This is a genomic window from Streptomyces marokkonensis, assembly GCF_039539045.1.
In the GTDB taxonomy this organism is placed as follows: Bacteria; Actinomycetota; Actinomycetes; order Streptomycetales; family Streptomycetaceae; genus Streptomyces; species Streptomyces marokkonensis.
The window spans coordinates 1-56109 of sequence record NZ_BAABCQ010000021.1 but is presented as its reverse complement, the minus strand read 5'-3'; the positions used below and the strand labels follow the sequence as shown (position 1 = coordinate 56109).

Here is a 56109-nt window from a genome sequence, read left to right as displayed (position 1 = left end):
CGCTCGCCGAGGAGAACGCGCGGTTGCGGGCCCGGCTCGACGTCCTGGAGGCAGCCGGTGAGGAGACGACGGGAGCCGCCCGGTGAGCGCGCCGACGGCCGGGGCGGCGGACCCCGGCATCGTCTGCGCGTTCGCCGTCACCCGCAACCCGCCGGACATCGCCACGCTGGCCGCGGTGACCGGTCACGAGGAGGGGGGTCCGCTGCGCGTGCTGCGGGCGGGCGACCTGTGTCTGGTGGTCCAGGACGTCCCCGCGGCGTTGTTCGGCGAGGAGGCGCTTACGGAGCGGCTCAACCGGCCCGACGACCTGGAGCGCTGCGCCCGCGCCCATCACCGGGGCGTGCAGGCCGCGGCCGGGCAGGGGTCCGTCGTGCCGCTGCCGATGGCGACGCTGTACCACGGCGACCGGAGCGCGGAGCAGGCCGTGCTCTCCCGGGAGGCGGTGCTGGACGCGCTGCTCGACCGTCTGCGGGGCCGTACGGAATGGGCGGTGAAGGTGCACGCCACCGAGCGCGCGAAGGACGCCACCGTCGTTGCCGGCGCATCCGCCGGTGCCGGTGCATCCGCCGGTGCCGGTGCATCCGCCGGTGCCGGTGCCGGTTCCGCCGCCGGACGCGCCTACCTCAGCCGGGCCAGCGCGCGGCGGCGTGACCGGCAGGACGCGAACGCCAAGGCGGCGGCCGAGGCCGACGCCGTCGACGCGGAGTTGCGGCGGTACGCCATCGCCGCGACGCGGCACCGCCCGCAGAGCGAACGGCTGACGGGCCGGCGCGCCCCCCAACTGCTCAATGCCGCCTACCTGGTGGAGGACGCCGAGTGCGCCGCCTTCACCGGCGCCCTGGCCCGGCTCGCCGCCGCCGGCCGCCATCCGGCCGTGGAGGTCAACGCCTCCGGCCCGTGGATCCCGTACTCCTTCGCCCGCTGGGACGAGGAACCGGACGCCACTGAACCGGGCCGCTCAGAGCCGGGCCACCAGACACCGGACCACACGGAAACCGGCCGCTCGACACCGGACCACGGGGAACCCGGCCGCTCGGAACAGGCCCTCACGAAGCAGGAGGTCCGCGCATGACCGTCCCGGACACCCGTACGCCGGGCCCAGCGCCCGTGCCCTGGGGCGGTCCGGAGCCGTACGCACCGGTCGGGGTGCCCCTGGTCGACCTGCTGGACCGGGTGCTGGCGACCGGTGTGGTCGTCAGCGGAGACCTGGTCCTGGCCATCGCCGACGTGCCGCTGGTGCGGATCTCCCTGCACGCCCTGCTGTCCTCGGTGAACGAGCGGGTGCCCGCCCCATGGCCGGACAGCGGGCCGCTGTGACCGCGCCCCGGGCCCACGCCCTCGATCTGGACCCCGAGCGGGTCACGAACGACCTGGCCGCCCTGGTCCTCACCGTCGTGGAGCTGCTGCGCCAGCTCATGGAACGTCAGGCCGTGCGCCGCTTCGACGAGGGCACGCTGAGTACGGAGCAGGAGGACCGGCTCGGCACGGCGCTGATGCTGCTCGACGAGCGCATGGACGACCTGTGCGCACAGCACGGCCTGAGCCGCGCCGACCTGAACCTCGACCTGGGCCCGCTGGGCCCGCTCCTCGCCGACCCGGAGCCGTAGGAGCCGCGCGCCGGGCCGGAAGGCGGTCAACACCCGGGACGAGTGATCGCTATGATGGCGGCGAATCGCTCAAACGAACATTCTCGGGTGGGGAGACCTGATGCGGGAGCCGGTCGATCTCAGGCGCCAGCGGATTCTGGCGGCGGTCCAGGCACGCGGTACCGCGCGCGTGCGCGATCTCGCCGACGAGTTGCAGGTCTCCGTGGTGACGGTGCGCCGGGACGTGGAGGAGCTGACACGCGAGGGCCGGCTGCGGCGCGGCCACGGCGTCGTACGGTCCACCCTGCCCGCCGAGGAGGCGCCCGCCAGGGACGCGCCCGCCGACGCGGCGGCCGGGGACCGGGTGGCCGTGGTGGTCCCCGTGCGGCACTCGTACCTCACCGAGGCCCTGCACGGCGCCCGCACGGTCCTGGAGGAGGCCGGAGTCCGCATGGCCCTGCATCTCGCGCCGCAGGCCCCCGGTACCGAGCGCCCACTGGTGGAGCGGGCCCTGGCCGACGGGGCGCACGGGTTGCTCATCGCCCCCCGCTGGCGCGGCCGGGCCGAGGAGGAGGCCGACCACGAGTGGCTCGCCGCGCTCGGGGTGCCGACGGTGCTGATGGAGCGCCGCCCGTGGCGCGGCAGCGCGCTGCACGCCCTGGACTCGGTGTGTTCGGACCACTGGTACGGCGCGCATCTGGCCGTGGAGCACCTGGTCGGGCTCGGTCACCGGCGCGTCGTGTTCGCGACGCGTCACGACAGCCCCACCGCGCGCTCGCTGCGGGCCGCCTTCGCCGAGATCGCCGAGGCGCATCCGCTGGTGGAACGGTGGGCGTGGACGCTCGTCGCGCCGGAGGCCGGAGGCGACGGGCCCTACTCGGCGGACGAGACGGCCGAGTTGCCGGCGCTGATGCGCAAGGTGGGTGCGACGGCCATGGTGCTGCACGGCGACGTGGACGCGCTGATGATCGTCCAGCGGCTGGCCCAGGACGCGGTACGCGTGCCGGAGGACTGCTCGGTCGTGGCGTACGACGATGTCGTGGCGGGGCTCGGCTCGCCGCCGCTGACGGCCGTCTCGCCACCGAAGACGGAGGTCGGCCGCATGGCCGCGGAGCTGCTGCTCCAACGGCTGTCCGAGACGCCCGGAAGCCGGCCGGGGCGGCGCGTGGAGCTGCTGCCCCGTCTGATGGTGCGGGGATCGACGGACCGCGTGGACGACGACGGATGACCTGCCGACAGTTTTGATCGTTTGAGCGTTTCATTTTCTTCTGATCGATCTCTTGACCGTTTGATTCAGGGCGATCAGGATTCCCGTGTCCCGAACAGTCGGGTCCGCACCACGCGGACCCGCAGGAGCCGCGGGAGGCGCCATGCCCGGACGACCCAATCGTCGGTCCGTGCTCGCCGCGATGGCCGCCGTACCCCTGACAGGAGCCGTGAGCGCCTGCAGCGGGGGGAACGGCGCATCGTCGGCCCGCACGGGCAGCACCACGCACATCACCTTCTGGTCCGCCCTGCGCGGCAGCCAGGAGGTGGTCGACGCGTTCAACCGCACGCACCGCACCGTCCAGGTGGAGTTCCAGCAGATCCCCTCCGGCGGACAGGGCGGCTACGCCAAGCTCAGCAACGCCGCGCGGGCGGGCAACGCGCCCGACGTCGCCACCATCGAGTATCCGCAGGTACCCGGGTACGCCATCGACGGCGTCGCCCGCGACATCACCGACCTCGTCAGCGACGGCCTGCGCCGCAAGCTGCTGCCGCAGGCACTCGGCCTGACCACCTTCGAACGCCGGGTGTTCGCCGTCCCGCTGGACGTGGAGCCCATGGTGATGCACTACCGCGCCGATCTGTTCGACCACTACGACCTCGAACCCGCGCGCACCTGGGACGAGTTCGCCGAACAGGCCGCGACCGTGCACCGCGAGGCACCCGACCGGCGGCTGGTGCTGTTCCCCAGCGACGGGATGACGCAGTTCGCCGCATACGCCTGGCAGGCGGGCGCCCGGTGGTTCGACACCTCGCGCGGCGCCTGGAACGTCTCCCTCGCAGACGCGCCCTCCCGGCGGGTCGCGGACTACTGGCAGGGACTCATCGACCGGGACGACGTCTTCATGAACGCCGTCGAGAGCAGGCAGTCCGACGCGCAGATCGGCAACGGCCAGGTTCTCACCCGGCTCAGCGGCGCCTGGGACGCCGGGGCGCAGATGAACGCGCGGCCCGGGCAGAAGGGCCAGTGGCGGATCGCGCCGCTGCCGCAGTGGGACACCGGCAACCCGTCCGCCGGCACACACGGCGGCTCCACGTTCGCCGTCACCGAGGACAGCCGTCATCCCGAGGCCGCGATGGAGTTCATCGAGTGGCAGGTCTCCCACCCCGACGCCCTGCGCGCCCGTCTCTCCAGCGGCACCAGCAGCCAGTACCCGGCCGTCCCCGGCCTGGTCTCCGTGGGCCGCGACGCCTTCGACCGGTCGTACTACGGCGGACAGGACATCTACACCCTGTTCGAGCAGGAGGCCGAGCGGATCGGCGAACAGTGGCTGTGGGGGCCGCGGATGAGCGCCACCCAGAAGGTCATGCAGGACTCCTTCGCCCGGGTCGGTGCCGGCCAGGGCTCGCTCGTCGAGTCACTGCGCACCGCACAGGAGGGCACCATGCCCGACCTCAAGGCCCTCGGCCTGTCCACCACTCAGCACAGCACCTGAGCCGACGAAAGGCAGGTGACACCCCCATGACCACGACCACCCAGCCACGGGTGCCGGCCGGCGCCTCGCGCACCACCACCCCGGCGCCCTCCGCGTCCGGGCTGCGCGCCCGCAGAGCCGCCAAGCGCCGGCAACTGACCGCCGCCGGCGTCCTGATGACCCCGTTCTTCGCCCTGCTGGTCACCGTCTTCCTGATCCCCGTCGGCACCGCCGTCCACCTCAGCTTCTTCAGCGACGACCAGCCCGGCCTCGGCTTCGGCCCCGAACGCACGATCTTCGTCGGGCTCCGCTCCTACACGGCCGTGCTCACCGACCCGACCTTCCTCGGCGGGCTCGGCACGGTCGCGCTGTACTGCCTTATCTACATCCCCCTGATGGTCGTCGGCGCACTCGCCCTCGCCCTGCTGCTGGACTCCGGTGTGGTCCGGCTGCGCGCCTTCGCCCAGCTCGCGCTGTTCCTGCCGCACGCGGTGCCGGGCATCATCGCGGCACTGATCTGGCTGTATCTGTACACGCCCGGCATCAGCCCGGTCATCGAGCTCTTCGCGCAGGGCGACATCACGATCGACTTCCTGGGCGTGCACACGGTCGTCCCGTCCATCGTGAACATCGCCGTGTGGAGCAACCTCGGCTACAACATGGTGGTCTTCTACGCCGCCCTGCAGGCCGTGCCCCGCGAGGTGATCGAGGCGTCCGTCGTCGACGGCGCCGGGCCGGTGCGCACGGCGCTCCAGGTGAAGACGCCGCTGGTGCGGGCCTCGATCGTCATGGTCGCCATCTTCACCCTGATCTGGGCGCTCCAGCTCTTCACGGAGCCGATGCTGCTCAACCAGTCCTCCCCCATGGTCAGTTCCCGTTTCTCGCCGAGCATGTACATCTACGACGCGGCCTTCACCCGCAACAACTACAGCCTCGCGGCGGCCGCCTCGGTGGTCCTGCTGGTGTGCACCATCGCCCTGTCCTACGGCGTCACCCGCTTCACCGGCCGCGCCGACTCCGAGGAGGCCCGATGAGCGCCACCGACAGTTCCCTGCTGCGCCCGGGACTGCTGGGCCGGGCGACGGTCAACGTGGTCGTCGCGATCTCCGTCCTCTACACGCTGCTCCCCGTGCTGTGGCTGGTGCTCGCCGCCTCGAAGACCCGGGACGCGCTGTTCAGCAGCGATCTGCTGTCCCTGGGCGACTTCTCCTTCGGACAGAACCTCACGGACCTGTTCGCCATGGACGGCGGTCTGTACGGCCGCTGGTACGTCAACAGCCTGCTGTACGCGGTGCTGGGCGCCGCGGTCGGCGCGCTGGTGAGCGTCGCCTGCGGCTACGCCTTCGACAAGTACCGCTTCCGGCACAAGGAGAAACTGTTCGGCCTGGTCCTCGCCGCGGTCATGGTGCCGCAGACCGTCCTCGCGCTGCCGCTGTACCTGATGGCCTCCGAGGCCGGCCTGGTCAACACCTTCTGGGCGGTGTTCATCCCGGTGCTGTTCAACCCGTTCGGCGTCTACCTCGGCCGCATCTTCGCGCGGGGCTATGTGCCCGACGAGGTGCTGGAGGCGGCGCGGGTGGACGGGGCGGGCGAGCTGACCACGTACGTCCGGGTGGCGCTCAGGATGCTCGGCCCCGGTCTGATCACCGTCTTCCTCTTCCAGCTGACCGCGATCTGGAACAACTTCTTCCTGCCCATGGTGATGCTGTCCGACCAGGACCTGTATCCCGTCAGCCTCGGCCTGTACCAGTGGAACAGCGCGGCGTCCGTCTCGCCGGAGTACTACCCCGTGGTGATCATGGGTTCACTGCTCGCCGTACTGCCGCTGATCCTCGCCTTCGTCCTGCTCCAGCGCTTCTGGCGGAGCGGACTGACCGCCGGAGCCGTCAAGTGACACCGCACGCCCCCGACCGTGGTCCCCGGCCCCGTGCCGCCGTGGCCATGTCCCCGGACGCCGCCTCGGCCGTCCTCGACCCGCAGTCGCTCGGCGAGTTCCGCCGGGTCTGCGATCTCGCTCCGCTCCCCGTGCTGGACGACCTGTCCACGCCACGGGCCAGGTCCGTGCTGGCCGACGTCGACCTGCTGATCACCGGCTGGGGCTGTCCGCCGCTGGACGCGGATGTGCTGCGGGCGGCGCCCCGGCTGCGGGCCGTGGTGCACACGGCGGGCAGTGTGCGCGGTCACGTCACCGACGCCTGCTGGGCGCGGGGCGTCGAGGTCTCCTCGGCCGCCGCGGCCAACGCGCTGCCGGTGGCCGAGTACACGCTCGGCATGATCCTGCTCACCGGCAAGCGGGTGCTGGAGCGGGCCCACGACTTCCGGGTGTCCCGGACGCGCGGCAACTGGCTGCGCACCTCGCGCGGCATCGGCAACTACCGCCGCACGGTGGGCATCCTGTCGGCGTCGCTGATCGGCCGCCGGGTCGTCGAGCTGCTGCGGCCGCACGACATCGACGTGCTGCTGCACGACCCGTACGTCAGTGACGCGGAAGCCGCCGAACTCGGCGTCGAGCGCGTTGAGTTGGCGGAGCTGTTCCGCCGCTGCGACACCGTCAGCGTGCACACCCCACTGCTGCCCACGACGCGCGGGCTGGTGGGCCGTGCCCTGATCGACGCCATGCCGGCGGACGCCGTGCTGATCAACACCTCCCGCGGGGCGGTCGTCGAGCAGGAGGCGCTCACCGACGCGGTCCGGGCGGGCCGGGTCCGGGCGGTGCTGGATGTCACCGATCCCGAGGTGCTGGCGCCGGACCACCCGCTGTGGGACTGCGAGAACGCCCTGATCACCCCGCATCTCGCCGGCTCCGAGGGCAACGAGTGGCGCCGCCTGGCCGACCACGCCCTCGCCGAGACGACCCGCTGGGCGTCCGGTGCCGGCTTCCTCCATCCCGTACGACGCGAAAGGCTGGCGTTCCTGGCATGAGCATCCCGTTCGAACTGCCCACCGAGGACCGTACGTCGAGCCCGTACACCGGTTACACCCGGGACCACTGGGAAGCCGTGGCGGACGGGCTGCTGTGGGCCGCGTGGCGCTGGGGCACCCCGGGCTGCGCCCTGCTCGACCTGCCGGGACGCCCCTCGCGCTCGGGCGTGCGCTCCGACGGGCTGGAGGGGTTCGCCCGGACGTTCCTCGCGGCGGCCTTCCGCGTCGCCGGCGCGGACGGCGCGGATCCGCACGGCTGGCTGGACCGCTACGCGCGCGGCCTGGCCTCGGGCACGCTTTCCCCGGGCCGCGACGACACCGAGTCCTGGCCGCTGATCCTCGACCACGACGTGCAGGGCCAGCCCATGGTCGAGTCGGCGTCGGTCGCGCTCGGGCTGCGGCTGACCGCGCCCTGGCTGTGGAAGCACCTGGACTCGGGGGTGCAGGACCGGGTGGAGGAGTGGCTGCGCGGGGCGCTCAGACACGTGCCGGCGCCGAACAACTGGTACCTGTTCCCCTACACGGTCGCCGGGTTCCTGGAGTCGGTCGGCCGCGGGGACGCGGAGACCGCCGCGGCCCGTGGGCGGGCGCTGGAGCTGATGGAGGGCTGGTACCGGGGCGAGGGCTGGTACGCCGACGGCGACGGACGCGCCTTCGACCACTACAACGGCTGGGCGCTGCACCTCTACCCGGTTCTCGACGCCCACCTCGGCGGCGACACCGGGCAACTCGCCCGGTACGGCGACCGCCTGCGCGCGCACCTCGAGGGCTATGCCCTGATGTTCGGTGCGGACGGGGCTCCGCTGCACTACGGCCGCTCGCTGTCCTACCGTTTCGCCGCCAGTGCCGCCGTGGGTCTTGGCGCGGTCACCGGGCACACGCCGCTGACGCCGGGCGCCTCGCGGCGGGTGGCGAGCGGCAGTCTGCGGTACTTCATGGAACGCGGCGCGCTGACCGACGACGGGCTGCTGAGCCTGGGCTGGCACGGCCCGCACGAGGCCACCCTCCAGCCGTACTCCGGCCCCGCCTCCCCCTACTGGGCGTCGAAGGCGTTCGTGTCGCTCCTCGCCCCCGCCGGTCATCCGCTGTGGACGGCCACGGAGGAGGCGGCGCCGGTGGAGGAGGCGGACCGGGTGCTGGCGCTGGCCGCGCCCGGGCTGCTGGTGCAGGCGACGCGCGGCGACGGAATCGTACGGCTGCACAACCACGGCAGCGACCATGTCCGGCCGCACGAGGGCGAGTCGGCCGCTGAGGACGACCCGCACTACGGGCGGCAGGCGTATTCCACCCGGACCGGCCCCACGGCGTCCGTGAACGTCGCCGACAATCATCTGTCGGTGGAGGTCGGCGGACGGCGCAGTGTGCGGCCTCGTGTCCACCCGCTCGGCGCGGGGCAGGGCGACGGCTGGGGCTGGGCGGCGTCCTGGCACCGGCCCGCCTTCGCCGGCGGGCCCCCGATGGTGCCGGGGCTGCGGGTGGAGAGCGTGACGGTGGCGCGGGGGCCGTACGAACTGCGGGTGCACCGGGTGGTCGGGGCGCCGGCCGGCGCACGCCTCACGCACACCGGGTGGGCCATCGGCCCCGACGACCCCCTGGTCTCGGCGCTGCACGGACTGCACGGCTGGCTTGCCGGGCCGGAGACGGTCCGCGCCCCGCAGGGCACCGCCTACGTGCCGTGGGCCGAGCTGCCCCGGCTGTCCGGCGACGCGGGCGGCACTTCCCTGCACGTCTGCCTGGCCGCGCTCACCGGTGAGCCGGGTCCCGGTCCGCTCGCGGAGGCGGTCACGGAGGTCGTGGCCGTCGACGCCGGCGTCGACGTGGTCTGGGCGGACGGCGGTGGACGCACCCGGGTCTCGTTCGAACCGGTGGGGGTGACGCACGAGGTGACGCACGAGGCGGGCTGAGGCAGCCCGGTTCACCTCATGGCCTCCGAGGGCCCCGACCGGTGCACCCCGGTCGGGGCCCTCCCCTCGTGCGTACACCCTCCGTGCGCCCTCTCTCCGTGCACCCCGTGTGTGCTCCCCCGTGCGCACGCCTCCGGTGGCGCGCACTCCCCGGCTCGGTGACGCTGGTACGGCACCGGCTCGAGCACCGGTGAGAAGGAGCTCCCCCCATGCGCAAGTCGTCGTGGGCCGTGATCGCGGCGGCCGTGGCCCTGCCGGTGCTGTGCGCCGCTCCGGCGGAGGCCGCCGTACCCAGCGCCACGCACCTTCCGGCCTTCCGGGGGACCTGACGGTGACCGAGTGCCTCCAGGGCGGCGGAGTGATCGTCGTCTCGGCGGACGGGGAGAGGACGGGCCCCTCCACGGCGCGTCGCCAGGGCGGCGCCCACGACGGGGAGACCACCACCTGGGCCGACCGCCCCGGTTCCCTCGCGTCCATGCCTTGAGTGCCGCTCACTGGGTACGCGGTCACGGCCCATCACGGCAGTCGGTACTCGAACACGACCGGCCGCGTGCAGCGGCCCGCCCAGAACGGAGAGAAGGCTCATGAGCGAGGCCAACCCCCTCAAGCGGGTAGCCCACAAGGTCACCGAGAGCCTGCAGGGCGACGGTGGCGGACCGGCGGACGGGATTCCCGGCAAGCCCGGCCCCGAGACGCCGACCGTCGCCGAACCCACCGAACCCCGCGAGCCGCTGCCCCCCAAGCCGGACCAGAGCGGCCCGGACACCGTCTCGCCGACCGGTCAGCCCACGGGAGCCGACCAGGCCCGGGTTGCGCAGTCCGGCAGCTACCTGACGAACGCTCAGGGCACACGGATGTCCGACACCGACCACTCGCTCAAGGCGGGGCCGCGCGGGCCCGTACTGCTGCAGGACCATCATCTGCGCGAGAAGGTCATGCACTTCGACCACGAGCGCATCCCGGAGCGCGTGGTGCACGCCCGGGGCGCGGGCGCGCACGGGGTCTTCCAGAGCTACGGCACGGCGGCCTCCGTGACCAAGGCCGGGTTCCTCGCCGCGGACGTGGAGACGCCGGTGTTCACGCGGTTCTCCACGGTGGTCGGCTCGCGGGGGTCGTCGGACACGGTGCGCGACACCCGCGGTTTCGCGACGAAGTTCTACACCAGCGAGGGCGTCTTCGACCTGGTCGGCAACAACATCCCGGTCTTCTTCATCCAGGACGCCATCAAGTTCCCGGACGTGGTGCACGCCGCGAAGCCTCATCCGGACCGGGAGATCCCGCAGGCGCAGAGCGCGCACGACACCTTCTGGGACTTCGTCTCGCTGCACACCGAGGCGACCCACCACACCATCTTCTTCATGGGCGACCGCGGCATCCCGCGCTCCTACCGGATGATGGAGGGCTTCGGCGTCCACACCTTCCGGCTGGTGAACGCGGAGGGCGAGACCACGCTGGTGAAGTTCCACTGGAAGCCCAAGCTGGGCGTGCACTCCCTGGTCTGGGACGAAGCCCAGATGATCAACGGCATCGACCCGGACTTCCACCGCCGGGACCTCGCCGACGCGATCGAGGCGGGCGCGTACCCGCAGTGGGAGCTGGGCATCCAGACCTTCCCCGACAACCCGGAGCAGACCTTCGAGGGCATCGACCTCCTGGACCCGACCAACATCGTGCCCGAGGAGCTCGCCCCGGTGCAGCCGGTCGGACTGCTGACCCTGAACCGCAACCCGTCGAACTTCTTCGCCGAGACGGAGCAGATCGCCTTCCACGTCGGTCACCTCGTACCGGGCATCGACATCACCGACGACCCGCTGCTCGCGGGGCGGCTGTTCTCGTACCTGGACACGCAGATCACTCGACTCGGTGGTCCCAACTTCCCGCAGTTGCCCATCAACCGCCCCCAGGCCCCGGTCAACGACATGCTGCGCGACGGCATGCACCAGACGGCCGTGCACCGGGGGGTGGCGCCCTACCGTCCCAACTCCCTGGACGGCGGCTGCCCGTTCATGGCCGGGGCGGCCGACGGCGCGTACGTCGAGGCGCCGGTACGGGTTCCGGAGTCGAGGAAGGTACGGGACGCGCCGGAGTCGTTCGCGGACCACTTCAGCCAGCCGCGGCGGTTCTGGCTGAGCATGAGCCCGGTGGAGCGCGAGCACATCATCGGCGCCTACACCTTCGAGCTGGGCAAGTGCTACGAACAGCCCGTCAGGGAACGGACGCTTCAGGTCCTGGCCAACATCGACCCCGAGCTCTGCGCGGGCGTCGCCGAGGGCCTCGGTCTGCCCGCGCCGAAGCCGACCGTGCCACTGGCCGACGTGGAGCCCAGCCCGGCACTGTCCCAGGTCGGCCGGACCTGGCCCCTCGACGGCCGGGTCATCGGCATCGTCACCGGCGGCGCGGACCTGGAGGGCGTGACGGCCGTCCGGGAGGCGGTGCTGAACGCCGGGATGGTGCCGCTGGTCGTGGCGCCGACCGGCGGCACCATCGGCTCCGGCGACGCGGCGCTGACCGTCCAGCGCAGCTACGTCACCGCGCGGTCCGTCGAGTTCGACGCCGTCCTGGTGGCGGGGACGCCCGACATGGGCGGCGACGCCTACACCCCGCGGGACTACAAGGCCACTCCGCCGCCCGCGCAGCCGGGGACGATCGACCCCCGGGTGAGCCTCATGGTGTCGGAGGCGTACCGGCACGGCAAGGCGATCGGTGTCTGGGCGGGCGGCGAGGCCGCGCTCGACGCGTCGGGCGTGCCCGCCGACGCCGCCGGTGTGGTCGTCGCGGCGTCCGGCACGGCGGCCCTGGAGCAGGTCACGGAGCTGATGGGCGCCCACCGGGTGTGGGAACGCTTCACCACTCCCCGAGGTTGATCCGCGCACCCGCCGGGCCGGTCGCCGTCTTCGGCGCCCGGCCCGGCGGCGCGTCCAGCACCCGGCCGGCGGTGGTGTGCTCGGCACTCGACCGGCAGCACGTTCGGCACCGGGCCGGCAGCGCGTTCAGCACAGGACGTTCAGCGCTCCGGGGAGCACTCTCGCCGTGACGGGGACGACGGCCTCGACCTCGCCGTCGGCGCCGTAGGGTATGGCCCGGTCGGCCTCGATGCGGACCTCCCGCCCCCGCAGGACGCGCACCTGGGGCCTGCGTACGTGGGCGCCCGAGCCGAGCTCGTTCATGAGGGCGAAGAACAGCCGCCGGGGCGCGTCGTGGATCATCACGACCTCCAGCAGGCCGTCGTCGACCCGGGCGGAGGGTGCGATAAGGCGGTTGAAGCCGTAGTACCCGGAGTTGGCGGCCACCGCGGTGTAGCCGGTGAACGCGTGCTCCTCCCCGTCGACGGTGACGCGGTAGCGCGTCGCGCGCCAGGTGGTGATCGCGCGCAGCGCGCCGGCGTAGTAGGAGGCGGTGCCGCGCAGCAGGCGCGCGTTGTTGGCGTGGTGGTTGGCGAGTGCGTCGACCCCGGCGTAGACGCTGCCGAGGACGACAGTGCGGTCGTGGACGGCAGAGGTGACCTCGATGGTGTCCACGGGGCGGGGCTCACCCCGCAGCAGCACCTCGGCGAGGGCGGCGGGCTCGGTGGGCAGGGCCAGGGCGCGGGCGAAGTCGTTGCCGCGGCCGGCCGGGACGAGGCCGAGCGCGGTGCCGGTGCCGCTGAGGGCACCGCCGATTCCGCCGGCCATGCCGTCGCCGCCGACGGCGAGCACCACCCGGTCCCGCTGCCCGGCCCGCCGGGCGATCTCCCGGGCGTGCGCGAGGCTGCCGCTGTACTCGGTCTCCAGCTCGGCCCCCGCCTCCCGCAGCAGCCGGGCCACCCCGAGCAGCGCGGCGGCCGAGGTGGCGCCGCCGGCGGTGGGGTTGACGACGGCGGTGAACTGTCGCATCGAAGTGCCTCCGGGCTGTCGGGTGGTGTCGATGGTGCCGGACTGTTGTCCCACGCGGTGGGAGCGTGCTGTGCCGGGGAGTCAGTCCTCGGGCAGCAGGACGCCCGGGCTGAGCAGTCCGGCGGGGTCCAGGCTCCGCTTGACCGCGCGCAGTGCCTCGACGCCGAGGGGGCCCGCCTCCCTGACGTACCAGTCGCGGTGGTCGGTGCCGACGCCGTGGTGGTGGGTGATGGTGCCGCCCGCGGTGAGGATCGCCTCGTTGGCGGCGTGCTTGGCCCGGGTCCAGTGCGCCACGGCGTCGTCGCCCTGGGCGGACACGACGGTGAAGTACAGGCAGGCGCCGTTCTCGTAGACGTGCGAGATGTGGCACATGACCAGCGGCGGGGTGCCGGCCTCGGTGAGGGTGCCGGTGAGCGCGTCGCGGACGGCGGTGTACAGGGCGGGGACACGGGACCAGTAGGTCGCCGTCTCCAGGGTCTCGGCGAGCGCCCCCGCGTCGAGCAGGGAATCTCGCAGGTACGGCGCCGAGTAACGGCCGTGGGCCCAGCGCTCCCCCGGTCCCTCGCCGGCGAAGGTGCCGCCGCTCTCGCGCAGTACGGCGGCGGCGCCGGCGCGGCGGTACGCGGTGTCCTCCTCGGTGCCCTCGAAGCCGACGACCGCCAGGCATCCGGTGTCCTGCCGGTCGAGGGCGGCGCCGATGGCGTCGGGCTGGGCGAGGCCGATCAGGGTCTCCGTCTCGTCGGAGAGCCGCAGCACCGTGGGGCGCGGGCCGTCCTGGGCGAGGCGGCGCAGGGCCGCGGCGCCCTCGGCGAAGGAGGCGAAGCGCCAGCCCTCGTAGCGGCGGGCCTCCGGGGCGGGCCTCACCCGCACGGTGACGGAGGTGATGACGCCGAGGGCGCCCTCGGAGCCGAGCACGAGCTGGCGCAGGTCGGGGCCGGCCGCCGAGCGCGGGGCTCGGCCGGTGTCGAGGGTGCCCGTCGGGGTGGCGAGGGTGAGGCCGAGGACCATCTCGTCGAAGCGGCCGTAGCCGGCGGAGGCCTGTCCACTGGAGCGGGTCGCGGCGAAGCCGCCGATGGTGGCCCACTCGTAGGACTGCGGAAAGTGGCCGAGGGTGTAGCCGTGTTCGGCGAGGAGCGCCTCGGCCTCGGGGGCGCGCAGGCCCGGTTGGAGCGTGACCGTGCGGGAGACCTCGTCGAGGTCGAGCAGGCGGTTCATGCGGCGAAGGTCGAGGGCGACGAAGGCGCCGTCACGCCCAGGCGCGAGCCCGCCGACGACGGAGGTGCCGCCGCCGAAGGGGACGAGGGCCAGGCCGTGTCCGGCGCAGGCCTCCAGCACGGCGAGCACCTCGTCGTGGCTGTCCGGCAGGACGACGGCGGCCGGGGTGCCGGCGGTGTCGCCGGTCCGCATCCGCAGCAGGTCGGGGGTGGACTTGCCGCGGGTGTGGCGGATGCGGCTCTCCGCGTCCGTACGCACATCGTCCGGGCGGTCGCCGACGGCGGCCTGCATCGCGCGGCGGGCGGCTTCGTCCAGCAACGACCCGGGGACGTCGATCTCCTCCAGCGGGACGCGGGCCGCGTCGCGGGGCTTGACGCCGAGCAGTTCGCGCAGCAGTCCGGTCACCGTGTCGGGCAGCGGAGTCGCACGGGCCGGGTCGCCCCAGCCGTTCCACAGCATGTCCATCGCCTGTCGTCCTCACGGTCGGTTCGGGTGATGCCGTCGGTGGGCCGTCCATCGTCCATGCCGCCCGGTTGCCGTCCGAACGGCATCGAGAGGACGCCGGGACGGCATCGGGTCGCGGTTTCGCACGACCCCACTGGCGTTACACTGTTACACATGACGCCTAATCGTCACAACAACTCGGGCCGCCGGAACACCTCGGACAACGACACGGTGCTGGACGCCGTACGCGACTGCGTCATGGCGGTCGGGGTCCGCCGTACGACGATGACCGACGTCGCCCGCCGCGCCGGCGTCTCCCGGATGACGCTGTACCGGCGCTACCCGGACGTGCGGACCCTGGTCGGCGACCTGATGACCCGGGAGTGGATCGCGGTGGCCACCGGGGCCGTCCCCGGGCCCCGGCCGGGCGAGGGCACCCGCCCGCGCATCGTCGAGGGACTCGTGACCGGGGTCGAGGCGTTCCGCGCCCATCCCCTCTTCCGCAAGATCGTCGACGTCGATCCCGAGCTGCTCCTGCCCTACGTCCTCGACCGGCGCGGGGCGAGCCAGGAGGCCCTGCTGGGGCTGCTGGCCGACGCGCTCGCCGAGGGCCACGCCGACGGGTCGGTGCGCCCGGCCCACGCCGGGCGGCAGGCACGCTCCGTGCTGCTGATCGTCCAGTCCTTCGCCCTGTCGCTGCGGACCATGACCGCCGAGGACGACGCCGACCTGACCTCCGCGGCCTTCCTGGCGGAACTGCGCACCGTCCTGGAGAGGACCCTCACGCCATGAGCTCCACCAGCAGCCCCGCCGCCGGGGCCGCCCTGTCCGCCGCGCGGCGCTCGCGAGAGCTCACCGACACCGTGGGCGGCCCCCTCGTGGACGTCCTGGTCGTCGGTCTCGGCGCGACCGGCGCCGGCGCCGCCCTGGACGCCGCTGCCCGCGGCCTGAGCGTCGTCGCCGTGGACGCCCACGACCTGGCCTTCGGCACCTCCCGCTGGAGCTCCAAGCTCATCCACGGCGGCCTGCGCTACCTCGCCTCCGGCCAGCTCGACGTCGCCCACGAGAGCGCCGTGGAGCGCGGTGTGCTGATGGAGCGCACCGCGCCCCACCTGGTGCGCGCCCAGCCGTTCGTGCTGCCGCTGACTCCCATGGTCTCCCGTGGTCGGTCCGCGCTGGCCCGGGCCGGTTTCCGGGCCGGCGACACCTTGCGGCTGGCGGCACGCACGGCCCGCGCCACGCTGCCGGCGCCCCGTCGGCTGTCCGCCGTGGAGACCCGCCACCTCGCGCCGGCGCTGCGCTCCGACCGGCTGCGTGGCGGGCTGCTGTCCTGGGACGGCCGGCTCACCGACGACGCCCGGCTGGTGACCGCGCTGGCCCGGACCGCCGCCGCGCGCGGTGCCCGGATCCTGACGCGGGTGAGGGCCCTGGAGCTGACCTCCTCCGGCGCCCGGACACGTGACGAACTCACCGGGGAGGAGGGCGTGATCCGTGCCCGCGCGGTGATCAACGCCTCCGGTGTGTGGGCCGGTGGCCTGGTCGACGGCATCCGGGTGCGGCCCTCCCGCGGCACCCACCTGGTCCTGCGCTCCGACCGGCTCGGCCCGCTGCCCGCCGGACTGCACGTGCCGATCCCCGGTGAGACCAACCGCTTCGTCCTCGTCCTGCCCCAGGACGACGGCCGGGTGTACGTCGGTCTGACCGACGAGCCCGTCGACGGGGACATCCCGGACGTGCCCGAGGTACCGGAGGCCGACGTCGGCTTCCTGCTCGACGTGCTCGGCTCCGTACTCGACCTACCCGTCCACCGCGCGGATGTGGTGGGCACCTTCGCGGGCCTGCGCCCTCTGCTTGACACCCCCGGCGCCGACCGGTCCGGCAGCGGGCCCCGCACGGCGGACGTCTCGCGCAGACACGCCGTGCTCACGTCGTCCCAGGGCGTGATCACCGTGGTCGGCGGCAAGCTCACCACGTACCGGCGCATGGCCGAGGACGCCGTGGACACCGCCGTCGCCGCCCACCGCCTCGGCGCCGGACCGTCCTCCACCGCCGCACTGCCGCTGGTCGGCGCCGCCGCGCCGCACACCCTGGCCGCGCTGCGGGCACCGCGCCGCCTGGTACGGCGCTACGGCACCGAGGCGCCCGACGTCCAGGCGCTCGCCGACCGGGATCCCCGGCTCGGGGAGCGCGTCCTGCCGGACCACCCCGTCACCGGGGCCGAGCTGCTCTGGGCACTGCGTCACGAAGGCGCCCTCGACGAGGCCGACCTCCTGGACCGCCGCACCCGCATCGGGCTGGTGCCCGAGGACCGGGCGGCGGCGCTGGAGGCCGTACGCGGTTTCGTCGGCGAGGCCGCGGACCGGCGGGGCTGACAACCCGGGGCCGGCCCGGTCCGGTCCTTCGGCCCCGCCGGGGGGCAGGTCAGACGCCCTGTCCTCCGTCCTGGACGGCCTTGCGGACCTTCGCCTCCAACTTGTGCCGGGACTGACCCCCCTCCTTGACGTACTCCGTCATCGCGGTCTGCGCGTCCCGGTCCAGGTCGCGCCAGGCCCGTACGGCGGTCTCGTAGGTGTGCGACTGCCGCGCGGTCCACTGATGCTGCGTGGGAGGCCCGTACGAGTCCCGCAGCTCCTGGACCCGGTGCTGTGCCAGGTCCGCCGCGCGACGCTTGTGCACGAGCTCTTCGAATGTGTGAGCCACCACACTTCGACCGTAGTCAGAGGAGCGCCGTCGCGCGCGTCGAGTCCTTCACGGCCGGTCCGCGCGGGCCCGGTCCGCGCAAGTGGCCCACGCGGGCCCCGGAGAGCCTTAGCATCAAGCCACCAGTGACGGCCGGGCATATGCGAGAAGTGAGGCGAGCGTGGCGGACATCGACGGAGCGGCAGTACCGGAGCGGCTGCTGATCACCCGTACCACCACGGGCGACGGCGTCGGCATCGTCATCCTCGCGGGAGAAGTCGATCTCGACGGCAGCAGTCAGCTCCACGACGTCCTGCTGTCCTGTGTGCAGAGCGCGCCGGGCACGGTGGTCGACTTCGGCGAGGTGGCCTTCCTGGACTCCAGCGGCATAAACGTGCTGATCTCCGCGCACCGGGCAGCCGAGTCCCGCGGCGTCTGGCTCCGGCTCGCCGCGCCGCGGCACGCCGTCGAGCGCGTACTGCAACTCGTGGGCGTGGACGCCCTCATCGCCTGCTACCCGACCGTGAAGCAGGCCCTGGCCGGCTGAGGAGGGTCAGCGCAGCGGGAGGCGCGCGTACACCGTCTTTCCCGTCGCCCGGGGCTTGGTGATGACCTCGTCGCACAGCCGCGTCACGATCTCCAGACCGTGCCGGCCGACCCGCAGGGGGTCGCGGGGCAGGAAGGTGGGGAAGCCCTCACCCGTGTCCGACACCGCGATCTCCACGCCGTCGTCCAGCAGGGTCAGTTCCAGGCGGCAGGGGCCGGGCGCGTGGCGGAGCGCGTTCGTCACCAGCTCGCTGGCGACCAGGCGGGCGGCGTCCAGGAAGGTGTCGGCCAGGTCCACGCCCCGCTCGCCGAGCCGCGCGACGAAACCGTGCACGACGTCCCGGGAGGCCGGGATCATCGCCGATCCACCCCTGAACTCCACCACCGCGGACACGACCGGGGCGTCCGCGGCATCGGGTCTGTGCGCCGGAGTCATACAGAGCCTCACCGTCCGGTCCGGGGCCGAGTAGCCGAGTGGGGGAAGCGCTGGCCCCCGGCCCTTCACGATACGCATCACGGCGGCTTTCACGGCCTCTTTGCCCCAACTTCCGCCGGACGCGCCGTTTTTCGGACAGGTGCGAGCCAAGTGTGCCGGAAAGGGCACCGTCCCGGTCGGTGACGGGCACGGGGGCGTTTGGATCACGCCGGTATCGCGGGGCCCGGTACTCACCCGTGCGATCCGCGCGCGGGCCTGCGTCGCCGCTCCCGCGCCACCCGGACGGACGCACCGGGGCGGGAGACCCGGCCGGCGAGGCCGTGCTCGGCATGGCCGCCGCCGCTCCGTACCGGCCCGGGTCCGTCGGGTCGCTCCCGCACCGGGGGTGCCCCTCGCCTCCTGGGGCCCGGCAGTGTAGACATGAGCACATGGTCCGACTGATGGGTCGATCGGGAGAGCGGTCACCCCGTCGTCCCAGCGGCCCGCTCGCCCGGCACCTGCGAGACGCGGACCGGCCACGGCGGGGGACGGACGCGGGACGGCGGCGCGCCGCCGCAGTGCGCGCCGCCCTGTCCGGGCGCAGTGTCGCCGGCCAGGTCTTCGCCATGAACGTGGTCATCGTGCTGCTGCTCGTGGTGGCCGCGGCGGTCGCGCTGGTGCTCCAGGTACGGCGCGACAGCACGGTCGAGGCCCGTAACCGGTCCGTCGCCGTGGCCGCGACGTTCGCCCACTCCCCCGGCATCCGCGAGGCGCTGCGCGCTCCCGATCCCACGGCGGTGCTCCAGCCCCGGGCCGAGGCGGTGCGCCGGGCGACCGGTGTGGACTTCGTCGTGGTCATGAACACCGACGGCGTCCGCTACACCCACCCCGAGCCCGACCGCGTCGGCAGGGAGTTCGTGGGGAACATCGCCCCCGCGCTGGCCGGGGAGACGGTGACCGAGGAGATCGAGGGGACCATCGGCCCGCTGGTCCAGGCCGTCGTGCCCGTCGAGGCGCCCGACGGCAGGGTCGTGGGGCTGGTCTCGGCCGGGATCACGACGGAGAACGTGGGCGGCGCCGCCGAACGGCAGCTGCCGCTGGTGCTGATCGTGGCGGGCGTCGGGCTGGTCCTGGCGACGGCGGGCACGGCGCTCGTCAGCCGCCGGCTGATGCGGCAGACACACGGTCTGGGACCGCGCGAGATGACCCGGATGTACGAGCACCACGACGCGGTCCTGCACAGCGTCCGGGAGGGCGTGCTCATCGTCGGCGGCCAGGGGACGCTGCTGCTCGCCAACGACGAGGCGCAGCGCCTGCTCGCCCTGCCCGCCGACGCCGAGGGGCGGCACGTCACCGACCTCGGGCTCCCTGCCGACACGGCGGAGCTGCTGGCCTCCCGAAGGGTCGCCACGGACGAGGTGCACCTGGTCAAGGACCGCCTGCTGGCGGTCAACCAGCGGCCCACCGACGTGCGGGGCGGACCGGCCGGCAGTGTCGCCACCCTCCGCGACTCCACGGAGCTGCGGGCCCTGTCCGGGCGGGCGGAGACCGCCCGCGAACGCCTGGACATCCTGTACGCCGCCGGCGTGGGCATCGGCACCAGCCTGGACGTCGTCCGTACCGCCGAGGAGCTGGCGGAGCTGGCCGTGCCCCGGTTCGCGGACTACGTCAGCGTGGACCTGTTCGACACCGTGCTGGCCGGCGGCCAGCCGGGAGGCGTGACCCCGTTGCGTCGCGCCGCGCTCAGCGGCATCCGCGAAGAGGTCCCGCTCTACCCGGTGGGCCGGCAGATCCGCTTCGTCGACTCGTCCCCGCAGGGCCGGTCCCTGAACACCGGCCGGCCCGTCCTGGAGCCCCACCTCGGCGAGGCCCACGGCTGGCAGGCCCAGGACCTCGAACGCTCCGCGCAGGTGGTGGAGTACGGCGTCCACTCACTGATCACCGCGCCGCTGCGGGCGGGCACCCTGGTGCTCGGGGTGGTGAGCTTCTGGCGTTCGGGCAAGCCCGGGCCGTTCGACGAGGACGAACTGGCCCTCGCCGAGGAACTCGTCGCGCGCGCCGCGGTCTCCATCGACAACGCGCGCCGCTACACGCGCGAGCACAGCATGGCGGTGACCCTCCAGCGCAGTCTGCTGCCCCGCAGGATGCCCGAGCAGAACGCCCTGGACGTCGCCTACCGGTACCTGCCCGCGCAGGCCGGGGTGGGCGGCGACTGGTTCGACGTACTGCCGTTGTCGGGGGCCAGGGTGGCGCTCGTGGTCGGCGACGTCGTCGGCCACGGGCTGCACGCCGCCGCCACCATGGGACGGCTGCGGACGGCGGTGCACAACTTCACCGCCCTCGACCTGCCGCCCGACGAGCTGCTCGGCCTGCTGGACGAGCTGGTCGGCCGTATCGACCAGGACGAGGCGGCCGACGACGGCAGCGCCCCGGTCACCGGTGCGACCTGCCTGTACGCGATCTACGACCCGGTCTCCCGCACCTGTGTGATCGCCCGGGCGGGCCATCCGCCGCCGGCGCTGGTCCGGCCGGACGGCGGCGTGGAGTTCCCCGAGGTACCCGCCGGTCCCCCGCTGGGCCTGGGCGGCCTTCCCTTCGAGACGACCGAACTGCGCCTGGCGGAGGGCAGCCGGCTGGTGCTGTACACGGACGGGCTCGTCGAGGACCGGGAGCACGACATCGACGTCGGGCTCGAACTCCTGCGCCGAGCGCTGGAGACGGCCGGCGAGTCGCCCGAGGAGACCTGCGGGGCCGTGCTGGACGCCCGGCTCCCGGACCGGCCGGGCGACGACATCGCCCTGCTGGTCGCCCGCACCCGCGCGCTCGGGCCCGACCGGGTCGCCGAGTGGCAGGTGCCGAACGACCCGGCGGCGGTCGGCGAGGTGCGCTCCCGGGTCACCCGGCGGCTGACCGAGTGGGGGCTGGACGAGCTGGCGTTCACGACGGAACTGATCCTCAGTGAGCTGGTCACCAACGCGATCCGGTACGGCGGCGAGACTGTCCATGTACGGGTGCTGTGCGACCGCAGCCTGATCTGCGAGGTGTTCGACAGCAGCAGCACCTCGCCCCACCTGCGCTACGCCGCCATGACGGACGAGGGCGGGCGCGGACTGTTCCTCGTCGCGCAGCTCGCCGAGCGCTGGGGCACCCGCTACACGCCGGCCGGCAAGGTCATCTGGGCGGAACAGCCGGTGCCCTGACCGTCCCGGGCGTCGCCTTCGAACCCGCCGCCTCCCCGAGAGCCGCCGCGCCGGCGGCCCATCGGAATCCGGCACGGAGCGGGCCGCGGAACCGGCCGTACGCCGGGTTCCGCGGCCCGTGTGCCGCCCGTGTGCCGCGGTGTCAGTGCCGGAACGTGTCCTTGCCCTTCTCCTTGGCCTGTCGGGCGTCGCCCTTGGACTGCTCGGCGCGCCCCTCGGCGGTCATCCTCTCGTCGCCGACGGCCCGGCCGACCGCTTCCCTGGCCTTCCCCTTGGCCTGCTCCGTCTTGGCCTTGGACTTCTGGTTGCCGGCCACAGTGGCTCACCTCTCGACGTTCGCTTCCGGTGTACTCTCCGTGCGGGTCGCCCGGCCCGACGGGCTGAAACCAGGTGAAGCCTGGGGGCACCCGACGGGGTGAGCGGGCGACAGCGGGGTAGGTGGTCGGGCAAGGAAGACCGTCGTCGACTCGGAGGAACGTCATGGCTGGAGTACTGGACCGGATCATGCGGTTCGCCCGCAGCCCGCAGGGCCGCCGGGCGACGGAGCAGGTGCGCCGGGCCGCATCGGACCCCCGCCGCCGCGCGCAGGCCCAGGGGATGCTGCGGAAGTTCGGCAAGCGCCGCTGAACACACGTGGCGCGGCACGCCTCGCCGGCGCGCAGAGGGCCGTGTCAGCGCCGAGGGTCCGTGTCAGCCCTGACCCGCGTGGGTGTGGCTGTGAGACGTCTCCGGCGGACAGCGCCGGGCCCGTTCGGAGCGGTCCCGGCGCCAGTCGAGGACCGCGACGGTCAGCGCGCACAGCATGGCGGCGACCCCGGAGCCGACCGACAGGGCCACGGCGTCGTGGTAGTCGCCGTGGGTGGCGTTCAGCGTCAGGTAGAAGAGCCCCGGCAGCGCGGCGGTGCCCACGGCGCCCCCGAGGCGCTGCCCCGTCTGCAGAGCGCCCCCGGCCGCGCCCGCCATCCGCACCGGGACGTCCCGCAGCGTCATCGTGATGTTCGGAGAGATCACACAGCCACTGCCGAGACCGCCGACCAGCAGCGCCGGGGCCGCGATCCAGGCGGCCCGTTCGGAGGGCGCGAGCCAGAGCACCAGCGCGGTCGTGCCGAGCCCGAGCATGACGGCGACGAGTCCCCAGACGGTCAGCGCCCGCCCCAGCCGGTCGACCAGCCGACCCGCCACGGCCGCGGCGGTGGCGGATCCCACGGCGAACGGGGTCACCGCCAGCCCCGACAGGAGGGGTGAGAAGCCGAGCCCGTTCTGGAAGAAGAGCGCGAACACCAGCCAGACACCGCTGAACCCGACGAAGTACAGGGCGGCGAGGCCGGCGCCGGTGGCGTAACCGCGGGTCTCGGTGAGCAGCCCGGGGTCGAGCAGCGGCTGTCCGTCGCGGCGGGCGACGCGGCGCTCCCACCGTACGAAGACGGACAGGACGAGGAGTCCCGCCGGGAACAGCCACCACACCCTGCCCACTCCGCCGCCCTCGGCCAGGACGAGGGGCAGCATCAGCGCCAGGATTCCGGCACCGAGGAGAACCACCCCGACCGGGTCCAGATATCCCCGGCCTTTGGGGGCGACGCGGGGCAGCAGGCGGAAGCCGAGCAGCAGGGCGAAAGCGCCGATCGGGACGTTGACGTAGAAGATCCACCGCCAGCCCTCGGGACCGGCCAGTGCCAGGATCAGGCCGCCGACGACCGGTCCCACGGCGCTGGAGACGCCCACGGTGGCCCCGAACAGCCCGAACGCGCGCCCGCGTTCCGCGCCCCGGAACATCTGCTGGATCAGCGCCGAGTTCTGCGGCGCGATGCCGCCCGCGGCGACTCCCTGGGCGAGCCGGGCGACCACGAGCAGCTCGATGCCCGGCGCGGCCCCCGCGGCGGCACTGAAGACCACGAAGGCGGCCAGCGCGACGAGGAAGACCCGGCGCCTGCCGAACGTGTCGCCGATCCGGCCCGCCGTCACCAGGGTCAGGGCGAACGCGAGGGCGTAGCCGGACACGACCCACTGCACGGACGCCGCCGAGGCGTGCAGTCCCCGCTGCATGGAGGGCAGGGCGACGGCGACGATCGTCACGTCCAGCAGGGTCATGAAACCGGCGACGAGGGTCACCCACAGGGCCCGCCACCGGTTCGGATCCGGGTGGTCGTCCGGACGGTGCACGCGGACTCCCCTCGTGAGGTGGACGCGGGACGCGGCCGTCGCGCCTCCCGCCTGCGTCACCCTTGACCGGGGGTTCAAACTTGGGCCACCCGGCCACCCACCGCGGACCGCAAAGCCGAACCTTGAGGGCCCATAAGCTGCCCTTATGCCCCCATAGACCGGACCCGCGTACCGACTTAGGCTTGCCTTAGCTTAGGATTCCCCACGAGTCGATCTATTACCGCTCGAAGGGAACCTGAACATGCCCCGCCCTCTGCGGGTAGCCATCGTCGGATCGGGCCCGGCCGGTATCTACGCCGCCGACGCCCTGCTCAAGTCCGAGGTGGCCGCCGACCCCGGTGTGTCCATAGACATCTTCGAGCGCATGCCCGCCCCGTTCGGACTGATCCGTTACGGCGTCGCCCCCGACCACCCGCGGATCAAGGGCATCATCACGGCCCTGCACCAGGTGCTCGACAAGCCGCAGATCCGTCTCTTCGGCAACGTGGACTACGGAACCGACGTCAGCCTGGACGATCTGCGCGCCTTCTACGACGGTGTGATCTTCGCCACGGGCGCCACGGCGGACCGGGCCCTGTCCGTGCCCGGCATCGAGCTCGAGGGCTCGTACGGCGCGGCCGACTTCGTGTCCTGGTACGACGGCCACCCGGACGTTCCGCGCACCTGGCCGCTGGAGGCGGAGAAGGTCGCCGTCCTCGGCGTCGGCAACGTCGCCCTCGACGTGGCCCGGATCCTGGCCAAGACCGCGGACGAGCTGCTGCCCACCGAGATCCCGCCCAACGTCCACGAGGGTCTCAAGGCCAACAAGGCGCTGGAGGTCCACGTCTTCGGCCGCCGCGGCCCGGCGCAGGCGAAGTTCAGCCCGATGGAGCTGCGGGAGCTGGACCACTCCCCCAACATCGAGGTGATCGTCGACCCCGAGGACATCGACTACGACGACGGTTCGATCGCGACCCGGCGCGGCAACAAGCAGGCCGACATGGTCGCCAAGACCCTGGAGAACTGGGCGATCCGCGACGTCGGCGACCGGCCGCACAAGCTGTTCCTGCACTTCTTCGAGTCGCCGTCCGAGATCCTCGGCGAGGACGGCAAGGTCGTCGGCCTGCGCACCGAGCGCACCGAGCTGGACGGCACCGGCAACGTCAAGGGCACCGGCGAGTTCAAGGACTGGGACGTCCGGGCGGTCTACCGGGCCGTCGGCTACCTGTCCGACCAACTGCCCAAGCTGCCCTGGGACATCGACTCGGGCACGGTCCCGGACGAGGGCGGCCGAGTCGTCCAGGAGTCCGGCGAACACCTGCCGTCCACGTACGTCACCGGCTGGATCCGGCGCGGCCCGGTCGGTCTGATCGGCCACACCAAGGGCGACGCCAACGAGACGGTGTCGAACCTGCTGGACGACTACGCGAACGGCAGGCTGCTCACGCCCGCCACGCCCGCTCCGGAGGCCGTGGACGCCTTCCTCGCCGAGCGGGACGTCCGTTTCACCACCTGGGACGGCTGGTACAGGCTCGACGCCGCGGAGAAGGCGCTGGGCGAGCCGCAGGGACGCGAGCGCGTGAAGCTCGTCGAGCGCGAGGACATGCTGCGGGAGAGCGGCGCCTGAACGGTGCCGCGGTGACCGGGCGCGGGCCCGGCGGGAGAGTGTCCCGCCGCGCCCGCGCCGTGTCCGTGGTCCGCCGTTCGACGGCCCGCCGGGGCTCAGACCTCCAGCTCGGTCTCGATCCGGCGCAGTTGGTGGCGGGCCATCGCCAGGTTGGCGCGGTTCGCGTCGAGCACCAGGTAGAGGAACAGCCCGTTGCCGCCACGGCCCTTGAGCAGGCGGATCATGTGGTACTGGGTGTTCAGAGTGATCAGGATGTCCTCGATCTCCTCCTTCAGACCGAGGTGTTCCATCGTGCGCAGCTTGGACCGCACGACGTCGGTGTTGCCGGCGGCGGCGACCTCCAGGTTGAATTCCTTGCCACCGCCCAGCGTGCCGAGGGCCATCCCACTGGTGTAGTCGACCAGCGCGGCGGCGGTGGCTCCGTCGATGGAGCTGAGGCATTCCTTGAGCGAGGTCTCCAGGTTGGCCATGCGTGGGTTCCTTTCCGGACGTGATTCGGTACGCGATCGGTTGATCAGGTCGGCCGGCGATGGGCGCCGGTCTGGGGACTCGGTTGGTGGGTGGGCCGCTGCGGGGTGCGCACCGGCAGGGTGCCGATGGGGCGGGCCGGGCCCGCGGGAAGCGTCGTGACGTGCTCGGTGGCCGGGTCTCGACCGCGCTCCTGGCCGATCCGGGCGACGACCAGCTCCCCGATCCGGGCGCCGCTGCGCCGGCCCTCCAGGTGCAGCCGGCCCACGTTGACCCGGCCGTCGGCGAGCAGGGTGAGCACGGCGGCCGGACCGGCCGCGTAGGTGGCGACATAGCCGTCGGTCCCACGCAGCAGCAGCTCGCGGAACCCGCCGCGCGCGGTGGCGTCGGCCATGCGGTGCGCAACGCCGAGGGCGGCGGCGGTGAGCGCGGCGAGGCCCTCGGGTTCGGTGCCCGGCGCGTCGTGGGCCAGGACGAGTCCGTCGACGGTGGCCGCGAGCGATCCGGTCAACTGGGGTACGCGGTTGCGCAGGCGGTGCAGTTCGTCCAGGACGTCGCTCTCGACGGCCATGAGCAGTCTCCTTTCGGCACGCTGGCGACGCGCGCGGATCACAAGGCCTCCAGGGCGACTCGGAGCCGACGCAGCAGGGCCGTGTCCGGGTCGTCCCACACGACACCGTGCGGCTGAGGGGCCCGCGCGAGGGGCGCGGAAGCGGACGGCGCGGCGGTGACGAGGCCGTCGGCGGCCAGGCGGCGCAGTTCGACGAGGGTGTGGTACGTGCGGCAGGCGAGCGCCGAGGCGATCTGAGCGGCGGTGCGGACGCCGTCGACCTGCGCCAGGATCCGGCCGCGCCGCACCGGCAGGCCGGCGGCGCCGGCGTCGGGCGCCCGGGTGAGGGGGACGGTGTCGATGTCGGGGCCCGGCCAGATCCGGTCCAGCAGGGCGCGTCGGCGGTCGGACTCGCGGACGAGGACGTCCACCGGTACGGAGCGCACCGCGCCGATCCAGTGCACCGCACCGGGCCGGAAGCGGTGCGCGCGCGTGTCGTGGGCGAGGAGGAAGTACGCGGCGTCGAACAGCGCGCCCAGGTGGCAGACCTCCAGCGCCCCCGCGGCGAGCCGGCCGCTGTCCACGAGCCGGTGTCCGACCCGGGCCTGCGTTCCGCCGCGGTCGACCGCGTCCCACCAGCCGTCCGGCGCGACGGCCCCGCTGCGGGTGAGCAGTGCCTGGAGGTCCGGGGTGAAGGCGGACTCCACGTGTACGACACGGCCCGCCGACAGGTAGACGATGCCCCGCTCGCCCGACAGGGCACCGGTCGCCCCTTCGCCGCAAGTGCGCCGAGGGCCGCCGACGTCGTTTCGTGCGTGGTCCAGGTGGTCGTCACTCCGGTCATCCGAGCACCAGACGATCGGCCATCTCGGCGAGCCGGATGCGGGCCAGGGCGAGGTTGCCCTCGGCGCGGTCCAGCCACAGGTGGAGGAAGACGGTGCTGTCGAACGGGGTGCTGACGAACCTGAGCAGGTGGTAGGCGTCGGCGGTGGTGGCGATCAGGTCCTCGACCGGCGGCTCCTTCTCCGGCGCGACGGCGGGGTCGGTCGCGCCGGAGGCTCCGCTCACTCCGGTGGCATCCGTGGCCGCGGAGGCTCCCGTGGCTGCGAGGGCTCCGGGTACTTCGGGGGCTCCAGTGGCTGCGGGGGCCTTGGGGTCGCCGGCCGCCGCCAGGGAGCCGCTCTCCGCGACATGCCGGGCCAGTTCGGCGGTCTCCGCGGCCGTCGCCTCCCAGTCGCCGCCCGGCGCATCACCGACGGCGCCCAGAGCGAGACCGCTGATCCAGTCGACCAAAGACGCGCCCTGAGCACCGGGCAGTCGCATGGCTTCGAGCAGACTCTCGTCGATCCCGGGCACGCCGGATCCCCTCTCCTGCACGGCTGTGTACCGCGAACGTGACGCCGAGACTACGGAAAGTGCACCCACCCGGTGAGCGCTTTGGCATTTTCCAGAGGAACGTGCGCGCGCTCCGGCATACTGCGTTGTTTCAGCTGTGCGAGGGGCCTCGAGGGCCCCGCGGACGAGGCACGGGGCGGGGGCAGGACCATCCCGACACGGGCGGCCGTCGCGCATCCCGCGCCCGTCCCGCGCTCGTGGGCGTGAGCACGCCCGGACGGGCAACCCGGGGGCCATGGCCCGACTGCACCTCCCCCATCGCGGGAAGCACACGAAGGACGACACGGCGAACGACACGGCGAACGACACGGACGGGACGACGCCGGACAGGACGACGCCCGAGGACTACGGTCCGGGCTCCTCCACGGAGCGCGCCTCTCCCGACTCCCCGACCGAGCTGCCGAAGCGCTCGTGGTCCGCGCTGCTGCGGCGCGTGATCGCCGAGTTCAAGGACGACGAGCTGACCGACCGCGCCGCCGCCCTGACCTACTACGGGATCCTGTCGCTGTTCCCGGCCCTGCTGGTACTGGTCTCGCTGCTCGGGATCGCCGGGCAGTCGGCCACCCAGGAGGTCCTGGACAACATCCAGAAGCTCGCGCCCGGATCCGCGCGGGACATCATTTCCGACGCGGTGAAACAGTTGCAGGCCAAGTCCGGTCTGGGCTCCGTACTGGCGGTGGTCGGCCTGGTCGGCGCCATCTGGTCGGCGTCCGGCTACGTGGCCGCGTTCATCCGCTCGGCGAACGCGGTCTACGACATGCCGGAGGGACGCCCGGTGTGGAAGGTGCTGCCGCTGCGGGTGGCCCTGACCGTGGTGCTGCTCGTGCTCGCCGTGGTCAGCGCGCTCATCGTCGTGTTCACCGGCAGCCTGGCCCAGCAGGTGGGCACCGCGCTCGGCGTCGGCGACACCGCGATGACGGTGTGGTCGATCGCCAAGTGGCCCGTGCTGGTCGTGCTCGTGACGTCCATGATCGCGATCCTGTACTGGGCCACACCGAACGCCCGGGTCAAGGGCTTCAAGTGGGTCTCCCCGGGCAGCTTCGTCGCCCTGCTCATCTGGCTGGTCGCCTCGGCCGGATTCGCCTTCTACGTGGCCAACTTCGGTTCGTACAACAAGACGTACGGCACCCTGGCCGGTGTCATCATCTTCCTGGTGTGGCTGTGGGTGACGAACCTGGCCATTCTGCTCGGTCTCGAGTTCGACGCCGAGCTGGCCCGGCAGCGAGTGATCGACGGAGGCCATCCGCCCGACGACGAGCCGTACGTGGAGCCGCGCGACACCCGGGCGTGGGACGAGACGGACCGACGGCGCGCGGCGCCGGGAGAGTGACTCAAGGATCACGTCGTCGTATCCCCCGTCGACGCGGGCGGCCACGCCGGTCGTGGCGGCCCGACACGGACGGCCTCGCCCGTCGTCGGGCGGTGCTCGCGCAAGACGCGCTGTGCCTCCCCCCGGTGCAGGTTCCGGACACCCCCTAGTGGATCCTCTCGGCCGGGACGGCGACGGCCGAGTCACTCTTGATGCACAGCCCCCGGCCCCAGCCTCGTTCCCTCATCCGGGGGAGACGGGCGGGCGTCAGCCTGACGCCCGCGAGGACGTCGGGCTCGGAGCAGCGGCGCCACTCGTCGTCGCTGATCTCCAGCGCGGGCGCCGCGCCGAAGACGCCGAGTCCGTGCACGAGGATGTCGACGTCGGGCAGCGTCCGAAGGGGCCGCTCGGCGCCCTCCTCGGTCCCGAGGGTCGGCCGCGACCGGCACGAACACACCGGCCGGCATCCCGGGCCGCGGTTTTCCGACGCGCTCTCCAGGCGGGCGGCGTCGCGTCCGTCGATGCCCACGGTGGCGCCGCCCGGGCCGGTCCGGTGGCGATCGCCGCTCCGATGTCCTGCGGGGAACCCGTCATCAGCGCGGTTCACCTGCCGAGGTCGAGGTTCATCGGATCGCTCCCTGCCGTGCCGTACGGTCGGTTCGCGTGCTTCTGCCCACCTTCGCCCATGGCGCGCCCGAGGCCCCGCCGACCGCACCGTTCACCTGCCGCGACCCGCCCGGTCGGCGGACCCCGGGTGCTCTCCGCCGACCTGCGGCGACAATACTTGCCTGTGTCCGTGCCCCTGATTCCCGAGGACTCATGCCGACCTCTTCCACCGCCCGCCCCACGACTCCGCCCACGGTGTGGCCCGCTCGCGGCCGCCACGTCGGTTCCGCGGCGGAGGACACCGTCCGGCACACCCTGCAGCGACTCAAGGACAGCCACGTCATCGACGACTTCCTGGAGCTGCCCGACGAGCGGCCGGACGACGCCGCCGCAGGTGTTCGGATCTTCGAGGCGCGCTGGCAGGCCCCGGGGGCCGTCACCGTGCGGGCCAGGCTGATCCTGGAGCCGGGCTCGGCCGGCGGGCAGGAGTGGACCATCCTCGCGGAGGCCGAGGAGGCCTGGGATGCCGCCTGGCCCTCGCCCGCCACGATGTTCTGGCCCGACGACCCCGACGTCACCTGGGACCGGGACGCCGCCACGGGGCTGCGCCTGCGGGGCATCAACACGCTGCCGGACGACGACAAGGCCGTACGCCGGCTGCTCAAGGCGGCCGGGCGCAGCCCGTGGAACGTCCACGTCGTCGTGCACGAGGCGATGACCCCCGACCACCGCGGCCGGGTGCCGCTGGCACAGCGGCTGCCGCCCGGATTGCGGCACCGCGTGGTCGAACACCGCGCCGCACCCCAGCAGCTGCGGGTGGTGAACTGGGCCCTGGAGGACTTCGGGGTCCAGGTGCCGCGCGGCGGCGCCGTGGTGCTGCCCGGCACCCCTGCCCCGACCGGCTACGACGCCCAGGACTTCTCCGTCCGCACGGTCTTCCTGGACGGCTCCGAGCCCGTCGGCCTGATGGCGGCGGTGACGTCCTTCGACGCACTGAGCCGGCCGCTGCCGGACGGCGTGGAGGAGGCTCTCACCGCGCTGCGCGAGGACTGGCGGCTGCTGACGGTGACGGAGGAACTGGAGCGCGAGCGCAAGCTGGTCGCCATGTACGCCGAGGCGCTGGAGGCCATGACACAGTCCCGGGACCTGTACCGGGAGGCGGCGGAGAGCGCGGCCGAGGCCCTGGCCGCGTACCGGGAGTCCGCCGGGCCCGCCCCGGCCGGGCCACTGCCGTCCGCCGCTCCCCCGACATCCCCACTACGACAGCTGACCCGCACCCTGGAACGGTTCCGGGGCTACGGCAGGACACCCCGTCCCACGCCCGGCCAGGACACCTCCCGACCGCCGGCGGAACCGGGCGACTGACGCCACCGGACCGCCGGAGGGCCCGACCACCGGCACTCCGGCACTCTCGGCACTCGGGCGCTCTCCGGCGCGCTCGCCGCGACGGCCTCGCCCGGGGTGGCAGCCCCTCCGTGCGCGGCTCCCCGGCCGACGGAAGTCGCGGGACATCGTCGGCGGCGACCTGTCCCCCCGCGACCGGACGAGGCCGGCCCAACGCCGACCCCGACGCCGGCTGAGGACACCCTCACGTGTCAGCCGGCGCGACGTGGATACGCGGACGGCACAGCCGCACGGCCCGTCCCGGAAGGTCACCGACGCCATGGACAGCCAGCACGAGGGCGCCGCCCCCGCTTCACCACCGGAGTCGTCCCACTCGCAGACCACGCTCCGCGTCAACGGCAAACCGCACACCCTCACCGTCGACCACCGCCGGGTCCTGCTGGACCTCCTGAGAGAGGATCTCGGGCTCGCGGGCGCCAAGAAGGGCTGCGACCACGGTCAGTGCGGCGCCTGTACGGTCCTGGTGGACGGGCGCCGCGTCAACAGCTGCCTGCAGCTCGCCGTCGCCCTGGACGGCTGCGAGATCACCACCGTGGAGGGACTGGCGGGGGACGGCGAGGACCTGCATCCGATGCAGCGGGCGTTCCTGGAGCGCGACGCCTTCCAGTGCGGATACTGCACCCCGGGTCAGATCTGCTCCGCCGTCGGCGTGCTCGCCGAGGCCGCGGCCGGGCACCCGTCGCACGTCACCGACCCGGGGGCGCCCTCCGGCGAGCCCGTCGCGCTGGACCTGGAGGAGATCCGGGAACGGCTGAGCGGCAACCTGTGCCGGTGCGGTGCGTATCCGCGTATCGCCGACGCGGTCGAGGACGTGGTCTGAGTGAAGCCCTTCGCCTACGTACGGGCCGGCAGCGTCGAGGAGGCCACCGACGCGTTCGCCACCCACCCCGGCGCCCGCTACCTCGGCGGCGGCACCAACCTCGTCGACCTGATGAAGCTCGGTGTCGAGACGCCCGCCGCCCTTGTCGACATCACCCGGCTTCCGCTGGACGCGGTGAGTGAAGCACCCGACGGGTCGCTGCGCGTCGGCGCGATGGTCCGCAACAGCGACCTCGCGGCACACCCCGCCGTCCGCGACCGCTACCCCGCGCTGTCCCAGGCACTGCTCGCGGGCGCGTCGGGACAGCTGCGCAACGCCGCCACCACGGGCGGCAACCTGCTCCAGCGCACCCGCTGCCCCTACTTCCAGGACCTGTCCAAGCCCTGCAACAAGCGGGAGCCCGGCACCGGCTGCGGCGCGCTGGAGGGCGTGCACCGCGACCACGCGGTGCTCGGCCACTCCGAGCAGTGCATCGCCACCCACCCCTCGGACATGGCGGTGGCGCTCGCCGCCCTGGACGCGCGCGTCGAGCTGCACGGCCCCGAGGGGACCCGGAGCGTACCCGCCGCCGACTTCCACCGGCTGCCGGGACAACACCCGGAACGGGACACGGAGATCCACCCCGGCGAGCTGATCACCGGCGTGCTCCTGCCGTCCGCAACGGCCGGACTGCCCTCCGCGTACCGCAAGGCCCGCGACCGGGCGTCGTACGCCTTCGCCCTGGCCTCCGTCGCCGCCGTCCTGCACGTGCGGGACGGGGTGGTGGACCGCGCCGGGATCGCCTTCGGAGCGCTGGCGCACCGGCCCTGGCGGGCCCGGCGGGCCGAGGACGCGCTGGTGGGCGCGGCGCCCACCACGGCGGCGTTCGAGCACGCCGTCGATCTGGAGCTGGCCGCCGCCGAACCGCTGCGGGACAACGCCTACAAGGTGCCGCTGGCCCGCCGGCTCGCCCTGGACGTACTGGGCCGGCTCGCCCCGCCCGCCACGACCTGAACCCGGCGTCCACGAGGAGGACTCCATGACCGGCACCGAGACCGTCCTGGGCGCTCCAGTCGAGCGCCGGGAAGGGCGGGAGAAGGTCACCGGCACCGCCCGGTACGCCGCCGAGTACGACAGCCCGGGCCGCGCCCAGGCCTGGCCCGTGCCGGCGGCGGTCGCGCGGGGCCGGGTGACCGGCGTCGACCCTGCCCCCGCGCTCGCCCTGCCCGGCGTACTCGCGGTGCTCACACATGAGAACGCGCCCCGGCTCGGGGACCCGGACGACCCCACCCTGGCGCTGCTGCAGAGCCCGCACGTCCCGCACCGGGGCTGGTTCGTGGGCCTGGTGGTGGCCGAGACGCTGGAGGCGGCGCGGGCCGGCGCCGCCGCCGTCCGTGTCACGTACGAGGCGGAGAACCACGACGTGACGCTCACCGCCACGCATCCGGAGGCGTACGTCCCCGAGTCGGCCAACGGAGGGTTCCCGGCCGTCACCGGACACGGCGACCCCGACGGTGCCTTCGCCTCCTCGGCGACGCGTGTCGACGTCGAATACCGGATTCCGCCGTTGCACAACCATCCGATGGAACCGCACACCAGCACGGCGGGGTGGGACGGCGACCGGCTGACGGTGCACTCCTCCAGCCAGGGCACCAGCGCCGTACGCACGGAACTCGCCAGGCTGTTCGAGCTGCCCGAGGACCGGATCACGGTCCTCGCCGAGCACGTGGGCGGCGGTTTCGGGTCGAAGGGCACGCCTCGCCCCGACGTGGTGCTGGCCGCCATGGCTGCGCGGGTGACCGGACGGCCGGTCACCGTCGCGCTGCCGCGCCGCTACCTGCCCGCTGTCGTGGGCCACCGCGCACCGACCCTGCACCGGCTGCGTCTGGGCGCCGACGCGGGCGGCCGGCTCACCTCCCTGGTGCACGAGGTGACGACGCACACCTCCCGGGTGAAGGAGTTCGTGGAGCAAGCGGCGGTCCCCGCGCGCGTCATGTACGCCGCCCCCGCCCTGCGCACGCTCCACCGCGTCGTTCGGCTCGACGTGCCCACGCCGTCCTGGATGCGCGCCCCGGGCGAGTGCCCCGGCATGTACGCGCTCGAGTCCGCGATGGACGAACTGGCCTCCGAGACCGGCATCGACCCGGTGGAGCTGCGGATCCGCAACGAGCCGGAGACCGAGCCCGACAGCGGCAAGCCGTTCAGCAGCAGGCATCTGGTGGAGTGTCTGCGCGAGGGCGCCCGCCGGTTCGGGTGGGAGGAGCGCGATCCGCGCCCCCGGTCCCGCGACGCCGGGCCCCTGCTGGTCGGCAGCGGGGTGGCCGCGGCCACGTATCCTGTCATGGCGTCGCCGTGCGCCGCCATTGCCCGGGCGCTGCCCGACGGCGGTTTCCTGGTGCGCGTCAACGCCACCGACATCGGCACCGGTGCCCGGACGGTCTGCGCCCAGATCGCGGCCGACGCCCTCGGCGTCCCGCTGGACCGGGTCCGGATCGAGGTCGCCGACAGTGACATCGGTTTCGCGCCGATGGCCGGCGGCTCCTCCGGCACCGCCTCCTGGGGCTGGGCCGTGCACGAGGCGTGTGTCCGGCTCACCGGCCGGCTGGCCGAGCACTCGGGGCCGCTGCCCGACGAGGGCGTCACGGCCGATGCCGACACCTCCGGTACCGCCGACGCCGAGAGTGCCTACGCACGCCACGCGTTCGGGGCGCACTTCGCCGAGGTCACCGTGGACACGGTCACCGGTGAAGTACGGGTGGCACGACTGCTGGGCGTCTTCGCGGCGGGGCGGATCCTCAACGCCCGTACGGCGCGCTCGCAGTTCATCGGGGGCATGACGATGGGCCTGGGCATGGCGCTGACCGAGGACAGCACCATGGACCCGGCGTTCGGCGACTTCGCCGAGTCCGACCTGGCCTCGTACCACGTGCCCGTGCACGCCGACGTCTCGGCCGTCCAGGCGCACTGGCTGGACGAGGACGATGCCCACCTCAACCCCATGGGCAGCAAGGGGATCGGCGAGATCGGCATCGTCGGCTCCGCGGCGGCCGTCGGCAACGCCGTCCACCACGCCACCGGCATCCGCTTCCGCGAACTCCCGCTCACGCCGGACCGGGTGCTCCCCGCTCTGCTCGAACACGGACATCCCGCGGGCATGCTGGGGACATGAGCGCGGCGCCCGGTCCGCGCCGGATGTCCGGTGCGGACCGGGCGGTGCGAACCAGGCGGTGCGAACCAGGCGGTGCGAACCAGGCGGTGTGCGAAGGGCGTCCGGCGTTCAGTCCGTGACGCCGGACGTCCGGGTCATCGGGCGGACCGGTCGGCGCCCTGTGCGTACGGACGCCTGCGAGGCCACCCGTACGCACAGGGCCGTGAGCGCGATCAACGAGGTCAGTACGGCGACGGCGACCGCGATCCAGGTGGGCGCCAGCGTGAGGTCCACGGCCTCGGACACGCGCGTCGACGGTGTCGCGCTGCCGTAGAGCTTGGCCGAGGCCAGCGCCGCCGGTGCCACGACCGCCGCGGCGAGCAGCGGCACGGCGGGCCGCACGGTCAGCAGCAGGGCCAGCACCAGGCAGAGCGCGGACAGGCCGAGGGCGGCCCCGTAGGCGCGGGCGGAGGCGTCGTTCTGGTGCAGCGGGAAGTAGGCCACGCCGCATCCGGCCAGGACGGCGACGGTGAGCCAGGTCGGCCATGCCGCACCCCGGGCCGACCTCCGGGCCGTACGGTCGTGGTCGTGGTCGTGCGGTGCGTGGTCACGCGACGCACGGTCCTCGTCGCGTTCGCGTTCGCGTTCACGGCGCGGTGTCCTGCGGCGTCCGCGGCCGCGGCGGCCGCCTTCTCGTCCCCGGCGGTCCGCCGCGGCGAACGCGCCGGCCAGTCCCGCCGGTCGGGCGGGCGGCTCCGGTCCGTCGTCCTCACCGGTCCCGTCCAGGGCCGCCCGCAGGCGCCTGGCATCGGGACTGTCCGCGCGTGCCAGTCCGTCCTCGGCCAGCCGGCCGATCAGCTGGACCAGTTCCTCGACGGGCCGGCCGGTGGCGGCGGCGCGTACGGCTTCCTGTCCGCAGTGCGGTTCCAGGGGTGTGCGGTGCAGGAGCTCCATCAGCCGGGTGACGTCCTCCACCGAGCGGCACTCCGCCGCGGCCCTGATCGCCTCGTCGGCGCTGTTCGACTGGCGCGGCGGCCGGGTCAGCAGGCCGACGAGGCGGGTGACGTCCTCCACGGACCGGTTCACGCCGACCGCGCGGAGCGCGTCGATCGTGGCCTGCGCGTACTGCGGGGACCGCTCCAGCATCATGATCAGGTCGACGACCTCCTCCAGCGGCCGGTCCGCCACGGCGGCACGGACCAGGTCGCCGACCGGATCTCCGTACTCCCGCACGGCTCCGTCGGGGGCGGCGGGTTCCTGGCCGAAGGGCTCCTGAGCGCCGAAGGGTTCCTGAACGAAGGGTTCCTGCGGGACGGGCACGGGTTTCTGGAGGGTGGGTTCTTCACGATCGGGTTCTTCACGATCGGGTTCTTGGCGGGCGGGTTCTGGGCGGGCGGGCGAACGGGCGGCGAAGGGGTGGACGATCGATGCCTCCGCTTCGGCCAGCGCTCCCGGCGGACGCACCGGATGCGTGCCGGTCGCCGTGGTCGTCTCCCCGGTGGGCAGGTCCACGGCGGATATCGCGTACTCGGGCGAACGGGGTGATGAAGAGCCGGTAGTCATGATCTCTCCGTGTGGGTGGGGTGCGGCCGCCCTGCGTCCCCGACATGCGACTCGCGCTGTGTGCTGACCATTACTAAGCACGTCCACCGCGCCGTGCCACTGGAGTGGGCCACAGGGATGAGAGACCCTTCCCCACGGTCTTGTCTCCGCGCCGAGCGGGAATCCGGGAGGACAGGCGCGTACCGCGCGCACAAGGAGGGGCGGGGTGGATACGACCACAGTGGTGATCGTCGCGGCGGCGTCGCTCGCGGCGATCGTCGTCGCCACGGCCGTCGGCGTACTGGTGCGGCTGGTCCGCACCCGACGGGACCTCAGACGGGCCGGGCTGCCCACCGGTCCGCGGTGGGTCTTCTGGGGTGCCGTCCTCTACCTGGTGCTGCCGGCGGATCTGGTGCCCGATCCGGTCTACCTGGACGACATCGGTGTGCTGCTACTCGCTCTGCGCTCCACGCGGGGCGCTCTCGGCGGGCGGCGGGACGCGGCGGACGTGCGGAAGGACACCGGCCCGCCCCATGACTACGCTGGGTAAGGAAACCATTCACCCGTTCGATTCGTATAAGTCTCTGGAAGCCGAAGGAAGTCGGCGGACCGGGCGACGGCGCACAAGGACCGCCGCCTGATCGGCGCAGCACCGACCAGGGAGAGACGATGCAACCGTTCGCGCTCAACTACGCACGACCGGCAGTGGAGTTGGAAAGCACGACTCCCTACGTCTACGACTCCGGGCTGCAGTTGAACGTGCTTTTGGACGGGCGAGTGGCCGCCTGTGACCACGCGCTACTGAGAGAGCTGGGCACCACGACCTCCACCGCGGGGTCGAAGACTCACTTCGACGACTGAACACGGGCCGTCGACAATGACCGTGTTGATCCTTACCTGTGAAGAGGACGTCACCGCGGACATGGTGGTCGTGCACCTGAACGCGTCGGGAGTGCCGGTGGTCCGCCTGGACCCCGCCGACCTGACCGACTCCGTCGCGCTCTCCGGTGAGTTCGTGCACGGCTCCTTCAGGGGCCATCTGTCCTCAGGGGGCCGCCTGGTGAGCATCGGCGGACTGCGGTCCGTGTGGGTGCGCAGGCCCGGCGACGCCGCCGCGCGTGCCGCCGAGCCCTCCGCGTGGCTGACCGAGGAGTCCGGGCAGGCGCTCTACGGCATGCTCCGCGGCTGCGGGGCGCGCTGGATGAACCAGCCCGACGCGGCGCACCGGGCCCGGTACAAACCCTGGCAGCTGCGTCTCGCCCAGCAGTGCGGGCTGCCCGTGCCGGCCACGCTGATCACGACCTTCCCGCGGGCGGCGCGCGAGTTCGCCGAGCGCTACCCGGATCTCGTGGTCAAGCCCGTCTCCGGTGCGCATCCACAGGACCCGCCCCTGGCTGTACCGGCCAGCAGGGTGCCGCCCGAGTCCGACTTCTCCGCCGTCGCCCACGGCCCGACGCTGCTGCAGCGCCGGGTCGCCAAGCGGGCCGACATCCGTCTCACCGTCGTCGGCGACGAGTTGCTGGCCGCCCGGAAGGCCGCCCTCGCGAGCCTGGGCCCCGACGACGTGGACGTCCGCTTCACGGCGTCCCCCGAGCCCTGGCGGCCCGCCGAGGTGCCACCGCGCGTCGCAGTGGCCGTCCGCGCCTATCTTCGCGCGGCGGGCCTGTCCTACGGCGCGCTCGACTTCGCCGAGGACGGCGACGGCACCTGGTGGTTCCTGGAGTGCAACCAGTCGGGGCAGTTCGGCTTCGTCGAGGTGGACACGGGCCAGCCGATCGCCCGCACCATCGCCGAGTGGCTGGCCCGGCCCGGCGCCGAGGACGCGGGCGATCCGGGGACGACAGTCGCCGGATGAGACCCGGGTTCCGCGACCGGCCGTCCCCTCAGTGCGGGCGCGGGCCGGGCAGCAGGGCGGCGGTGCGCTGCCAGCCGGCGCCCGGGGACGGCTGGCGTTCGACGCCGGGCAAATGGCCGGGCGACCGCAACGGACGCATGACAACCTCCAGCTCGCTGCTCACGCGCTCGGCATCCCGTCGCACCTGCTCGGGGACGTCACCGCGTTCGGCGACGAGTCGGTCGTAGATGGGAGAATCCTGGAACACCCGTCAACGTGCCTTTCGTGTCGTCCGCCCCCGTACGGAGGCGCGACTGAGCAGTCTAGGCGCCCGTCCACCCGGTGGTGTGCATTCGGTCCAGGAGATGACGGCTGCTCACGCGCCCTTCGTGGAGCCGGGCCGGACGGTCATGAGGACCGTGACGGTGCCCCACAGCAGGTTGAACACCGCTCCGTACACCTATCGCGCGGCGTTCCACGGTAGGCCGCCCGCGCCGGCGGGGCGCGCGTAGGGCACGCCTCGGATCAGCCCGGCGCTCCGGCCCGACCGGCCTCACCGGCCCGAACCGAGGCGGCCCCCGGGTGCGACGCCGTCACACGGCCAGCGACAGGCCGCTCTCCCCTCCCGGGTCCGCCGCGCGTGCGGTGTCCGGCGTCCGTCCCTTGGCGAGCAGCAGCGCGTCCGCCTTGGCCACCGCCTCGTTGACACTGGTCGTCGCCATCATCACGCACAGCGTGTAGCTGACGTCCGTCAGCTCGCGCGCCGTCGCCGGCCTTTCCCTCTCCGCCTGAGCGATACGCAGTGACGCGTACCGCGTCAGCAACTCCCTGACGACCTTCGGGTCCGGTTCGAGCACGAAGCGCCCCTCTCTCGAGTTTCGCTGCGTATGCCCGAGCCCGGCCGAAACATTCACACCGTGCGCGCCCCTGGTCGTAATTGACGAAATTCCGTCGCTTCCTGTCCGATCGTCATCGCGAGGTCGCCGACTGGTCCGGGCCGGGCGCGCAAACGGTCCCGGACCGGACGGCGGCAAGTCACGGGGCTGCCCTTCGCCGCGGGCACGGGCACGGGCCCGGGTGCGGATCGCCGCTCTGCCGTCGAGACCCACGAGCCGGGGGCCGGTGCGGAACCGCGCTCAGGCGACCTGGCCGCTGTGCAGGGCCGTGTACGCCCCACCCCGGCCCAGGAGTTCCTCGTGGGTGCCGGCCTCCTGGATACGGCCGTCGCCCATCACCACGATCCGGTCGGCGCCCCGCACGGTGGACAGCCGGTGCGCCACGACGAACGTGGTGCGTCCGTGCAGCAGCCGGGCCAGGGCCTGCTGGACGAGCGCCTCCGAGCGGGTGTCCAGCGCCGAGGTGGCCTCGTCCAGGATGAGCACCCTGGGGTCCCGGATCAGGGCCCGGGCGATGGCCAGGCGCTGGCGCTGACCGCCGGAGAGCCGTGCGCCGTGCTCTCCGACCAGGGTGTCGAGACCCTTCGGCAGCCGGTCGACGAATTCCAGCGCGTTGGCGTCGCGCAGTGCCCCACGCACCGCCTCCTCGTCGGCGTCGTCCATGCCGTAGGCGACGTTCTCCCTGATCGTGCCGTCGAAGAGGATGGACTCCTGCGGCACCACCGAGACGAAGCGCCGGTAGGTGCGCAGGTCGAGGGTGTTCATGTCGGTGCCGTCGAGCAGCAGCCGACCCGAGGTCGGCCGCAGAAAGCCGATGACCAGGTTGAGCACGGTCGACTTGCCGGCACCGGACGCGCCCACCAGGGCGACGGTCTCGCCTGGCCGGACCGCGAGCGTGAAGTCGCTGACCGCGGGCCGCCCGTCGCTCTCGTAGAGGTGTCCGACACCCTCGAAGGTGACTGCGCCGCGCAGCGAGGTGAGCTCCGTCTTGCCCTCGTTGTCCTCCAGTTCGGGGGCCTGGAGGACCTCGCCGACCGAACGGACGGACTCCAGCCCCTTGGTGATGACCGGGGCCAGCCCTGCCAACGTTGTCGTGGAGTTGGTGAGGGTGGTCAGGAAGGCGCTGAGCATGACGACGTCCCCCGCGGTGACTCCCCACACGTCGTAGTACGAGATCAGCGCGGCGCCCGCGAGGACCAGCACCCCGACCACGTTGAGCACGACCCAGGCCAGCGAGCCGAAACGGCCGTTGACCAGGTCCAGGCGATTGCCGGAGGTCAGCAGACGGTCCAGGGTGCCGTCCATGCGGCGCAGCGCCTTGCCCTCCAGCCCGTGGGCGCGCGTGACCGGTATGAGCCGGGTCATCTCCGTGACCCGGGAGGACAGGGCCTCGACCTCGTGACGGAAGTGTTCGTTGTGACTGCGCAGCCGGGCGCGGAGCCGGGCCACGAGAAGGGAGGCGGCGGGTACGACAATGAGGAAGACGGGCAGGAACTCCGGTGTGCGCACGGCGATGATGACCAGGCCGCCGGTCAGGACGGTGAACGCGCCGAGTCCCGTCTCGGCGGTCTGCTGCACCATCTGCTCCACCGTCTCCACGTCCCGGACCACCTTGGCCTGCAGGACGCCGGCGCTGACGCGCGAGTGGTAACCGATGGAGAGTTGCTGCATGCGCGTGCACAGCGAGGAGCGCAGAGCGGTGCCCATGCGGCGCACGCTGCCGTACAGGAGACGGACGTACAGCACGTGCAGTGGGTAGTTGACCACCAGGATGAACATGATGATCCCGGTACTGGTCCACAGGTTGCCGATCGGACCGCGCTGGACGACGGTGTCGATGATGGACGCGGTGATGAGGGGCAGCAGCCAGACGGGGCTGTGCTTGATGGTGAAGACGACGACCGCACCGGCCAGACGGCGGCGGTCGGCGCGGAACAGGTAGACGAGCGTGCGTATCGGGTGTTCGCCCCGGTAGCGGTGATCGAGCGGTTTTTCGAGCGGCGACGCCATGGGCGCGGTCCTCCTGGTGACCGAGTGGGCAAGCGCTTTCCCATCCGCGCTTTCCTACCCTTTCGGCAAGGAGTACGCCACACCGTTCCGCAGGACTGTACGCCGGCGCGTCGGTACGCCGGCACGTGTGGGTCGGCACCTGTGGGTCGGCACGTCGCAGGCCGACCGGGAGGAGGCCCGCGCCTTCTCCCCCGTGGAGGGCGCGGGCCTCGGTCTCCGAGTGTGCGGATCCAGTCCGCGGTGCCGGCCTCAGTCTCCGAGCGTGCGGGCCAGTTCGGTCGTGGCCCGCGTGATCTCGCTGTCGTCCTCGGCCAACAGCCCCTTCAGCTCGCCGCGCCGGGCGCGGACGGCCTGTCGTGCCGCGCGCTCCCACGCCACGGGGTTCTCCCGGTGATTGAGCAGCTTGGGGTAGACGGTGGCGGTGGTCTCCCACTGGCGGGCGTCGGCGATGTTCTTGAGCAGCTGGATGATCTGCGCCCGGCAGCTCACCTGGGGGCGCTGCGCGAGTTCCCAGAGGAAGGGAACGGTGGCGGCGGTCGCCTGTTCGACGACGAAGCCGTACTGGCAGATGCGTTTCCGCAGGTCGCCGAGGGCCGCACCGGCGGCTTCCGCATCACCCCAGGCGACCTTGCGCAGCAGCCGGGGAATGGCCGCGGCCGAGCCGCTGGAGTCCTGGATCTCGCTCCAGGGCACGCCGTCCAGCCCCGCCAGGGGGCCGGCGGCGGACTTGGGCAGGCCGGGCGGCTGCGTATGACGGTCGGTGCGCCGGGTGCTCGGCTCGGGTGTCGGAGCGCTGCGCATGGTGTGGGGCCCTTCCGCGGAAAGTCGGGTCAGGTGAGGGGGCTGGTCGGCGACTTGGCCGGGACGGTCGTGCCCGCCGGCAGCCTCGGGGTCCGGCCCCGGGCCTGGGTGAGGGCGTCGCCGCCGCACGGGCCGCGTCCGTGCTCGTGGAGCGCGGAGCCGCCGGGCGGGGTGAACACGGGTGCGTTGCCCCGGGGGCCGAAGACGGTCGGCATCGGGTGGCCCGGCTCCAGGGCGGGCCCAAGCCTGGCTTCCGGTGGCGTGGCCGCCGCCGACCGCGCCGGGTGCGACAGCCCGCCGAACCGCCGAACCGCGCCTGCCCGCGGCACGGGTTCACCGGGCGACCGGAGCGTTGGATGCGCAGGTGACGACACGGCATCTCCCTGATCCGACGTCATGAGGGGGCGCCCACCGGGGGGTTGACGCCGCGGCTATTATCCACGCTGACAGCGCTCGCGTGCAATTGCACGAGAAATTGCGCGAAAGAAATCGGACGGGAGCGCACGGAGACCGACGGAACTCGGTCCGCTCCCCGGACGGCAAGGAGACCGCGGTGCCACCAGTGCGCAACGGAGTGCGGGCCAGCTCCCTGGACGCCAGCTGGACGAAGAGCCGGCACAGCAACGCCGAGGGCAACTGCGTCGAGGTCGCCTCCGTGGACGGAGGCATCGCGATGCGCAACTCCCGTGACCCGGACGGCCCCGCGCTCGTCTACACCCCCGCGGAGGTGGCCGCCTTCCTGGCCGGGGCGAAGGAGGGCGAGTTCGACCACCTGCTGTGAGGTGAGAAGGGTGCAGGACCGGCACCGGCCGGGAGAAGGAGCGAGCCGACCACCGAACCGGCTCGACTGGCCGCTTTCCACGGACGGGTGCGGCGGACAGCACCGAGGTGAGATAGTGTGTTTTCTCAAGTCTGCCGGTTTGCTGGGAGTCAGGATGTCCGCCGCGCCGCATCACCTCTCCCGTCTCGAACCCTATCTGGACCGGGCCGAGCCGGCGCCGACTCTGCTGAAGATGCTCGTCGGCGTTCAGCTGGCGGGCTTTCGCGAGGACGCCGGCCTCTCCCAGGAACAGGCGGCACGCGACCTCGGCTTCAGCGCGGCCAAGCTTTCGCGTATCGAGTCGGGCAAGGGCCGCAGGCCCCCGACGGAGACGGACGTCCGTGCGCTGCTGAAGCGGTACGGCACCGATGCCTACGAGGTCTCGGTGCTGGTCAAGCTGTTGCGGCGCGCCGGTGAACCCGGCTGGTGGCAGCGGTACGACAAGCGCCTGATGCCCGAGTGGTTCGACCGCCTGGTCGGCCTTCAGGAGGCGGCCGCGACCATCCGGACCTTCGAGATCCAGTATGTCCCCGGCCTGCTCCAGACGGCCGCCTACGCCCGGGCCGTGGTCGAGCGCGGCCTGCCGAACGCGTCGGCCGGCGAGGTCCAGCGGCGTGTCGAACTCCGGGGGCGTCGCACGCAGTTGCTGCGTCGTCAAGACGCTCCGCAGTTGTGGGCGATCGTCGACGAGTCCGTACTGCTGCGCGTGCTGGGCAGCCGCGAGATCATGCGGGAACAGCTCGCGCATCTCGTGGAGACGGCGGGGCAGCCCCATGTGACGCTGCAGATCGTGCCGCTCGACGTGACGAACGCGTCGGCACCCGCCATACCGGTCACCTATCTGCGCTTCGGTGGCAACGATCTTCCCGACGTGGTCTACCTGGAGCACATCAGGAGCGCCAACTTCCTCGAGGACCTCGACGAGACCGAGGAGTACCGGGTCGCGCTGGACCGGCTGGCCGACGAGGCGCTGACTCCGCGCGAGTCACTGGATCTGCTGCGCGAGACGATGGCGCTGCGTTACCCCGCGAAGTAGCGCGGCAGCGGATACGGCGAAGGGTCGCGCACGTCGTCCGCCACCCCGGGCGATTCAGCGTCGGCACTTCCGTGGCACCGCCCGCTCCCTCTGTCAGCGGAGGCGGCCCAGGCCGCCGAACTCGATCCACTCGTCGGTGAGCTGGTGCGGAACCACGTCGCTGTCCGGACGCCAGGTCGAGACCTCGACGAGACCGGGCTCCAGGACGTCCATGCCCTCGAAGAGGACCTCCACGTCCTTCGGTTCGCGGACCCGGCCCCAACGCCCCTGTGTCGCCTGGTTCATGAAGTCCGTGACGAACTCACGCACCTCGGCGTCCTCGCTGACCAGTTGGCAGATCACCGCGTAACTCCCGGGCGCGAGCCGCTCGGTCACGCGGCGGACGACCGCCGCCGGGCCGTCGGTGTCGCTGTCCGGGATGCAGTGGAAGACCGAGTTGAACAGCACGGCCACCGGCTCCGAGAAGTCGATCAGGCGCTGGGTGTCCGGGTGCGCGAAGATCTCCTCCGTCGCACGCATGTCGGCGTGTATGACGGCGGTCCGGTCGTTCTGGTCGAGCAGTGCCCGGCCGTGGACCAGCACCATCGGGTCGTTGTCGACGTAGATGACGCGGGAATCGGGGGCCGTGCGCTGTGCGACCTGGTGCACGTTCTCCTGCGTGGGCAGGCCGGAGCCGTGGTCCAGGAACTGGCGGATTCCGTAGTCCTCCGCGAGCGTCCTGACGACCCGCTGCAGGAAGCGCCGGTTGTTCAACGCGAGCCGGCGGGTGCTGGGTACGACCTTGTCGAGCTCCCCGACCGCGGACCGGTCGGCCGCGTAGTTGTCCTTGCCGCCCAGGTAATAGTCGTACATGCGTGCGGCTGTTGGCACGTTGGCGTCGATTTCCGTGGACAACTGCTTGTCGGCTTGCATCGTTCCCCCAGCTCCGTACCGCGCCAACTGCACTGGCATGACAGAGAGTACATCTTAAGGAACTGGTCTTCAGGGAAACCAGTGCTTGGGAGCAATGGCCGCCAAGGCACCTGGTGAGTAGATGCCTTGGCGGCCACTCGGCGAGGTCAGCCGCGTGCTGCCAGGTACGCGTCGACGCCGGGCGCCTGGTGGGCCTCCTCCACTCCGACCAGTCCACCGACGGCCTTGGCGTCGGGCTTCAGGACGTAGGTCGACCGGCTGGCCGGCGCGGTCACGTAGGTGAAGTTCTGCGGGGTGCCGAGGCCCGTGTCGGCGTTCTTCTGCGAACGGTGCGCCTTCACCACGGCCTCACGGGTGAGGCTGCCACCCTCACACGCCTTCTTGAGGTCCGCGCCCATCAGTTGGGCGGCGTTGTACCCGGAGAGCACACCGGAGTCGACCGGCTCACCCGGGTACTTCTTGTTGTAGGAGGCGACCATCTTCTTGACGCCCGGCAGGTCGGAGCTGACCGCCGGAGCGGCGCTGACCACGTGGACCATGGCCTCCAACGCCGGTGCCGCGGGCGTCTTCATCAGCTGCGGGGAGTATCCCGGGGCGCTGCTGACGATCGGCACCTGCAGGCCCCGGGCGGCGGCCACGCCGGCGAGAGAGGCCGTCTGGGCGGGGCCCGCGCTGATCAGGACCGCCTTCACCCCGGCGTTGCTCAGCGCCGACACCTGTGCGGTCAGATCGGTGTCCGTGGCCTTGATCTTCTGGCCGACCACCTTCACCCCCGCCTGCTCGGCGGCCCACTCGGAGCCCTCCAGCGCGTTGGCGCCGTAGTCGCCCTCGAAGTACACGTGACCGATGGTGTCGCCCTTGGCGATCTTCTTGGAGCGGGTGAGGAAGTCGACGGCGGCGATCATGTCGAGGTCGTAGGTGGTGCCGAGTACCTGCACGGCGTCCATGCCGAGCAGGGAGGCGGCCCAGGCCTGCGGGAAGGTCAGCATGCTGTCCCGCTGGATGTCGTCGAGCAGGGCAGCGACCACCGGCGAGCCGATGACCTGGGGCAGGGCCACGACGTCCGGGGCGATGTCGGCGTAGGCGGTGACCGCCTTCTGCACGTCGTATCCGTGGTCCTTGACGACGATCTCGACCTCGCGTTCGCAGATGCCGCCCGCGGCGTTGGTCTCGTCGGCCCACATCTGCTGGGCCTGCACGATGCTCTTGCCGAGGGTGGCGTACGGGCCGGTGAGGTCGGTCAGCGCACCGAGCTTGATGGCCTTGTCGCTGACTCCAGGGCCGGCCTTGACGCCGTCGGCGCCGTCCTCGGTGCTCCCGCCCTCCGCCTTGGTGCTGCAGGCGGTGCCCGCGAGCAGCACGGCGGCCAGTGCCGCGGCGAGGGCGGCGGTCCGGGCGGTACGGGGCCTCGTGTGCGTGACGTTCACGGGGTGTGCTCCTTGGCTCGTGCGGTGGTGTCGGGGGTCGGGGGCGTGGCTGAGGCGTCGGAAGGGTCGGTGACGGGTGGCCTGCGGCGCAGGCGGGCGCGGGTCCGGCGGGCCAGCCCGTGCAGGCCGTCGGGGGCGTAGAGGAGGATCACGACGATCGCCGCGCCGTAGAGGTAGCGGGAGGCCTCGGTCGGGCCGATGGAGCCGTCGCCGGAACCCGGGGTCGCCACCAGCGGCAACTGGTCGGCGTAGCGCGTCATCAGCAGCGGCAGCGCGGTGACGAAGACGGCGCCGGCGGTGGCTCCGGCCACGGAACCGAGGCCACCGATGACGATCATGGCGAGGTAGTCGACGGAGAGGAGGAGGGAGAAGTAGTCGGGTACGACGCGGCGGAAGGAGAGGGCGAGCAGGACGCCTGCGAGGCCCGCGTACATCGAGGAGACGACGAAGGCGGCCGAGCGGTACTTCGCCACGTGCACGCCCATCACGGAGGCCGCGGTCTCGCTGTCGCGCAGCGCCACCAGGGCGCGTCCGGGGCGTCCGCGCAGCAGTCCGCGCGCGGTGAACCAGGTGAGCGCGAACAGGGCGAGGCCCAGGTACCAGAGCCGTTCCTCCGCGCCGAACGGCACGCCCAGGACCGTCAGTTCCGGGTCGGTCTCGGCGAAGGTGAAGCCGCCGAGCTCCAGTGGCGGCACCGAGCTCCCGTTGAAGCCGCCGGTGACGGAGTCCGCGGTGAGCAGGACGTGGTGGCCGAGGAAGACCAGGGCGAGGGTGGCCACGCCGAGGTAGATGCCCTTCACCCGGCCGGCGACGGGGCTGAACAGTCCGCCCGCCGCCCCGGCGAGCAGCACGGCCAGGACGAGTGCGACGGCCGGCGGCAGCCCCGGGCCGGAATCGCCCGCCAGCCATACGTAGCCGTAGGCGCCGACGGCGAGGAAGAAGGCGTGCCCGAGGGAGAGCTGTCCCGCGGTGCCGCTGAGCAGGCCGAGCCCGACGGCGCCGATGGCCGCGGCCATGGAGAACAGGCCGATGCGCAGCCAGAAGGCGTCGAGATAGAAGGGCAGGACGCACAGGAGGAGAGCGGGCAGCAGGAGCCGGCCCCGCTTGAGGAGTCCGTCGCGCTTGAGGAGGGCGCTCTTCTTGAGGAGGTCAGACACGGGCCGCTCCCTTCGCCGCGAAGAGTCCGGCCGGGCGCACCAGGAGGACCAGCACCATCACCGCGTACGGGGCGACGTCGCCGAAGCCCTCGCCGAGGACGTGCAGGTCGGACTGGTAGCCGGCGACGAAGGCCTCGGTGAGACCGATCAGCATGCTGCCGACCAGGGCGCCGACCGGGGAGGCCATGCCGCCGAGGATGGCGGCCGGGAAGGCCTTCAGGGCGATCTGCCCGGTGGTGCGCTCCAGTCCCGGTGCCGGGAAGGCGACCAGGAAGACCGCGGCGAGCGCGGCGAGGCCGCCGGCCAGGCACCAGGCGACGGTCCGTACGCGGGTCAGCCGTACGCCCATGAGGGCGGCGGCCTCGCCGTCCTCGGCGGCCGCGCGCAGCGAGAGGCCCCAGGGAGTGAACCGGAAGAGGGCGAAGGCACCGCCGATGGCCACGGCGGACACCAGGATCGCGGCGATCCGGCTGTCGGCGACCGTCACCGGGCCCAGGTCGGTCACCGAGTTGCCCCAGGGGTCGCCGAGCGGAAGCAGGTCGCCGCCGATGCGCCGGGCCAGGTCGGTGACCAGGACGATGTCGACGCCGATGGTGACGATGGTCTGGACGTGCGCGGCCTGCGGGTCGGTGCCGACCCGTTGCAGGATCAGCCGGTCCAGTGCCCCGGCCACGGCCGCCGTCACGAGGACCGCGACGGCCAGCGCCCCGGCGAAGCCGATGTCGTCGTGGAGGACGGCGACGAGGTACCCGCCGAGCAGAAGCAGGGAACCGTGGGCGAAGCTCAGGACGCCGGACGCCTTGAAGATGGTGACGAAGCCCAGGGCGATCAGAGCGTACACCGAGCCGAGGGCGAGGCCGTTGAGGAGATTGTCGAGGAAGCCGGTCATGCCGCGTCCTCCCCCGTGGTGCCGGTGCCGAGGTAGGCGCGCAGCACCTCGGGGTCGCGCCGGACCTGGTCGGGGGTGCCGTGGGCGATGGCCTTGCCGAAGTCGAGGACGGTGACGTCGTCGGCGAGCCGCATGACCAGGCCCATGTCGTGCTCGACCAGTACGACGGACAGGCCGAGTTCGGCGCGGATCTCCCGGACGACCTCGGTCATGCGGATGCGTTCCGCGGCGTTCATGCCGGCCACGGGTTCGTCGAGCAGGAGTACACGAGGCTCCAGACAGAGGGCGCGGGCGAGTTCGACCCGCTTGCGGTCGCCGTAGGACAGCAGGGCGACGGGTGCGTCGAAGTGGTCGCCCAGGCCGGTGAGTTCGGCGATCTCGCGGGCCTTGGCGAGGTGTTCGCGCTGTTCGCGCACGGCGCGCGGCAGCCGCAGGGCGCTGGCGGCGAAGCCGGCGTGGGACAGGGCGTGGCGGCCGAGCATCAGGTTGTCGGCGACGGTGCCCTGGGTGGTGACGATGTTCTGGAAGGTGCGGGCCACTCCCAGGGCGGCGATCCTGTGCGGGGCGAGCCGGGTCAGTTCGGCGTCGCCGAGCCGTACGGTGCCGGCGGTGGGCCGGTACAGGCCCGACAGGACGTTGAAGCAGGTGGACTTGCCCGCGCCGTTGGGGCCGATGACGGCGTGCACGGTGCCCGGGGCGACGGTGAAGGAGACGTCGTCGAGGGCGACGAGGCCGGCGAAGCGCACGGTCACGTTCCGTACCTCGAGCGCGGGGGGAGCGGTGGTCCGGGTGGTCACGCGGCCCCCTTGCTGTCGGTGCCCTCGGTGGTGTCGGTGTCGCCCAGGTAGAGGCGGCGTACGGCGTCCGTCCGCGCGAGTTCGCCGGCGGGGCCGGACAGCCTGACCTCGCCGACCTCCAGGACGTGGGCGTGCTCCGCGAGCGAGAGCGCCATGCCGGCGTTCTGTTCGACGAGGAGTACGGCGGTGCCCTGGGTGTTGATCTCCCGGACGACCTCGGCGATGCGCTCCACCATCAGTGGGGCGAGCCCGAGGGAGGGTTCGTCGAGGAGGAGCAGGCGGGGCGCGGCCATCAGGGCGCGGCCGATGGCCAGCATCTGCTGTTCGCCGCCGGACAGCAGGCCTGCCGCCTGGCGGGTGCGCTCGGCGAGCCGCGGGAAGAGGGTGAAGACCCGTTCCCGGGCCTCCCGGACCTGGGCCGGGGCGCGCCGGTTCAGGCCGAGCCCGCCGGCCCGCAGGTTCTCGTCGACGGTGAGTCCGGCGAACACCCGCCTGCCCTCGGGGACCTGTACGACTCCGGCACGTACGGCGGCGACCGGGTCCCGGCCGTCGAGAGACGTGTCGCCGTAACGGACGCGACCGGCCGTGATCGCGCCGCGGTGCAGGCGCAGTGTGCCCGACACGGCCCGCAGCAGCGTCGTCTTGCCGGCGCCGTTGGCGCCGAGCAGCGCGACGACGCCGCCGTGCGGGACGGTCAGGGACACGGAACGGAGGGCGGACAGTGCGCGCCCGTACGTCACGTCGAGACTCTCGACGTGCAGCGCGGGCTCGCCGTCCGGTGGTGCTGCGGGCATCACGGCTCCTTGGGACCGTGCCGGGGCCGGCACGGTGAATGGGAAAGGGGGAGCTCACGACAGCACGCGCGCCGATGGCGGTACAGAGCTGCGGCCCGGGTCGCTGCGGCGTCCCAGTCCTCGGCCGAGGAGTCTGTGCGGATGCCCAGAGGCGGGCGGCGGGCCGGGGACATCCACGACGCGGTGCCGGGACTCTGGAGGAGGGAGGCCGCGAGGCCCTGGCCGAGACGGCACCCCGCGCGCCCGTCGGGGACGTCGGCGCCCAAGGCCACGCGCCGGAAGGGTGCGTCCCACGGAGGTCAGCGCGTTTGCCGCGCCCCGGGGTGCCGGGCACCCGGGGCCATGCCGGGTGCGCGCGTCGGGGCCGGAGCAGCGCCCGCGGCCGGCGACGCCCCGTTCGGCCCCTCGCCCCACCTCGCCCGGCACCCGCCCGGCCTCGCCCCGCCCCGCCCCGCCCCGCCCACGAGACACACACGCGCCGGAACTGCGTCCGCGCCGCACGCCGGGACCTACGACGTGCGGCGAGGGCCGGCCGGATGCGGAAGCCCGGGGTCCGGGCCCGTGCGTCCCCCAGCCCCCCAGCCCCCCAGTCCCCCAGTCCCCCAGTCCCCCAAGTCCCCCAGTCCCCCAAGTCCCTCAGTCGCGCAGGACGCGCCGGGCGGTCAGGGCCAGGCTCATCTCGACCACGTCGGCCGGGCGGGCCAGGGACCGGCCGGTCAGCTGCTCGCAGCGGCGAAGGCGGTTGAGGACCGTGTTGCGGTGGCAGTAGAGACGTTCACCGGCCCGCTGCGCCGAGCCGTCGCAGTCGAGCCAGGTGGTGAGGGTGTCCAGCAGTACGTCCCGGTCGGCGGGTTCGAGGCGCAGCAGGGGACCGAGGACCTTCTCGGCGAGGGCCCGGCCGAGTTCGGGGCTGGAGACGACCAGGGCCGCGGGAAGGTGGTCGGCGAGCCGGACCGTGCCGCCCGCCTCGGGGCAGATGTCCAGCGCGGTGTCGGCGAGCCTGCGGCCGTCGCCGACGGAGGCGAGTCCGACGACGGCACTGCCGACGCCGATGCGCAGGCCGGGGACCGGGGCGCGTGGCGCGGACCCGGCCCCGGGCTCCTCCGGCTCCGGGAGACCGTCGTCACCGGCGCCGACCAGGACGATGCCGTAGTCGGCCTCCGCCCCGGCGTGCCAGTGGACGCGGGTGCCGGACGGTACGGCGGCCGCGCGGGCGGCGTCGCATCGCGCCGGGTGCGCGCCGGTGACGGCGACGACGACGTACCGGCCCTGCTCCGGCAGACCCAGCACCTGGGCGGCCTCGGGCAGGTCGGCGATGCGGCTGGTGCCGTCGAGCAGCCCGGCCGCGAGCAGCCGGGCCCGGTTCTCGCGGCGCCGGCCGATCTGCCACTCGGTCTGCCGGTAGGCGTCGGCGACGAGGGTGCAGTGCTCGTCGACGAAGTTCCACACGTCGGCGGCCACGTGCACGAGGAGGCGTACGTCCTCGGGCGCGGTGCGGGAGGTCTCCTCGACCAGCCGCTGCCAGACCAGGGACCCGCCGAGGCGGAAGGCGTGCAGCAGGGCGTCCAGTGGGAGTCCCTGTTCGGCGCGGGTGGCGCCGACCCGCCAGGAGCAGCGGCGGGCCGCGTCCCGCGCGCCGCGGGGGTCGAGCAGCGAGGCCACGCTGTGCCGCAGCGAGCGCTGGGCCTCCTGCCAGGTGGCGGTGGGGTCCTTGTCGATGGCCGCGCGGTACGCGGGCTCCTGCTCCCGCAGCAGGGCCACCAGCCGGTCGGTCAGGTCGGGCAGGTCGTCGAGCAGGGCGCGGGCGGCCCGGTGCAGGACACGCAGGGCGTCGGCGTCCATCAACGACGCGACACTCGGTGTCCGCGGGCGTGGTACGGGCGTCAGCCCGACGCGGATCGCTGCTCGTGACCGTACGGCGTGCTGCATCGCGGTCCTCCCCAGGCCAGGGCTGGCGGGGGCGCCCCGCGACGGGCTGTCCGCCCGTGCCGGGCATGCCCCCTGACTCGTCCTGCCCGAAGGATGACATACCGTCCGGTCGGTCCCTAGGGTTGTGCACCGGTCTTTTCGGCCGGTCCGGCGTGCTCGGCCTGCTCGACCACGCGGGCCAGCTCCAGCCGGGACCGTACGCCGAGTGCGGCGAAGACCTTGCGGAGGTGGTAGTCGACGGTGCGGGTGCTCACCGCGAGGGTCAGCGCGACCTCGCGGTTGGTGGCGCCCTCGGCGACGTGCCGCGCTATGCGCAGCTGCTGCGGCGTGAGACGCGTCAACCGGGTCGGCGCCCCCGCGTCGCCGCCGTGCGACGCCGCTCCGAGCGCCCGCAACTCGTCGCGCGCCTGCGCCGCCCAGACGCCGGCGCCGCAGCGGTCGAAGCCGGCCAGCGCGGTGCCGAGGCGGCCGCGGGCCTCGCGCGGGCGGCGCCGGCGGCGCAGCCACTTGCCGTACAGCAGCGCCGTGCGGGCCCGTTCGAAGTCGCCGCCCGCCTCCTCGTGCCGCGCGAGCGCCTGCCGGTAGAGGTCGTCGGCGCGGTCCGGCGGGGCGAGGAGGGCATGGCAGCGGGCCAGTTGCGCGGCGGCCTGCGGATCGGCGCCGAACGCCGCCCAGCCCGCGAAGTCCGTCAGGACCGCGCCGGTGTCCTCGTGACGGCCGGCGAGGACCGAGGCCTCCACGAAGCACGGCACGGCGAGCCGCCACACCGCGAAGTGTCCGCGCCCGGGTCCGGGCAGCACCAGGAGCCCGAGCCGGTCGGCGGCGTCCAGCGGACGCCCCCGCCCCAGGTCGGCCCGGGCCGCCGCCCACTCCGCCAGGGTGGCCGCCTGGGCCAGTCCGTGGCGCCTGGCGGTGGTCAGCGCGGCCGTCACGTGCCGGGCGACGGCGTCCGGCTCCTCCTCGATCGACGCCGCGAGGGCCAGCACCGCCCGGTGGTGGGCCGCCGTGTTGCGCTGCCCGGTCCGCAGCGCGGTGCGCAGGCCGTCCTCCGCGTGGGTGCGGGCCTGTGGGTGCCGGCCGGCGCGCAGTTCGGCGTACGCGAGGTACTCCAGCGCCCGCGGCACCAGCGTGTCCGACCCGAGCTGGCGGGCGGCGGCCAGGGCCCGCGCGCCGGCCCGGCGGGCGGCGTCCACGTCCCCGAGCAGCAACGCGGCCGACGCCGACCTCAGCAGGCACTCGGGCCGGTGGTCCGTCCCGGCCCGCTCCACCACCTGGCCGAGCGGTCCGGCGGCCCGGTCGAACCGCCCCTCGAGGAGCGCCCGCATGCCGACGCGGTGGTCGCGCACCGGGTCCGGGGGCGGTCTTCCCGCGCCACCCGGCACGGCAGCCGTTTCCATGGGCCGTGTCCGGCGGTTCGGGGTGTCGGCGTGCCGGGGAGCCGGGTGCTGGTGCGAGTGGGGCGGTTCGAGTACGAGTGCGGCGAGGCAGGCCGGCAGGTCGCCCGCCGCCCAGGCGGCGTCGGCGGCGGCCAGTGCGGCGGTCGCGGCGTCGGCGGGGGCGGCCGCGGCGAGCAGGGACGCGGCCAGCAGCAGCGACTGGTGGGCGTCGCCGACGGGGCCGTCCCGTAGTTCCGTCAGCCCGCGTACCAGCTCGGCCCGCCCTCGCACCGCGTCCGGCGCGGCACAGCCGCGGGCCGCGGCGAGCAGGTGACGTGCCCGGTCGGGGCGGCCGGCGAGCAGGGCGTGCTCGGCCGCGGCCGTGTACCGCTCCGCCCGGGCCGGGCCGTCCGCGGTGAGCTCGGCGGCACGGGCGTACGCCCTCGCGCGCAGCCGGTACGAGGCCGGCACCGTGGCGTCGGCCGCCAGCGCCGCGAGCCGGTCCGCGAGCGACGGCTCGGGCGCCGGGCCGGTCAGGGACCAGGAGCGGTGCAGCAGCCCCGGGAGAGGATGGCCGCCGGCCTCCAGTACACCGGCCAGCGCGCGGTGCGCGGCGCGACGCCGGTCCGGCGCGGCGGTGGCGTGGACCGTACGGCGGACCAGCGGGCCGTGGAAGCGGAGCCGGTCGTCGGCCAGGGCGAGGGGCGCGGGCAGCGGTTCCAGGGAGGGGACCGGCGCGGACGCCGACCGCAGGTGCCGTACGGCGTCGAGGACCGGGCCGGCGTCGACGTCCGGTCCGTCCGATGCCCGCACGGCCGCCGCCACCGTCAGCAGCAGGTCCCGAGCGTGTGCGGACAGGCCGGTCAGCGCACCGCCCGCGACCTCCGTCAGGGTGCCGGCATCGGCCAGGGGTCTGGGCAGGGGGCGGTGGCCGTGCAACTCGTCGGGTGACAGCCGGCGGACGAGGGCGAGGAGCAGGGCCGGGTTCCCCTCCGCCTCGGCCAGCAGTTCCTCGCGGACGGCCGGGTCGGCTGCGCCGTCCGTCACGTCGTCGAGCAGGGCGCCGGCCTGCGGCGGCGTGAGCGGATCCAGGCGTACGACGGGCAGGTGGGCGAATTCCGGGTCGGCTGCGCGGTCTCCGGCGACGGAGATGAGCAGACCGACGCGGCCCGCGGTGCGCGGGAGTTCGGCCGCTCGGCTCATGGCGGTCCGGGCCCGGGCGTCCCACAGATGTGCGTCGTCGACGCACACGAGCAGAGGTGCCTCGCCGGCCGTCGCCCGCAGCGTGCCGAGCAGTTCCTCGGCGATGGCGCGTGCGCCCCGGTCCGGGCCGGGCCCGAGGTGGAGTACGGGACCGGCCCGGAAGGAGCGGGCGGCCCATCGGAGGAGGGCGGTCCTGCCGAGTCCGGGTTCGCCGGTCACGAGGAGGTGGCCGCTGTGGGTGCTCAGCCCCTCCAGGAGGGCGCGCACCGCCTGCCGTTGCGCGCTTCGGCCGTGGATCCGCACGGCCGTACGTACGGTCGTCTCTCCGGTCATTCCCGGGAGGTTACGCGCGCGTAACCTGACACGGAAGCCACCGGTCCGCCGCGGCCCGCCGGGGTGTCGGCCGTGCCACCTGCGGTTGTGGACCGTGCGGACGGATCCAAGCACTGTGCCGCTGCCCAGCGGTCCCGGTCCGGGACCGTGCGGCGGCACAGCGGGCCGGCGGCGGCCGCAACGTACCCGCGACCGCCGCCGGATGGTGCCGGATGTGCACAGTGGTGCCGCTGGAGGTGCCGGGAGTGTCAGGAGCCGTGCGGGCAGTTGCCCCGGTACTCCTCGATGGTCAGGCTCGGCCGCGGCAGCGGGCAGAGGAACTGCTCGTAGCGGGTGTCGTTGTCGATGAACCGCTTGAGCCAGGAAATGCTGTACTTCGCGATCGTCGTGTCCGACGTGTTCGGCGTGAAGTGGCTCGCGTTGTTGAGCTCCAGGTACGCGCGGTCCGTCCTGGACGGCAGGCTGGAGTAGAACGGCTCGGAGTGCGAGGAGACCGGGGCGATGCTGTCGCCGTCGGCCCCCACGATCAGCGTCGGGGTGCTGACTTCGGGCCAGCTCTTGTCCAGGTTCCAGGGGGTGAGGGGGATGGCGGCCTGGAGCGACGGCCGGTCTTTCGCGGCCTCCAAGGAGCCGCCGCCGCCCATCGAGTGGCCCATGACGCCGAGCCGGCTGCTGTCGACCCGCCCGCGGACGGAGCTGCGCTCGGTGAGGTAGTCCAGTGCCGCCAGCAGCTGCCGGCCCCGGGAGTCGGGCTGGTCCAGCGTGGTGTTGGTGTCGATGGTGAACACGACGAAGCCCTGTGAGGCCAGCCGCGGACCGAGCCAGGCGATGGAGGACTCGTACGCGGTGAAGCCGGGCGAGATCACGACGGCGCCGAACGTGCCGTCACTGGTGCTGGTGGGGTAGTAGATCGTGCCGCCGCCGAAGCCGCTGACCACGAGCGAGGAGACGTTGGTGTCCGCGACGGAGTACGGACCGCGCGGTGCCTCGATGCTGGACTCGGTGGGCGCCGGGCCGCGCTCGTAGGGGTTGTCGGCGGCGGCCTGGGCGCCGGGGCTGGTGAGGGTGGAGAGCGCGACGACGGCGGCCACGGCCGCCGTGACTCCGGCGAAGCGCCGCCGCGTTCCGCGGAACGCCGGGCGCGTGGCCCGGGGGACGGCGTGGGTGTGGGGGTTCTGCTGCACGAGGAGTCGTCCTCTCGGTCGTGGCGAGGGACCCGGCCGGTGATCGCACACGGGCCCGGTACACGTGGGGTCGCGTCCCGGGACTTCCGCCGGACGGGCGTCGCCGATGAACTGGCGGTGCCACTGTCGGGGGGCGGGGCGGTCGGGGGGATCGGCAGAATCACCGGTCTCGTACGGCGGGTGGGGCGGCGGGGCGGCCCGACGAGGGGGGTGCCCCTATCTGTTTCGTCAACCCTGGTGGGGTCGGTTCGCGGGGATTC

The 56109-nt window shown here is 73.2% G+C and carries 53 protein-coding genes and 1 pseudogene (1 of these 54 only partly in view); 28 read left to right on the top strand and 26 right to left on the bottom strand.

Annotation, left to right across the window (positions count from 1 at the left end):
• From ABEA26_RS07965 to ABEA26_RS07910, 12 genes are all read left to right on the top strand, one after another.
• Window positions 1-86 carry the final stretch of a gas vesicle protein gene (locus ABEA26_RS07965; protein WP_345590488.1) on the top strand. The gene continues 259 nt to the left of window position 1, outside the view, so 86 of the gene's 345 nt are visible here — the last part of the coding sequence; its start codon lies beyond the left edge, outside the window; its stop codon occupies window positions 84-86.
• The gene (locus ABEA26_RS07960) at window positions 83-1072 is read left to right on the top strand and encodes a GvpL/GvpF family gas vesicle protein (RefSeq protein WP_345590486.1); all 990 of its coding nucleotides are present in this window, start codon (window positions 83-85) and stop codon (window positions 1070-1072) included. Before ABEA26_RS07965 ends, ABEA26_RS07960 begins: the two co-directional genes overlap by 4 nt.
• Complete coding sequence (locus ABEA26_RS07955) at window positions 1069-1317, top strand: gas vesicle protein (protein WP_279561128.1); 249 nt, start codon at window positions 1069-1071, stop codon at window positions 1315-1317. Before ABEA26_RS07960 ends, ABEA26_RS07955 begins: the two co-directional genes overlap by 4 nt.
• Window positions 1314-1607, top strand: a complete 294-nt coding sequence (locus ABEA26_RS07950; protein ID WP_279561129.1) for a gas vesicle protein K — start codon at window positions 1314-1316, stop codon at window positions 1605-1607. Before ABEA26_RS07955 ends, ABEA26_RS07950 begins: the two co-directional genes overlap by 4 nt.
• A gap of 100 nt (window positions 1608-1707) precedes the next feature.
• Window positions 1708-2814 (top strand): substrate-binding domain-containing protein, encoded by a 1107-nt coding sequence (locus tag ABEA26_RS07945; RefSeq protein ID WP_345590483.1) that lies wholly within the window; start codon window positions 1708-1710, stop codon window positions 2812-2814.
• 142 nt (window positions 2815-2956) lie between these two features.
• Window positions 2957-4288 (top strand): ABC transporter substrate-binding protein, encoded by a 1332-nt coding sequence (locus tag ABEA26_RS07940; protein WP_345590481.1) that lies wholly within the window; start codon window positions 2957-2959, stop codon window positions 4286-4288.
• A 26-nt stretch (window positions 4289-4314) separates the two neighbouring features.
• A complete protein-coding gene (locus ABEA26_RS07935) occupies window positions 4315-5301 on the top strand; it encodes a carbohydrate ABC transporter permease (RefSeq protein ID WP_345590479.1) in 987 nt (328 codons plus the stop codon).
• On the top strand, window positions 5298-6161 hold the full coding sequence (locus ABEA26_RS07930; protein ID WP_345590478.1) for a carbohydrate ABC transporter permease: 864 nt from the start codon (window positions 5298-5300) through the stop codon (window positions 6159-6161). The genes ABEA26_RS07935 and ABEA26_RS07930 overlap by 4 nt, the downstream gene beginning before the upstream one ends.
• Window positions 6162-6208: 47 nt before the next feature.
• Window positions 6209-7189 (top strand): hydroxyacid dehydrogenase, encoded by a 981-nt coding sequence (locus ABEA26_RS07925; protein ID WP_345590515.1) that lies wholly within the window; start codon window positions 6209-6211, stop codon window positions 7187-7189.
• A complete protein-coding gene (locus ABEA26_RS07920) occupies window positions 7186-9093 on the top strand; it encodes a DUF2264 domain-containing protein (RefSeq protein WP_345590477.1) in 1908 nt (635 codons plus the stop codon). The genes ABEA26_RS07925 and ABEA26_RS07920 overlap by 4 nt, the downstream gene beginning before the upstream one ends.
• 331 nt (window positions 9094-9424) lie before the next feature.
• A complete protein-coding gene (locus ABEA26_RS07915; protein ID WP_345590475.1) occupies window positions 9425-9577 on the top strand; it encodes a hypothetical protein in 153 nt (50 codons plus the stop codon).
• 100 nt (window positions 9578-9677) lie between these two features.
• Window positions 9678-11957, top strand: coding sequence for a catalase (locus ABEA26_RS07910; RefSeq protein ID WP_345590473.1), 2280 nt, complete (start codon window positions 9678-9680; stop codon window positions 11955-11957).
• A gap of 126 nt (window positions 11958-12083) precedes the next feature.
• Here the strand turns inward: ABEA26_RS07910 and ABEA26_RS07905 are convergent, their stop codons facing one another.
• Together ABEA26_RS07905 and ABEA26_RS07900 are read right to left on the bottom strand one after the other, a co-directional pair.
• Window positions 12084-12965, bottom strand: coding sequence for a YegS/Rv2252/BmrU family lipid kinase (locus ABEA26_RS07905; protein ID WP_345590472.1), 882 nt, complete (start codon window positions 12963-12965; stop codon window positions 12084-12086).
• An 81-nt stretch (window positions 12966-13046) separates the two neighbouring features.
• Entirely contained in the window at window positions 13047-14645 is a 1599-nt protein-coding gene (locus tag ABEA26_RS07900; protein ID WP_345590470.1) for an FAD-binding oxidoreductase, read from the bottom strand.
• A 153-nt stretch (window positions 14646-14798) separates the two neighbouring features.
• Between ABEA26_RS07900 and ABEA26_RS07895 the strand changes: the two genes are divergently transcribed.
• Window positions 14799-15416: a TetR/AcrR family transcriptional regulator gene (locus ABEA26_RS07895; RefSeq protein ID WP_345590468.1), complete on the top strand. Its 618-nt coding sequence runs from the start codon at window positions 14799-14801 to the stop codon at window positions 15414-15416.
• Window positions 15413-16996, top strand: coding sequence for a glycerol-3-phosphate dehydrogenase/oxidase (locus ABEA26_RS07890; protein WP_345590467.1), 1584 nt, complete (start codon window positions 15413-15415; stop codon window positions 16994-16996). The genes ABEA26_RS07895 and ABEA26_RS07890 overlap by 4 nt, the downstream gene beginning before the upstream one ends.
• Before the next feature lie 49 nt (window positions 16997-17045).
• Here the strand turns inward: ABEA26_RS07890 and ABEA26_RS07885 are convergent, their stop codons facing one another.
• The gene (locus ABEA26_RS07885; protein ID WP_345590513.1) at window positions 17046-17324 is read right to left on the bottom strand and encodes a hypothetical protein; all 279 of its coding nucleotides are present in this window, start codon (window positions 17322-17324) and stop codon (window positions 17046-17048) included.
• Window positions 17325-17484: 160 nt separating this feature from the next.
• Here ABEA26_RS07885 and ABEA26_RS07880 point away from each other — a divergent pair, with 160 nt between their 5' ends.
• Window positions 17485-17850: an STAS domain-containing protein gene (locus ABEA26_RS07880; RefSeq protein ID WP_345590466.1), complete on the top strand. Its 366-nt coding sequence runs from the start codon at window positions 17485-17487 to the stop codon at window positions 17848-17850.
• Window positions 17851-17856: 6 nt separating this feature from the next.
• On the opposite strand, the gene ABEA26_RS07875 is transcribed toward ABEA26_RS07880, so the two are convergent.
• The gene (locus ABEA26_RS07875) at window positions 17857-18285 is read right to left on the bottom strand and encodes an ATP-binding protein (protein WP_345590465.1); all 429 of its coding nucleotides are present in this window, start codon (window positions 18283-18285) and stop codon (window positions 17857-17859) included.
• 440 nt (window positions 18286-18725) lie between these two features.
• On the opposite strand from ABEA26_RS07875, the gene ABEA26_RS07870 reads away from it, so the two are divergent.
• Window positions 18726-21464: a SpoIIE family protein phosphatase gene (locus tag ABEA26_RS07870; RefSeq protein WP_345590463.1), complete on the top strand. Its 2739-nt coding sequence runs from the start codon at window positions 18726-18728 to the stop codon at window positions 21462-21464.
• A 142-nt stretch (window positions 21465-21606) separates the two neighbouring features.
• Here the strand turns inward: ABEA26_RS07870 and ABEA26_RS07865 are convergent, their stop codons facing one another.
• Window positions 21607-21780 carry a CsbD family protein gene (locus ABEA26_RS07865; protein ID WP_345590461.1) on the bottom strand — a complete coding sequence of 58 codons (174 nt, stop codon included), beginning with the start codon at window positions 21778-21780 and terminating at the stop codon, window positions 21607-21609.
• Between the two features lie 164 nt (window positions 21781-21944).
• Between ABEA26_RS07865 and ABEA26_RS07860 the strand changes: the two genes are divergently transcribed.
• A complete protein-coding gene (locus ABEA26_RS07860) occupies window positions 21945-22091 on the top strand; it encodes a hypothetical protein (protein WP_345590459.1) in 147 nt (48 codons plus the stop codon).
• 63 nt (window positions 22092-22154) lie between these two features.
• Here the strand turns inward: ABEA26_RS07860 and ABEA26_RS07855 are convergent, their stop codons facing one another.
• Window positions 22155-23624 (bottom strand): MFS transporter, encoded by a 1470-nt coding sequence (locus ABEA26_RS07855; RefSeq protein WP_345590457.1) that lies wholly within the window; start codon window positions 23622-23624, stop codon window positions 22155-22157.
• A gap of 241 nt (window positions 23625-23865) precedes the next feature.
• Between ABEA26_RS07855 and ABEA26_RS07850 the strand changes: the two genes are divergently transcribed.
• Entirely contained in the window at window positions 23866-25230 is a 1365-nt protein-coding gene (locus ABEA26_RS07850) for an FAD-dependent oxidoreductase (RefSeq protein ID WP_345590455.1), read from the top strand.
• Between the two features lie 95 nt (window positions 25231-25325).
• Here the strand turns inward: ABEA26_RS07850 and ABEA26_RS07845 are convergent, their stop codons facing one another.
• The 4 genes and pseudogenes from ABEA26_RS07845 to ABEA26_RS07830 form a co-directional block, all read right to left on the bottom strand.
• A complete protein-coding gene (locus tag ABEA26_RS07845; RefSeq protein ID WP_345590453.1) occupies window positions 25326-25700 on the bottom strand; it encodes a roadblock/LC7 domain-containing protein in 375 nt (124 codons plus the stop codon).
• A gap of 44 nt (window positions 25701-25744) precedes the next feature.
• Window positions 25745-26269: a roadblock/LC7 domain-containing protein gene (locus ABEA26_RS07840; RefSeq protein ID WP_345590451.1), complete on the bottom strand. Its 525-nt coding sequence runs from the start codon at window positions 26267-26269 to the stop codon at window positions 25745-25747.
• 38 nt (window positions 26270-26307) lie between these two features.
• Window positions 26308-27092 (bottom strand): annotated as a pseudogene (locus tag ABEA26_RS07835) (hypothetical protein).
• Window positions 27089-27604, bottom strand: coding sequence for a hypothetical protein (locus tag ABEA26_RS07830; protein WP_345590449.1), 516 nt, complete (start codon window positions 27602-27604; stop codon window positions 27089-27091). Before ABEA26_RS07830 ends, ABEA26_RS07835 begins: the two are co-directional and overlap by 4 nt.
• 274 nt (window positions 27605-27878) lie before the next feature.
• Between ABEA26_RS07830 and ABEA26_RS07825 the strand changes: the two genes are divergently transcribed.
• Window positions 27879-28973, top strand: coding sequence for a YihY/virulence factor BrkB family protein (locus ABEA26_RS07825; protein WP_345590447.1), 1095 nt, complete (start codon window positions 27879-27881; stop codon window positions 28971-28973).
• A 145-nt stretch (window positions 28974-29118) separates the two neighbouring features.
• On the opposite strand, the gene ABEA26_RS07820 is transcribed toward ABEA26_RS07825, so the two are convergent.
• Window positions 29119-29481, bottom strand: a complete 363-nt coding sequence (locus ABEA26_RS07820) for an SDR family oxidoreductase (protein WP_345590445.1) — start codon at window positions 29479-29481, stop codon at window positions 29119-29121.
• A 290-nt stretch (window positions 29482-29771) separates the two neighbouring features.
• Here ABEA26_RS07820 and ABEA26_RS07815 point away from each other — a divergent pair, with 290 nt between their 5' ends.
• The 4 genes from ABEA26_RS07815 to ABEA26_RS07800 all read left to right on the top strand — a co-directional run bounded on the left by ABEA26_RS07815 (window position 29772) and on the right by ABEA26_RS07800 (window position 34930).
• The gene (locus ABEA26_RS07815) at window positions 29772-30923 is read left to right on the top strand and encodes a hypothetical protein (protein WP_345590443.1); all 1152 of its coding nucleotides are present in this window, start codon (window positions 29772-29774) and stop codon (window positions 30921-30923) included.
• Between the two features lie 298 nt (window positions 30924-31221).
• Window positions 31222-31782: a 2Fe-2S iron-sulfur cluster-binding protein gene (locus ABEA26_RS07810; RefSeq protein ID WP_345590441.1), complete on the top strand. Its 561-nt coding sequence runs from the start codon at window positions 31222-31224 to the stop codon at window positions 31780-31782.
• Entirely contained in the window at window positions 31783-32775 is a 993-nt protein-coding gene (locus tag ABEA26_RS07805; protein WP_345590439.1) for an FAD binding domain-containing protein, read from the top strand.
• Window positions 32776-32800: 25 nt separating this feature from the next.
• Window positions 32801-34930, top strand: a complete 2130-nt coding sequence (locus ABEA26_RS07800; RefSeq protein WP_345590437.1) for a xanthine dehydrogenase family protein molybdopterin-binding subunit — start codon at window positions 32801-32803, stop codon at window positions 34928-34930.
• Window positions 34931-35038: 108 nt separating this feature from the next.
• On the opposite strand, the gene ABEA26_RS07795 is transcribed toward ABEA26_RS07800, so the two are convergent.
• The gene (locus ABEA26_RS07795; protein ID WP_345590435.1) at window positions 35039-36472 is read right to left on the bottom strand and encodes a hypothetical protein; all 1434 of its coding nucleotides are present in this window, start codon (window positions 36470-36472) and stop codon (window positions 35039-35041) included.
• A 205-nt stretch (window positions 36473-36677) separates the two neighbouring features.
• Between ABEA26_RS07795 and ABEA26_RS07790 the strand changes: the two genes are divergently transcribed.
• The 3 genes from ABEA26_RS07790 to tgmB all read left to right on the top strand — a co-directional run bounded on the left by ABEA26_RS07790 (window position 36678) and on the right by tgmB (window position 38306).
• On the top strand, window positions 36678-37001 hold the full coding sequence (locus ABEA26_RS07790; protein WP_345590434.1) for a YkvA family protein: 324 nt from the start codon (window positions 36678-36680) through the stop codon (window positions 36999-37001).
• A gap of 119 nt (window positions 37002-37120) precedes the next feature.
• Window positions 37121-37312 carry a putative ATP-grasp-modified RiPP gene (gene tgmA / locus ABEA26_RS07785; RefSeq protein ID WP_345590432.1) on the top strand — a complete coding sequence of 64 codons (192 nt, stop codon included), beginning with the start codon at window positions 37121-37123 and terminating at the stop codon, window positions 37310-37312.
• 16 nt (window positions 37313-37328) lie between these two features.
• On the top strand, window positions 37329-38306 hold the full coding sequence (gene tgmB / locus ABEA26_RS07780) for an ATP-grasp ribosomal peptide maturase (RefSeq protein WP_345590431.1): 978 nt from the start codon (window positions 37329-37331) through the stop codon (window positions 38304-38306).
• A gap of 28 nt (window positions 38307-38334) precedes the next feature.
• Here tgmB and ABEA26_RS07775 read toward each other — a convergent pair whose 3' ends face one another.
• From ABEA26_RS07775 to ABEA26_RS07755, 5 genes are all read right to left on the bottom strand, one after another.
• Window positions 38335-38553: a hypothetical protein gene (locus tag ABEA26_RS07775; RefSeq protein ID WP_345590430.1), complete on the bottom strand. Its 219-nt coding sequence runs from the start codon at window positions 38551-38553 to the stop codon at window positions 38335-38337.
• A gap of 325 nt (window positions 38554-38878) precedes the next feature.
• Window positions 38879-39142 (bottom strand): DUF5133 domain-containing protein, encoded by a 264-nt coding sequence (locus tag ABEA26_RS07770; RefSeq protein WP_345590429.1) that lies wholly within the window; start codon window positions 39140-39142, stop codon window positions 38879-38881.
• A gap of 279 nt (window positions 39143-39421) precedes the next feature.
• Window positions 39422-41191: an ABC transporter ATP-binding protein gene (locus ABEA26_RS07765; RefSeq protein WP_345590427.1), complete on the bottom strand. Its 1770-nt coding sequence runs from the start codon at window positions 41189-41191 to the stop codon at window positions 39422-39424.
• Between the two features lie 249 nt (window positions 41192-41440).
• Window positions 41441-41992: a hypothetical protein gene (locus tag ABEA26_RS07760; RefSeq protein ID WP_345590426.1), complete on the bottom strand. Its 552-nt coding sequence runs from the start codon at window positions 41990-41992 to the stop codon at window positions 41441-41443.
• Window positions 41993-42021: 29 nt separating this feature from the next.
• The gene (locus ABEA26_RS07755) at window positions 42022-42207 is read right to left on the bottom strand and encodes a hypothetical protein (protein WP_345590424.1); all 186 of its coding nucleotides are present in this window, start codon (window positions 42205-42207) and stop codon (window positions 42022-42024) included.
• Window positions 42208-42545: 338 nt separating this feature from the next.
• Between ABEA26_RS07755 and ABEA26_RS07750 the strand changes: the two genes are divergently transcribed.
• Entirely contained in the window at window positions 42546-42773 is a 228-nt protein-coding gene (locus ABEA26_RS07750) for a DUF397 domain-containing protein (RefSeq protein WP_345590422.1), read from the top strand.
• Window positions 42774-42927: 154 nt separating this feature from the next.
• A complete protein-coding gene (locus tag ABEA26_RS07745; RefSeq protein ID WP_345590421.1) occupies window positions 42928-43848 on the top strand; it encodes a helix-turn-helix domain-containing protein in 921 nt (306 codons plus the stop codon).
• Between the two features lie 93 nt (window positions 43849-43941).
• On the opposite strand, the gene ABEA26_RS07740 is transcribed toward ABEA26_RS07745, so the two are convergent.
• The 9 genes from ABEA26_RS07740 to bdeA all read right to left on the bottom strand — a co-directional run bounded on the left by ABEA26_RS07740 (window position 43942) and on the right by bdeA (window position 55849).
• Window positions 43942-44760 carry an SAM-dependent methyltransferase gene (locus ABEA26_RS07740; protein WP_345590419.1) on the bottom strand — a complete coding sequence of 273 codons (819 nt, stop codon included), beginning with the start codon at window positions 44758-44760 and terminating at the stop codon, window positions 43942-43944.
• A 146-nt stretch (window positions 44761-44906) separates the two neighbouring features.
• On the bottom strand, window positions 44907-46187 hold the full coding sequence (locus tag ABEA26_RS07735; protein WP_345590418.1) for an ABC transporter substrate-binding protein: 1281 nt from the start codon (window positions 46185-46187) through the stop codon (window positions 44907-44909).
• Window positions 46184-47278 (bottom strand): branched-chain amino acid ABC transporter permease, encoded by a 1095-nt coding sequence (locus ABEA26_RS07730; RefSeq protein ID WP_425587797.1) that lies wholly within the window; start codon window positions 47276-47278, stop codon window positions 46184-46186. Before ABEA26_RS07730 ends, ABEA26_RS07735 begins: the two co-directional genes overlap by 4 nt.
• 58 nt (window positions 47279-47336) lie before the next feature.
• On the bottom strand, window positions 47337-48233 hold the full coding sequence (locus ABEA26_RS07725; RefSeq protein ID WP_345590416.1) for a branched-chain amino acid ABC transporter permease: 897 nt from the start codon (window positions 48231-48233) through the stop codon (window positions 47337-47339).
• A complete protein-coding gene (locus ABEA26_RS07720) occupies window positions 48230-49030 on the bottom strand; it encodes an ABC transporter ATP-binding protein (RefSeq protein ID WP_345590415.1) in 801 nt (266 codons plus the stop codon). The genes ABEA26_RS07725 and ABEA26_RS07720 overlap by 4 nt, the downstream gene beginning before the upstream one ends.
• Window positions 49027-49824, bottom strand: a complete 798-nt coding sequence (locus ABEA26_RS07715) for an ABC transporter ATP-binding protein (protein WP_345590414.1) — start codon at window positions 49822-49824, stop codon at window positions 49027-49029. Before ABEA26_RS07715 ends, ABEA26_RS07720 begins: the two co-directional genes overlap by 4 nt.
• Before the next feature lie 636 nt (window positions 49825-50460).
• Window positions 50461-51753 (bottom strand): PucR family transcriptional regulator, encoded by a 1293-nt coding sequence (locus ABEA26_RS07710; RefSeq protein WP_345590413.1) that lies wholly within the window; start codon window positions 51751-51753, stop codon window positions 50461-50463.
• 116 nt (window positions 51754-51869) lie between these two features.
• Window positions 51870-54665 carry a helix-turn-helix transcriptional regulator gene (locus ABEA26_RS07705; RefSeq protein WP_345590412.1) on the bottom strand — a complete coding sequence of 932 codons (2796 nt, stop codon included), beginning with the start codon at window positions 54663-54665 and terminating at the stop codon, window positions 51870-51872.
• A 248-nt stretch (window positions 54666-54913) separates the two neighbouring features.
• A complete protein-coding gene (bdeA, locus tag ABEA26_RS07700) occupies window positions 54914-55849 on the bottom strand; it encodes a bis(hydroxyethyl) terephthalate hydrolase (RefSeq protein WP_345590411.1) in 936 nt (311 codons plus the stop codon).
• Between the last annotated feature and the right edge of the window lie 260 nt (window positions 55850-56109).

Bases quoted from the DNA above. Each gene is read 5' to 3' on its own strand.
- ABEA26_RS07905 (WP_345590472.1), bottom strand. From the start codon at position 12,965: ATGCGACAGTTCACCGCCGTCGTCAACCCCACCGCCGGCGGCGCCACC.
- ABEA26_RS07760 (WP_345590426.1), bottom strand. From the start codon at position 41,992: ATGCGCAGCGCTCCGACACCCGAGCCGAGCACCCGGCGCACCGACCGT.
- ABEA26_RS07710 (WP_345590413.1), bottom strand. From the start codon at position 51,753: ATGCAGCACGCCGTACGGTCACGAGCAGCGATCCGCGTCGGGCTGACG.
- ABEA26_RS07810 (WP_345590441.1), top strand. From the start codon at position 31,222: ATGGACAGCCAGCACGAGGGCGCCGCCCCCGCTTCACCACCGGAGTCG.
- ABEA26_RS07800 (WP_345590437.1), top strand. From the start codon at position 32,801: ATGACCGGCACCGAGACCGTCCTGGGCGCTCCAGTCGAGCGCCGGGAA.
- ABEA26_RS07740 (WP_345590419.1), bottom strand. From the start codon at position 44,760: ATGCAAGCCGACAAGCAGTTGTCCACGGAAATCGACGCCAACGTGCCA.
- ABEA26_RS07745 (WP_345590421.1), top strand. From the start codon at position 42,928: ATGTCCGCCGCGCCGCATCACCTCTCCCGTCTCGAACCCTATCTGGAC.
- ABEA26_RS07715 (WP_345590414.1), bottom strand. From the start codon at position 49,824: ATGCCCGCAGCACCACCGGACGGCGAGCCCGCGCTGCACGTCGAGAGT.
- ABEA26_RS07860 (WP_345590459.1), top strand. From the start codon at position 21,945: ATGGCTGGAGTACTGGACCGGATCATGCGGTTCGCCCGCAGCCCGCAG.
- ABEA26_RS07845 (WP_345590453.1), bottom strand. From the start codon at position 25,700: ATGGCCAACCTGGAGACCTCGCTCAAGGAATGCCTCAGCTCCATCGAC.
- ABEA26_RS07935 (WP_345590479.1), top strand. From the start codon at position 4,315: ATGACCACGACCACCCAGCCACGGGTGCCGGCCGGCGCCTCGCGCACC.
- ABEA26_RS07940 (WP_345590481.1), top strand. From the start codon at position 2,957: ATGCCCGGACGACCCAATCGTCGGTCCGTGCTCGCCGCGATGGCCGCC.
- ABEA26_RS07925 (WP_345590515.1), top strand. From the start codon at position 6,209: ATGTCCCCGGACGCCGCCTCGGCCGTCCTCGACCCGCAGTCGCTCGGC.
- ABEA26_RS07850 (WP_345590455.1), top strand. From the start codon at position 23,866: ATGCCCCGCCCTCTGCGGGTAGCCATCGTCGGATCGGGCCCGGCCGGT.
- ABEA26_RS07955 (WP_279561128.1), top strand. From the start codon at position 1,069: ATGACCGTCCCGGACACCCGTACGCCGGGCCCAGCGCCCGTGCCCTGG.
- tgmB (WP_345590431.1), top strand. From the start codon at position 37,329: ATGACCGTGTTGATCCTTACCTGTGAAGAGGACGTCACCGCGGACATG.
- ABEA26_RS07815 (WP_345590443.1), top strand. From the start codon at position 29,772: ATGCCGACCTCTTCCACCGCCCGCCCCACGACTCCGCCCACGGTGTGG.
- ABEA26_RS07765 (WP_345590427.1), bottom strand. From the start codon at position 41,191: ATGGCGTCGCCGCTCGAAAAACCGCTCGATCACCGCTACCGGGGCGAA.
- ABEA26_RS07890 (WP_345590467.1), top strand. From the start codon at position 15,413: ATGAGCTCCACCAGCAGCCCCGCCGCCGGGGCCGCCCTGTCCGCCGCG.
- ABEA26_RS07870 (WP_345590463.1), top strand. From the start codon at position 18,726: ATGGGTCGATCGGGAGAGCGGTCACCCCGTCGTCCCAGCGGCCCGCTC.
- ABEA26_RS07705 (WP_345590412.1), bottom strand. From the start codon at position 54,665: ATGACCGGAGAGACGACCGTACGTACGGCCGTGCGGATCCACGGCCGA.
- ABEA26_RS07755 (WP_345590424.1), bottom strand. From the start codon at position 42,207: ATGCCGACCGTCTTCGGCCCCCGGGGCAACGCACCCGTGTTCACCCCG.
- ABEA26_RS07945 (WP_345590483.1), top strand. From the start codon at position 1,708: ATGCGGGAGCCGGTCGATCTCAGGCGCCAGCGGATTCTGGCGGCGGTC.
- ABEA26_RS07795 (WP_345590435.1), bottom strand. From the start codon at position 36,472: ATGACTACCGGCTCTTCATCACCCCGTTCGCCCGAGTACGCGATATCC.
- ABEA26_RS07895 (WP_345590468.1), top strand. From the start codon at position 14,799: ATGACGCCTAATCGTCACAACAACTCGGGCCGCCGGAACACCTCGGAC.
- ABEA26_RS07840 (WP_345590451.1), bottom strand. From the start codon at position 26,269: ATGGCCGTCGAGAGCGACGTCCTGGACGAACTGCACCGCCTGCGCAAC.
- ABEA26_RS07725 (WP_345590416.1), bottom strand. From the start codon at position 48,233: ATGACCGGCTTCCTCGACAATCTCCTCAACGGCCTCGCCCTCGGCTCG.
- ABEA26_RS07920 (WP_345590477.1), top strand. From the start codon at position 7,186: ATGAGCATCCCGTTCGAACTGCCCACCGAGGACCGTACGTCGAGCCCG.
- ABEA26_RS07930 (WP_345590478.1), top strand. From the start codon at position 5,298: ATGAGCGCCACCGACAGTTCCCTGCTGCGCCCGGGACTGCTGGGCCGG.
- ABEA26_RS07900 (WP_345590470.1), bottom strand. From the start codon at position 14,645: ATGGACATGCTGTGGAACGGCTGGGGCGACCCGGCCCGTGCGACTCCG.
- ABEA26_RS07875 (WP_345590465.1), bottom strand. From the start codon at position 18,285: ATGACTCCGGCGCACAGACCCGATGCCGCGGACGCCCCGGTCGTGTCC.
- tgmA (WP_345590432.1), top strand. From the start codon at position 37,121: ATGCAACCGTTCGCGCTCAACTACGCACGACCGGCAGTGGAGTTGGAA.
- ABEA26_RS07825 (WP_345590447.1), top strand. From the start codon at position 27,879: ATGGCCCGACTGCACCTCCCCCATCGCGGGAAGCACACGAAGGACGAC.
- ABEA26_RS07910 (WP_345590473.1), top strand. From the start codon at position 9,678: ATGAGCGAGGCCAACCCCCTCAAGCGGGTAGCCCACAAGGTCACCGAG.